General features: G+C 70.7%; 54 protein-coding genes, 1 tRNA gene and 1 pseudogene (2 of these 56 running past the window's edge). 21 read left to right on the top strand and 35 right to left on the bottom strand.

Annotation, left to right across the window (positions count from 1 at the left end; all coding sequences use genetic code 11):
* The 4 genes in view from EV279_RS07505 to EV279_RS07490 are tightly spaced (at most 44 nt apart) and all read right to left on the bottom strand, a layout consistent with a single transcriptional unit that may run on beyond the window.
* On the bottom strand, positions 1–874 hold the 5' portion of the coding sequence (locus EV279_RS07505; protein ID WP_133542229.1) for an ABC transporter ATP-binding protein. It extends 260 nt beyond the left edge of the window; the window shows 874 of its 1,134 coding nt (coding positions 1–874); its start codon is at positions 872–874; the stop codon falls past the left edge of the window.
* Complete coding sequence (locus tag EV279_RS07500) at positions 871–1,674, bottom strand: ABC transporter permease (protein WP_133542227.1); 804 nt, start codon at positions 1,672–1,674, stop codon at positions 871–873. Before EV279_RS07500 ends, EV279_RS07505 begins: the two co-directional genes overlap by 4 nt.
* Positions 1,671–2,420, bottom strand: coding sequence for a molybdate ABC transporter substrate-binding protein (gene modA, locus EV279_RS07495; protein ID WP_133542225.1), 750 nt, complete (start codon positions 2,418–2,420; stop codon positions 1,671–1,673). The genes EV279_RS07500 and modA overlap by 4 nt, the downstream gene beginning before the upstream one ends.
* A 44-nt stretch (positions 2,421–2,464) precedes the next feature.
* A complete protein-coding gene (locus EV279_RS07490) occupies positions 2,465–2,863 on the bottom strand; it encodes a TOBE domain-containing protein (RefSeq protein ID WP_133542223.1) in 399 nt (132 codons plus the stop codon).
* Between the two features lie 100 nt (positions 2,864–2,963).
* Here EV279_RS07490 and EV279_RS07485 point away from each other — a divergent pair, with 100 nt between their 5' ends.
* From EV279_RS07485 to EV279_RS07460, 6 genes and pseudogenes are all read left to right on the top strand, one after another.
* Positions 2,964–4,067: a ThiF family adenylyltransferase gene (locus EV279_RS07485; protein ID WP_133542221.1), complete on the top strand. Its 1,104-nt coding sequence runs from the start codon at positions 2,964–2,966 to the stop codon at positions 4,065–4,067.
* Positions 4,064–5,317 (top strand): gephyrin-like molybdotransferase Glp, encoded by a 1,254-nt coding sequence (gene glp / locus EV279_RS07480; RefSeq protein ID WP_133542219.1) that lies wholly within the window; start codon positions 4,064–4,066, stop codon positions 5,315–5,317. The genes EV279_RS07485 and glp overlap by 4 nt, the downstream gene beginning before the upstream one ends.
* Positions 5,314–5,784 (top strand): annotated as a pseudogene (gene moaC / locus EV279_RS07475) (cyclic pyranopterin monophosphate synthase MoaC); the annotation flags it as partial. The gene glp and the pseudogene moaC, both read left to right, overlap by 4 nt.
* Positions 5,785–6,041: 257 nt before the next feature.
* Positions 6,042–6,689, top strand: coding sequence for an NTP transferase domain-containing protein (locus EV279_RS07470; protein WP_133542217.1), 648 nt, complete (start codon positions 6,042–6,044; stop codon positions 6,687–6,689).
* Positions 6,686–6,955, top strand: a complete 270-nt coding sequence (locus tag EV279_RS07465) for a DUF6457 domain-containing protein (protein WP_133542215.1) — start codon at positions 6,686–6,688, stop codon at positions 6,953–6,955. The genes EV279_RS07470 and EV279_RS07465 overlap by 4 nt, the downstream gene beginning before the upstream one ends.
* The gene (locus EV279_RS07460; protein ID WP_133542213.1) at positions 6,955–7,188 is read left to right on the top strand and encodes a MoaD/ThiS family protein; all 234 of its coding nucleotides are present in this window, start codon (positions 6,955–6,957) and stop codon (positions 7,186–7,188) included. The genes EV279_RS07465 and EV279_RS07460 overlap by 1 nt, the downstream gene beginning before the upstream one ends.
* Before the next feature lie 226 nt (positions 7,189–7,414).
* Here EV279_RS07460 and EV279_RS07455 read toward each other — a convergent pair whose 3' ends face one another.
* The 6 genes from EV279_RS07455 to EV279_RS07430 form a co-directional block, all read right to left on the bottom strand.
* The gene (locus EV279_RS07455; RefSeq protein WP_133544736.1) at positions 7,415–7,843 is read right to left on the bottom strand and encodes a molybdenum cofactor biosynthesis protein MoaE; all 429 of its coding nucleotides are present in this window, start codon (positions 7,841–7,843) and stop codon (positions 7,415–7,417) included.
* An 11-nt stretch (positions 7,844–7,854) separates the two neighbouring features.
* On the bottom strand, positions 7,855–8,355 hold the full coding sequence (locus tag EV279_RS07450) for a MogA/MoaB family molybdenum cofactor biosynthesis protein (RefSeq protein ID WP_133542211.1): 501 nt from the start codon (positions 8,353–8,355) through the stop codon (positions 7,855–7,857).
* 9 nt (positions 8,356–8,364) lie between these two features.
* Complete coding sequence (locus EV279_RS07445) at positions 8,365–9,978, bottom strand: SDR family oxidoreductase (RefSeq protein WP_133542209.1); 1,614 nt, start codon at positions 9,976–9,978, stop codon at positions 8,365–8,367.
* A 231-nt stretch (positions 9,979–10,209) separates the two neighbouring features.
* Positions 10,210–12,660, bottom strand: coding sequence for an FdhF/YdeP family oxidoreductase (locus EV279_RS07440; RefSeq protein ID WP_133542207.1), 2,451 nt, complete (start codon positions 12,658–12,660; stop codon positions 10,210–10,212).
* Positions 12,661–12,825: 165 nt separating this feature from the next.
* A complete protein-coding gene (locus EV279_RS07435; RefSeq protein WP_133542205.1) occupies positions 12,826–14,700 on the bottom strand; it encodes a helicase HerA-like domain-containing protein in 1,875 nt (624 codons plus the stop codon).
* Between the two features lie 39 nt (positions 14,701–14,739).
* Complete coding sequence (locus tag EV279_RS07430) at positions 14,740–15,447, bottom strand: phosphatase PAP2 family protein (protein WP_243728474.1); 708 nt, start codon at positions 15,445–15,447, stop codon at positions 14,740–14,742.
* A gap of 106 nt (positions 15,448–15,553) precedes the next feature.
* Here EV279_RS07430 and EV279_RS07425 point away from each other — a divergent pair, with 106 nt between their 5' ends.
* A complete protein-coding gene (locus EV279_RS07425; protein WP_133542203.1) occupies positions 15,554–16,060 on the top strand; it encodes a nitroreductase family deazaflavin-dependent oxidoreductase in 507 nt (168 codons plus the stop codon).
* 4 nt (positions 16,061–16,064) lie between these two features.
* Here the strand turns inward: EV279_RS07425 and EV279_RS07420 are convergent, their stop codons facing one another.
* The gene (locus tag EV279_RS07420) at positions 16,065–17,294 is read right to left on the bottom strand and encodes a multidrug effflux MFS transporter (protein ID WP_133544732.1); all 1,230 of its coding nucleotides are present in this window, start codon (positions 17,292–17,294) and stop codon (positions 16,065–16,067) included.
* 469 nt (positions 17,295–17,763) lie between these two features.
* Here EV279_RS07420 and EV279_RS07415 point away from each other — a divergent pair, with 469 nt between their 5' ends.
* Together EV279_RS07415 and EV279_RS07410 are read left to right on the top strand one after the other, a co-directional pair.
* On the top strand, positions 17,764–18,477 hold the full coding sequence (locus EV279_RS07415; protein ID WP_133542201.1) for a DUF3105 domain-containing protein: 714 nt from the start codon (positions 17,764–17,766) through the stop codon (positions 18,475–18,477).
* A gap of 5 nt (positions 18,478–18,482) precedes the next feature.
* Positions 18,483–19,220 carry a DUF305 domain-containing protein gene (locus tag EV279_RS07410; RefSeq protein ID WP_347876854.1) on the top strand — a complete coding sequence of 246 codons (738 nt, stop codon included), beginning with the start codon at positions 18,483–18,485 and terminating at the stop codon, positions 19,218–19,220.
* Positions 19,221–19,317: 97 nt separating this feature from the next.
* On the opposite strand, the gene EV279_RS07405 is transcribed toward EV279_RS07410, so the two are convergent.
* The 3 genes from EV279_RS07405 to EV279_RS07395 all read right to left on the bottom strand — a co-directional run bounded on the left by EV279_RS07405 (position 19,318) and on the right by EV279_RS07395 (position 22,849).
* Positions 19,318–20,283, bottom strand: coding sequence for a carbohydrate ABC transporter permease (locus EV279_RS07405; protein ID WP_133542200.1), 966 nt, complete (start codon positions 20,281–20,283; stop codon positions 19,318–19,320).
* Positions 20,283–21,422, bottom strand: a complete 1,140-nt coding sequence (locus EV279_RS07400) for a sugar ABC transporter permease (protein WP_133542199.1) — start codon at positions 21,420–21,422, stop codon at positions 20,283–20,285. Before EV279_RS07400 ends, EV279_RS07405 begins: the two co-directional genes overlap by 1 nt.
* Positions 21,423–21,529: 107 nt before the next feature.
* Positions 21,530–22,849, bottom strand: a complete 1,320-nt coding sequence (locus EV279_RS07395; RefSeq protein WP_133544728.1) for an ABC transporter substrate-binding protein — start codon at positions 22,847–22,849, stop codon at positions 21,530–21,532.
* 275 nt (positions 22,850–23,124) lie between these two features.
* Between EV279_RS07395 and EV279_RS07390 the strand changes: the two genes are divergently transcribed.
* Positions 23,125–24,162 carry a LacI family DNA-binding transcriptional regulator gene (locus EV279_RS07390; RefSeq protein ID WP_133542198.1) on the top strand — a complete coding sequence of 346 codons (1,038 nt, stop codon included), beginning with the start codon at positions 23,125–23,127 and terminating at the stop codon, positions 24,160–24,162.
* Positions 24,163–24,244: 82 nt separating this feature from the next.
* Here EV279_RS07390 and rplL read toward each other — a convergent pair whose 3' ends face one another.
* Both rplL and rplJ read right to left on the bottom strand, forming a co-directional pair.
* Entirely contained in the window at positions 24,245–24,634 is a 390-nt protein-coding gene (rplL, locus tag EV279_RS07385; RefSeq protein WP_133542197.1) for a 50S ribosomal protein L7/L12, read from the bottom strand.
* 42 nt (positions 24,635–24,676) lie between these two features.
* The gene (rplJ, locus tag EV279_RS07380) at positions 24,677–25,192 is read right to left on the bottom strand and encodes a 50S ribosomal protein L10 (RefSeq protein WP_133542196.1); all 516 of its coding nucleotides are present in this window, start codon (positions 25,190–25,192) and stop codon (positions 24,677–24,679) included.
* Positions 25,193–25,544: 352 nt separating this feature from the next.
* Between rplJ and EV279_RS07375 the strand changes: the two genes are divergently transcribed.
* Together EV279_RS07375 and EV279_RS07370 are read left to right on the top strand one after the other, a co-directional pair.
* Entirely contained in the window at positions 25,545–27,170 is a 1,626-nt protein-coding gene (locus EV279_RS07375; protein ID WP_243728473.1) for a M20/M25/M40 family metallo-hydrolase, read from the top strand.
* A 232-nt stretch (positions 27,171–27,402) separates the two neighbouring features.
* Positions 27,403–28,065, top strand: coding sequence for a YqaJ viral recombinase family protein (locus tag EV279_RS07370; RefSeq protein ID WP_133542195.1), 663 nt, complete (start codon positions 27,403–27,405; stop codon positions 28,063–28,065).
* 42 nt (positions 28,066–28,107) lie between these two features.
* Here the strand turns inward: EV279_RS07370 and EV279_RS07365 are convergent, their stop codons facing one another.
* Positions 28,108–28,611 carry a 2'-5' RNA ligase family protein gene (locus EV279_RS07365; RefSeq protein WP_166644485.1) on the bottom strand — a complete coding sequence of 168 codons (504 nt, stop codon included), beginning with the start codon at positions 28,609–28,611 and terminating at the stop codon, positions 28,108–28,110.
* A gap of 140 nt (positions 28,612–28,751) precedes the next feature.
* Here EV279_RS07365 and EV279_RS07360 point away from each other — a divergent pair, with 140 nt between their 5' ends.
* From EV279_RS07360 to EV279_RS07350, 3 genes are all read left to right on the top strand, one after another.
* Positions 28,752–30,482 carry an MDR family MFS transporter gene (locus tag EV279_RS07360; RefSeq protein ID WP_133542193.1) on the top strand — a complete coding sequence of 577 codons (1,731 nt, stop codon included), beginning with the start codon at positions 28,752–28,754 and terminating at the stop codon, positions 30,480–30,482.
* An 11-nt stretch (positions 30,483–30,493) separates the two neighbouring features.
* Positions 30,494–30,952, top strand: coding sequence for a MarR family winged helix-turn-helix transcriptional regulator (locus EV279_RS07355; RefSeq protein WP_133542192.1), 459 nt, complete (start codon positions 30,494–30,496; stop codon positions 30,950–30,952).
* Positions 30,953–31,111: 159 nt separating this feature from the next.
* Positions 31,112–32,143: an NADP-dependent oxidoreductase gene (locus tag EV279_RS07350; RefSeq protein ID WP_133542191.1), complete on the top strand. Its 1,032-nt coding sequence runs from the start codon at positions 31,112–31,114 to the stop codon at positions 32,141–32,143.
* Positions 32,144–32,266: 123 nt separating this feature from the next.
* Here the strand turns inward: EV279_RS07350 and EV279_RS07345 are convergent, their stop codons facing one another.
* Entirely contained in the window at positions 32,267–33,178 is a 912-nt protein-coding gene (locus tag EV279_RS07345) for a LysR family transcriptional regulator ArgP (RefSeq protein WP_133542190.1), read from the bottom strand.
* Positions 33,179–33,239: 61 nt separating this feature from the next.
* Between EV279_RS07345 and lysE the strand changes: the two genes are divergently transcribed.
* Complete coding sequence (lysE, locus tag EV279_RS07340; protein WP_133542189.1) at positions 33,240–33,977, top strand: L-lysine exporter; 738 nt, start codon at positions 33,240–33,242, stop codon at positions 33,975–33,977.
* Between the two features lie 27 nt (positions 33,978–34,004).
* Here lysE and EV279_RS07335 read toward each other — a convergent pair whose 3' ends face one another.
* Positions 34,005–34,358: a DUF1801 domain-containing protein gene (locus tag EV279_RS07335; protein WP_133542188.1), complete on the bottom strand. Its 354-nt coding sequence runs from the start codon at positions 34,356–34,358 to the stop codon at positions 34,005–34,007.
* 102 nt (positions 34,359–34,460) lie between these two features.
* On the opposite strand from EV279_RS07335, the gene EV279_RS07330 reads away from it, so the two are divergent.
* A complete protein-coding gene (locus EV279_RS07330; RefSeq protein WP_133542187.1) occupies positions 34,461–34,745 on the top strand; it encodes an acylphosphatase in 285 nt (94 codons plus the stop codon).
* Positions 34,746–34,838: 93 nt separating this feature from the next.
* Here the strand turns inward: EV279_RS07330 and EV279_RS07325 are convergent, their stop codons facing one another.
* From EV279_RS07325 to gabT, 15 genes are all read right to left on the bottom strand, one after another.
* A complete protein-coding gene (locus EV279_RS07325) occupies positions 34,839–35,885 on the bottom strand; it encodes a DUF561 domain-containing protein (protein ID WP_133542186.1) in 1,047 nt (348 codons plus the stop codon).
* Between the two features lie 42 nt (positions 35,886–35,927).
* Positions 35,928–36,731, bottom strand: coding sequence for an amino acid ABC transporter ATP-binding protein (locus tag EV279_RS07320; protein WP_166644484.1), 804 nt, complete (start codon positions 36,729–36,731; stop codon positions 35,928–35,930).
* Entirely contained in the window at positions 36,718–37,410 is a 693-nt protein-coding gene (locus EV279_RS07315) for an amino acid ABC transporter permease (RefSeq protein ID WP_208109497.1), read from the bottom strand. Before EV279_RS07315 ends, EV279_RS07320 begins: the two co-directional genes overlap by 14 nt.
* A complete protein-coding gene (locus EV279_RS07310) occupies positions 37,407–38,222 on the bottom strand; it encodes an amino acid ABC transporter substrate-binding protein (protein ID WP_133542185.1) in 816 nt (271 codons plus the stop codon). The genes EV279_RS07315 and EV279_RS07310 overlap by 4 nt, the downstream gene beginning before the upstream one ends.
* Before the next feature lie 192 nt (positions 38,223–38,414).
* The gene (rplA, locus tag EV279_RS07305; RefSeq protein ID WP_133542184.1) at positions 38,415–39,104 is read right to left on the bottom strand and encodes a 50S ribosomal protein L1; all 690 of its coding nucleotides are present in this window, start codon (positions 39,102–39,104) and stop codon (positions 38,415–38,417) included.
* Between the two features lie 14 nt (positions 39,105–39,118).
* Entirely contained in the window at positions 39,119–39,550 is a 432-nt protein-coding gene (gene rplK, locus EV279_RS07300) for a 50S ribosomal protein L11 (RefSeq protein ID WP_133542183.1), read from the bottom strand.
* 224 nt (positions 39,551–39,774) lie between these two features.
* Positions 39,775–40,605 carry a DUF559 domain-containing protein gene (locus tag EV279_RS07295; protein WP_243728472.1) on the bottom strand — a complete coding sequence of 277 codons (831 nt, stop codon included), beginning with the start codon at positions 40,603–40,605 and terminating at the stop codon, positions 39,775–39,777.
* A 268-nt stretch (positions 40,606–40,873) separates the two neighbouring features.
* Entirely contained in the window at positions 40,874–42,094 is a 1,221-nt protein-coding gene (gene nusG, locus EV279_RS07290; RefSeq protein ID WP_166644483.1) for a transcription termination/antitermination protein NusG, read from the bottom strand.
* A 67-nt stretch (positions 42,095–42,161) separates the two neighbouring features.
* Positions 42,162–42,437 (bottom strand): preprotein translocase subunit SecE, encoded by a 276-nt coding sequence (gene secE, locus EV279_RS07285; protein ID WP_133542181.1) that lies wholly within the window; start codon positions 42,435–42,437, stop codon positions 42,162–42,164.
* A gap of 45 nt (positions 42,438–42,482) precedes the next feature.
* Positions 42,483–42,555: transfer RNA gene (locus EV279_RS07280), tRNA-Trp, on the bottom strand.
* A 278-nt stretch (positions 42,556–42,833) separates the two neighbouring features.
* Entirely contained in the window at positions 42,834–44,192 is a 1,359-nt protein-coding gene (locus EV279_RS07275) for an NAD-dependent succinate-semialdehyde dehydrogenase (RefSeq protein WP_133542180.1), read from the bottom strand.
* A 22-nt stretch (positions 44,193–44,214) separates the two neighbouring features.
* Positions 44,215–45,786, bottom strand: coding sequence for an APC family permease (locus tag EV279_RS07270; RefSeq protein ID WP_208109496.1), 1,572 nt, complete (start codon positions 45,784–45,786; stop codon positions 44,215–44,217).
* On the bottom strand, positions 45,783–46,667 hold the full coding sequence (locus tag EV279_RS07265; protein WP_133542179.1) for a universal stress protein: 885 nt from the start codon (positions 46,665–46,667) through the stop codon (positions 45,783–45,785). Before EV279_RS07265 ends, EV279_RS07270 begins: the two co-directional genes overlap by 4 nt.
* A complete protein-coding gene (locus EV279_RS07260) occupies positions 46,664–48,040 on the bottom strand; it encodes an NAD(P)/FAD-dependent oxidoreductase (protein ID WP_133542178.1) in 1,377 nt (458 codons plus the stop codon). Before EV279_RS07260 ends, EV279_RS07265 begins: the two co-directional genes overlap by 4 nt.
* An 80-nt stretch (positions 48,041–48,120) precedes the next feature.
* Entirely contained in the window at positions 48,121–49,479 is a 1,359-nt protein-coding gene (gene gabT / locus EV279_RS07255) for a 4-aminobutyrate--2-oxoglutarate transaminase (protein WP_133542177.1), read from the bottom strand.
* A gap of 45 nt (positions 49,480–49,524) precedes the next feature.
* Here gabT and EV279_RS07250 point away from each other — a divergent pair, with 45 nt between their 5' ends.
* Together EV279_RS07250 and EV279_RS07245 are read left to right on the top strand one after the other, a co-directional pair.
* Positions 49,525–51,129: a PucR family transcriptional regulator gene (locus EV279_RS07250; protein ID WP_347876853.1), complete on the top strand. Its 1,605-nt coding sequence runs from the start codon at positions 49,525–49,527 to the stop codon at positions 51,127–51,129.
* Positions 51,130–51,497: 368 nt separating this feature from the next.
* The gene (locus tag EV279_RS07245) at positions 51,498–51,740 is read left to right on the top strand and encodes a hypothetical protein (RefSeq protein ID WP_133542176.1); all 243 of its coding nucleotides are present in this window, start codon (positions 51,498–51,500) and stop codon (positions 51,738–51,740) included.
* A 4-nt stretch (positions 51,741–51,744) separates the two neighbouring features.
* Here the strand turns inward: EV279_RS07245 and EV279_RS07240 are convergent, their stop codons facing one another.
* Positions 51,745–53,214, bottom strand: coding sequence for a helix-turn-helix transcriptional regulator (locus tag EV279_RS07240; RefSeq protein WP_133544713.1), 1,470 nt, complete (start codon positions 53,212–53,214; stop codon positions 51,745–51,747).
* A gap of 156 nt (positions 53,215–53,370) precedes the next feature.
* Here EV279_RS07240 and aceA point away from each other — a divergent pair, with 156 nt between their 5' ends.
* Both aceA and aceB read left to right on the top strand, forming a co-directional pair.
* Positions 53,371–54,702: an isocitrate lyase gene (gene aceA / locus EV279_RS07235; RefSeq protein ID WP_133542175.1), complete on the top strand. Its 1,332-nt coding sequence runs from the start codon at positions 53,371–53,373 to the stop codon at positions 54,700–54,702.
* A gap of 48 nt (positions 54,703–54,750) precedes the next feature.
* Positions 54,751–55,976, top strand: partial view of a malate synthase A gene (gene aceB / locus EV279_RS07230; protein WP_133542174.1) — the 5' portion only. 421 nt of this gene lie beyond the right edge of the window; only the first 1,226 of its 1,647 coding nucleotides appear in the window; the start codon lies at positions 54,751–54,753; the stop codon falls past the right edge of the window.

Raw genomic sequence — 55,976 nt, 5'->3', positions numbered from 1 at the left:
GCACCGCCGCCGGCGAGAACACCGCGGCGGTCGCCGCGCCCGCCGGGGAGCCGACGGACAGGCCGGCGGCAGGCCCGGCATCCCCCGCTTCCAGGACGAGCCCTCCGCTCGTCCATCGTCCGGACTCGACCGTGCCGACGACCCGGTTGAGCCCGGAGACCGCCGCGACGAAGCGCGATGCGGGGGTCGCGAGCACTTCCCGCACCGGACCGGACTGCGTCACGCGGCCCTCCTCCACGACCACGAGCCGATCCGCGAGCGAGATCGAGTCCACGGCGTCGTGGGTCGCCACGACCGCCGTGGTGCGGGTCGCCGCGAGCTGCTCCCGCACCATCGCCCGGATGTCGGCCGCGGTCTCGGTGTCCAGAGAGGTGAGCGGTTCGTCGAGCAGGAGCGCGGCGGGGGATGTCGCGAGGGCGCGCGCGATCGCGACGCGCTGCTGCTGGCCGCCCGACAGCTGTGCCGGCCGGCGGGCGCCCCTGCCCGCGAGGCCGACGCGCCACAGCCACTCGTCGGCCTCGGCATGCGCGACGGTCCGGTCGACACCCCGCGCGAGCGGGCCGAACGCGACGTTCTCGTGCGCCGTCAGGTGCGGGAAGAGGCGCGGATCCTGCCCGAGCAGCACGACACCGCGCTTCGACGGCGTCACGTGGGCACGCGGGCGGGGCGCGGCATCCAGCGTCCGCTCCCCCAGCCGGACGTGCCCGTCCGTCAGCGGGACGAGACCCGCGAGCGCGGCGAGAAGGGTCGACTTACCGGCGCCGCTCGGTCCCATGACGGCGACGACCTCGCCGGGCTGGGCGGCGACCGCCGCGTCGAGGGTGAAGCCGTGCCGGACGACGACGACGCGCGCATCCAGCGCCTCTCCGGTCATCGCGGCGTCTCCGGGCGCCACGCCCGCACGAGGAGCAGCACCGCGATCGCCGTGACGAGCAGGAGGAGGGAGAGAGCGACGGCGGTGCCCTGCGTGACGCCGGCGCCGTTGAACGCGGTGTAGATCGCGAGCGGCATCGTCTGCGTCACTCCTGGCGCGTTCCCCGCGAAGAGCGCCGTCGCGCCGAATTCGCCGATCGCGCGAGCGAAGCACAGGATCACACCGGCGACGAGCCCCGGCGCCGCGAGCGGAAGGGTGACGCGGCGGAGGATCGTCCAGCGTCCCGCCCCGAGAGCGGCGGCCGTCTGCTCGTAGCCGACACCGCTCGTGCGCAGCGACCCTTCGACGGCGAGGACCAGGAACGGCAGCGCGACGAACGTCTGCGCCAGCACGACAGCGGGGGTGGAGAACGGGAGACGGATGCCGAGCTCGGCGAGCATGCCGCCGAGCCAGCTGGTGCGCCCGAAGAGGAAGAGCAGGGCGATGCCGCCCACCATCGGCGGCAGCACGAGCGGCACGGTCACGAGCGCGCGCAGGACGCCGGCCAGCCCCGGCCCGCTCCGCGCGATCAGAAGGGCGAGCGGCACGCCGAGGACGACGCACGCGATCGTCGCGACCAGTCCCGTGGTGAGGGAGAGCAGCAGGGCGGATACCGCCTCGGGTGCGGTCACATCGGCCCACAGTGTCGACCAGTCGACGCGGGCGACGAGCGTTGCCAGCGGAAGCACGAGCAGGGCGAGCCCGACGACGGCGGGCACGATCAGGATCTGCGGGACGAAGCCCCCGCCTTCCCGCCTCACGGCGCGCCGAAGCCGAGACGCTTCAGCACGACGCGCCCGTCCGCGCTCCCCACGAACGCGGCGAACGCGGCGGCGGCGTCGGGGTTCGCGGCATCCCTCATCGCAGCGATCGGATAGCGGTTGACGACCTCGCCCGCTCCCTCCGGCACGAGAGCCTCGACATCGGCCCTGCCCTGCACATCGGTCGCGTACACGAGCCCGGCGTCCGCCTCGCCGGCGGCGACCTTCGCGAGAACGGCGGTGACGTTCTGCTCCGAGCTCGCCGGAGAGACGGAGAGGCCCGCCGTCGCGAGGAGCCTCTGCGATGCGGCTCCGCACGGCACCTCGGGAGCGCACAGCACCACGGTCACGCTGTCGTCGGCGAGGTCGGCGAGGTCTTCGACGCCGCCCGGGTTGCCCGCCGGAGTCGCGATGACAAGGGTGTTCGTCGCGAACAGCTCCGGATCGACAGCCAGCCCGGCGTCGGTCAGCTTCGACATGTTCGCCTCGTCCGCCGACGCGAAGACGTCGGCGGGCGCCCCCTCGAGAAGCTGCGTCGCCAGCGTGCTCGAGCCGTCGTAGACGATCGGCCGGACGTCGACTCCGGGATGCTGCCGCTCGAACTGCATCGCGAGCTCGTCGAACGCGGACTTGAGGGAGGCGGCGGCGTAGATGGTCAGCTCCCCGGACAGCTCGTCACCCCGGCCGCCCGCGGGGGTCGAGGCGACGTCCGGGACGGCGGCGCTCGGGAGGGTGCAACCCGTCATGAGCAAAGCGGCGACGGTGATCGCCCCGGCCGCGAGAGCTCGCCTCACAGCCGGCCCTTGGGCGTCTCGACGATGACGTTCGTCGCCTTGACCACCGCGACGGCGAGCGAGCCGACCTCGAGCCCCAGCTCCGCGACAGCCTCGGCGGACAGCAGCGACACGACACGGTGGGGCCCCGCCTGGATGTCGACCTGGGCCATGATCCCGTCCCGCTGCACGCGCGTCACGAGTCCGACGAAACGATTGCGGGCGCTGGAGAGCACGTCGGTCGGATCGGATGCGGCGCGCGCGAGCTCGACGGCGCGCTCGGCGAGCGCCTCCCCCGGCACCTCGATGGGCGACGACTGCCTGATGGGGAGGACTCCCTGATCGATCCAGCGTCGGACCGTGTCATCGCTCACTCCGAGCAGCCGAGCCGCTTCGGCGATCTTGTAGCCCGGCATGGAACCGACGATATCACCGCTTCTGCGGATCAATCCCGGTTGAGGTTCCGCTGCTGCGGATGCTCGAGCCCGTTGTCGGCCTCGCGGATACGCTGGTCCCATGCCTCTGCCGCCCCTGGTCGAGCCCGTCGCCGTTCTCGGTGACCTCGAGCGCGTGCGCACGGCACGGCACGCGCGGCTGGCCGGTTTCGGCGAGATCGCGCAGCGTCGCCTGGCAGCGGCCCGCGTCGCCGTGGTCGGGGCGGGCGGACTGGGATCCCCGGTCGTGCTGGCCTTGGCCGCCGCGGGGGTGGGCGAGATCGTCGTGATCGACGACGACGTGGTAGAGCTGTCCAACCTGCAGCGGCAGATCCTCCACCGCCTCGGCGACCTCGGCGCGCCCAAGGTCGACAGCGCCGTCCGCGCGGCCGGCGACCTCGCTCCGGACACGCTCGTGCGGCCGATCCGCGAGCGCCTCACGTCCTCCAGCGCTGCGCGCATCCTCGCGGACGCGCACCTCGTGATCGACGGCACCGACACCTTCGAGACGCGAGAGGCCGTGGCATCCGGCTGCGAAGAGTTGGGGGTCCCGCTCGTATGGGGCTCGGTGCAGGGGTTCGACGCGCAGGTCACGGTCTTCTGGAATCGTCCGCCGCGCGGGTTCTCCCCCGTCGTCCTCGCCGACCTGTACCCGTCGGGAAGCGTCGGCGACGTGCCGTCGTGCGCCGACGTCGGTGTGCTGGGCGCCCTGTGCATGCAGGTGGGCGCGCTCCTCGCGACCGAGGCCATCAAGCTCGTGACGGGGGTTGGTGAGACCCTGCTCGGACGCGTGCTCGTGGTGGACGGCCTTCGGGCGCGCCAGCACGAGGTGCCGCTGCGGACGTCGATGACGGATGCCACGGCTGTCCCGCCGCCGGGGGAGCCCGCGCCGGTCGTGCCCTTCGTGGGACCGGCCGCGCTGGCTGGCGCCCTCATCGTCGACGTCCGCGAAGACGCCGAGGTGCAGTCCGGCATGATCCCCGGATCCCGGCACATCCCCCTCGGCGTCCTGCTGGCCGACCCCGCGATGCTCACGGGATCTGGACGTGTGGTCATCGTGTGCCAGGTCGGCCTCCGCGCCCGGCGCGCGGCCGAAGCCCTCCGCCGCGCCGGCGTCGACGCCGAGGTGCTCGCCGGCGGCATCGACGCGTGGCGGGCGTCGACGGCCGCGCGGATGACGGCGTGAGCGCGGACGCACTCCGCGAGGTCGAGGAGCAGCAGGCGCTCATCCTCGCCCGCGTCGACGATTGCGGCGGCGTCGAGGCCACGACGGTACCCGTCCCCGCGGCCCTCGGCTTCACATCGCGCGACCCGGTCCGCGCACTCGTCGACATCCCCGTCTTCGACAACTCGGCGATGGACGGCTTCGCCGCCCGGTTCGAGGATGTCGCGGATGCCTCGCCGGAGCACCCCGCGCGTCTCGTCGTCGTCGCCGACCTTCCGGCCGGCACCTCTCTCGATCCGTCGCTCGGCCCCGGTGAGGCGGCGCGGATCATGACCGGCGCGCCGGTCCCGACCGCGGCAGACGTGATCGTGCCCTTCGAGCACACGCGGGGCGGCCTGGCCGACTCCCTCGGCGAGGTCTTGGTCGAGCGCGCTCCGACGGCCTCGCGAGCGCACGTCCGGCGCCGCGGCGAGGATGCCGTCGTCGGTGACGAGCTCCTCCCTGCCGGTGTCGAGCTCGGCGCGCTGCAGCTCGCGGCGGCGGCCGCGGCGGGAGTCGCCGAGGTCGTCGTCTCGCGGCGGCCCCGGGTCGCGGTCGTCTCGACCGGCTCCGAACTCGTCGCGCCGGGAGCGCCGCTCCGGCACGGTCAGATCCCCGAGTCCAACAGCGAGCTGCTCGTCGGCCTCGTGGGCGGCGCGGGCGGCGAGGTCGTCATGCGGCTCAGCGTCGCCGACGACGGAGACGGACCGCTGCGGGCGGTGGCCGAGGCATCCGCGCTCGGCGCCGACGCCGTCGTCTTCACGGGCGGTGTCAGCGCGGGCGCATACGAGCCGGTCAAGACCACCCTCGCCGGGATGATGGAGTTCACGAAGGTGCGGATGCAGCCCGGCAAGCCGCAGGGCTTCGGAGCGACCGACGACGGCATGCTGCTGTTCGGCCTTCCCGGGAATCCCGTCAGCGCCGCGGTCTCGTTCGAGGTGTTCGTGCGTCCCGCCCTGCTCCGCTTGCAGAAGCGGACGGTGCTGCACCGCCCGCTTCTGCGGCTCCCTGCGGCCGCCGGCTGGCGAACGCCTCCGGATCGTCGCCAGTACCTCCCCGCGGTCCTCGACCGGTCCGATCCCGCGCGGTGGACTGTCCGCCCGGCGACGGCGGGCGGCTCGGGCTCGCACCTCGCTGGAGGGCTCGGGCGCGCCGAGGCCTACGCGATCGTCGGCGCCGACGTCGACGCCGTCGCGGCCGGCGATCTCGTCGATGTCATGCTGATCACATGAGCTTTCCGCACCTCGACGACTCCGGCCGGGCGCGCATGGTCGATGTCACGGCGAAGCCGCCCACCGTCCGTGCCGCGACGGCGCGCGGCTTCGTGCGCTGCTCGCCCGACGTCGTCGCGGCGCTCCGTGACGGGACGATCCCGAAAGGCGACGTGCTCGCCGTGGCCCGCATCGCGGGGATCCAGGCGGCCAAGAGGACGCCCGACCTCCTCCCCCTCGCCCACGTCATCGGCGTTCACGGGGCGGTCGTCGACCTCGTCGTCGTCGACGGCGGAGTCGAGATCGAGGCGACCGTCCGAACCGCCGATCGGACAGGCGTCGAGATGGAGGCGCTCACGGCGGTGTCGGTGACGGCTCTCGCGGTCGTCGACATGGTGAAGGGCCTAGACAAGGCGACGTCGATCGAGAGCGTGCGCATCACGGCCAAGGAAGGCGGTCGCTCGGGCTCGTGGAGGCGTCCAGACGAGCCCGAGCCCTGGCCGAGCGCGTCCCTCGCCGCGCCCCACGGGGACCGAGGCCCCGCCGCCGAGCCCTCCGGCGGGGACGACACGCCCTCAGCCGAGCCCGGCCATCGCGACGGCCCCGCCGAGGCCGGCCGGCACGACGTCACACCCCCCGCCGAGCCCGGCCGCCACGACGTCACACCCTCCGCCGAGCCGCCCCGCGGGGACGACACGCCACCAGCCGCGTCCGGCCACGGAGGCAGCACCCTCGTCGCCGAGCCGTGACCGTGCCTGCCCCGACGTTCGGCGCCGTGCTCCTCGCGGGCGGCCGGGCGAGGCGCGTCGGCGGGGCCGTCAAACCGCTCTTCGAGGTCGGCGGACGCTCCCTCCTCGCCCGCGCGGTCGACGCCGCCCGCGGCGCCGCGGCGCGCCCGATCGTCGTGGCGGCCCCGGTGCTGGACGCGTCGCTCGACGTCAGCTGGGTCTCTGAAGAGCCTCCCTTCGGCGGTCCCGTCGCCGGGATCGTCGCCGCCTTCAGCCGTGCCGAGCTGTGGGATCCCGAGCCCGACTGGACGTTCCTCCTGGCATGCGACCTTCCCTTCGTCGGCGCCGCCGTCGAGCGGCTCAGATCCGGCATCCTCCTCCTGCCCTCCGACACCGAGGGGGTCTGCCTCACCGACCCGTCGAGTCGTCCGCAGTGGCTGACCGGCCTCTACCGGACACGTGCTCTGCGAGCAGCTGCCCGCGTGATTCCCGATCAGGGCCGGGACGCACCGGTGCGGGATCTGCTCGAGGATCTCGCGATCGCCGCGGTCGCGGCGCCCGATGATCTGACCAGCGATGTCGACACGTGGGAGGATCTCCACAGAGCCCGCGAGGTCGCGGCCCGCACCTCGCCGTCACCCGCCGCTGAGGAGGAGACACCATGACCGAGGCATCCCGAACCCTCCCGCCCGAAGCGCTCGACGCCTGGGCCCGCGCGCTCCGCGAGCGCTTCGATCTCTCCGACGGCGACGTGCCCATCGCGCTGGTCCTCGACCTCGCGCGCGAGGCAGCGAACGGCGTGGCGCGTCCAGCGGCACCCATCAGCACGTTCGTCGCGGGGCTCGTCGCCGGACGCGCGGGCGGTTCGCCCGAGGATGTCCGGTCCGCCGCCGCCGCCGTCATCGAGCTCGCCCAGGGGTGGGAGGCCTGATGGCGCGCGTCCGCTACTTCGCCGCGGCCGCGGAGGCGACCGGGCTCGAGGTCGAGGAGCGCGGCGAGCGCACCCTCGGCGACCTGCGCCGAGCCGTCTCGACCGACCACCCCGGCCTGGGCGGCATCCTGCCCCGCTGCGCCGTCCTCGTCGGCGGCGCCCGGGTCGACGACCAGACGCCTCTCGGGGCCGACGACCTCGTCGACGTGCTGCCCCCGTTCGCCGGCGGCTGAGGGGGTCGGATCCGACGTGAGGTCCCTCACCACGTCGGAGGATCGCACGCACGTCGGATCATCCGGCCCGAATCGTCCGACCGAGGCGCGATTCTCCGACCGACCCAGGCTCGCAGAGGCTCGCTGAGTCTCCATCCGTCGTACGGAGGCTCGCAGCTCCGTCCGTCGTACGGAGGCTCCCCGCGGACTCGCCGGGGGTCAGCCGCCGAGGGGCAGCCGCTGGGGGTCAGCCGCCGAGACCCTTCCACGCCGTCGTGCCGTCGGCCTCGACCTGCCGCTTCCACACCGGCAGGTCGGTCTTGATCGTCTCGATGAGCGTGCGGCACACGTCGAACGCCTCTGCGCGGTGCGACGAGGCGACGGCGATGACGACCGCGAGATCACCGACCTCGAGCCGCCCGATCCGATGGCTGACCGCGACGAGCGCTCCGGTCGTGCCGATCGCGTCCACCGCGAGGCGGTTCAGGGTCTCCTCGACGTCGGGATGCGCGGTGTATTCCAGCGCGACGACGCGGGTCGCGGCATCCGGATCGTGATCCCGCACGCGTCCGACGAACGTGGTGACGGCGCCGCACGTCGGATCCTCCACCGCCGTCACGTGGGCCGCGAGGTCGAGGGGGCGGTCGCTCACGGCGGCCAGGCGCACGGCGCTCACGCGCACGGCGCTCACGCGTGATCACCGCCCGCCAGCTGGTCGATCACGTGGCGTGCGACGGAGAGGACGACGGGGATCCCGGATGCCACGGCCTTCGGCGACCCGGGAAGGTTGACGATGAGCGCTCCCTCCGTGACACCCGGCACGGGGTCGACGACACCGGACAGACCGCGGGAGATCATGCCACCCGGGGTCTCGGCAGCGCCGAGCCGCCGGAGCTCCTCGGCGATGCCCGGCACCGGACGTCCGATGACACGCGCCGTGCCTTCCGGGGTTTCGTCCCGTGGGCCCACGCCGGTTCCGCCCATGGTGACGACGAGCCGCGCACCCCCGGCCAGCACCGCCCACAGCGCGCGCTCGACGCTGTCGGCGCCGTCGGGGACGACGATCGGCTCATCGCACGCGAAGCCGCCCTCGATGAGCCGCGAGACGGCCGCGGGGCCCGCGGCGTCCGGACGCGCGCCCGCCGCGGAGCGGTCGGAGACCGTGATGACGGCGGCGGAGTAGCTCATGCATCCAGCCTACGAGCCGGCGGTCGCCGTTCGCGGCTCCGAGCCGGCGGTCGCCGTCCGCGGCTCCGAGCCGGCGGTCGCCGTTCGCGGCTCCGAGCCGGTCCCCTCCGCCGTGGCGGTGATGCGGTTCGCCATGCCGCGGAAGATGAATCCGTGGAAGGGCAGCACGGCGAGCCAGTAGAGCCGTCCGGTGAGTCCCCTCGGGAAGAAGACCGCCCGCTGGTCGTAGCGGGAGCCGCTGCCGTCGGGGCTCGCCCGCAGCTCGAGCCACGCGCCGCCCGGAACCTTCATCTCCGCGCGCAGGCGCAGCATCCGTCCCGGCTCGATCGCCTCCACGCGCCAGAAGTCCAGCGCGTCGCCGACCTCGAGTCTCGACCTGCTGCGCCGGCCGCGTGCCAGGCCGACGCCGCCGACGAGCTTGTCCATCCAGCCGCGGACGGCCCACAGCAGCGGCTGCGAGTACCAGCCGTTGACGCCGCCGATCCCCTCGATGACCGCCCACAGGCGCGCCGGATCGGCCGTCGTGTGGGCCGTGCGCACGTCGGTGAAGACCGTCCGGCCCGCCCAGTCCGGGTCGCTCGGCAGCGGATCGCTCGGCACGCCGAGCACCTCGGCGTCGAGCCAGCTCGTCTCGACGTTGTCCTCGTTCTCGCGGCCGAGGGCCAGCGCCACCGCCCGGCGATAGGGGGTCAGGCCGTCCTCGGGAGGGGGGATGAGCGCGTCGACGTCGTCGTTCTTCACGATGCAGTCGTTCTGCAGCGACTCGACGAGCGGCCGCGCGATGGACCGCGGGATCGGGGTCACGAGGTTCACCCAGTGCGAGGCGAGCCGCGGCGTGAGCACGGGCAGCGCCGCGATCGCACGCTGGGGCAGCCCCGCCTCGACGGCGTAGCCGTTCATCATCTGCCCGTAGCGCAGCACGTCGGGACCGCCGATGTCGACCGCACGGTTGACGTCGTCGTCGACCCGCGCGGCCCCGAGCAGGTAGTGCATCACGTCGCGCACCGCGATCGGCTGGATGCGGTTGCGCACCCACTTCGGAGCGGGCATGTAGGGCAGCACCTCGGTGAGGTGCCGCACCATCTCGAACGACGCCGATCCGGACCCGATGACCACTCCGGCCTGCAGCACGAGCGTCGGCACGCCGGACGCGAGAAGGATCTCCCCCACCTCGACCCTCGAGCGCAGGTGAGGCGACAGGTCCGCGTCGTCGGGGTGGAGGCCGCCCAGGTACACGATGCGATGGACGCCGGCTGCCGCCGCCGCATCCGCGACGGTCCGCGCCGCAACGCGGTCGGCCTCCTCGAAGGCCTTGCCCGACGACATCGAGTGGATGAGGTAGTAGAGCACATCCACATCGCCCACGGCCTCGGCGACGGCCTCGGCATCGCCCGCCGCACCCTCGACCACCTCGACGCGCTCCGACCAGTCGAAGGTGCCGACCCTGGTGGCATCGCGCGCGAGGACGCGCACGCGGTAGCCCGCGGCGAGCAGTCGCGGCACGAGGCGACCGCCGATGTACCCGGTCGCTCCGAGCACGAGGGCACGAGGCGGCTCCCCGTCGGCACGAGGGACGGCGCGGAGCGCGGGCTCCTGCCCGGTCGGGGAGGTGAGGTCGGTCACGATACCGACGTTATTGCCGTGACGGATGCCTCGGCCCGGTCTTGCCGAACTTTCTCAGCGGGCGGGGCCGACCGGAGCGCGAGACCGCGTGCGCACGACGACGGAGTTGTGCGACGAAGACGGATGCCGGCACCCCGCAGGCTCCGTCATCCTGCACATCTCCGTCATCCTGCACATCTCCGCCATCCTGCGCATCTCCGCCCTCCTGCGCATCTCCGTCAGCGCACGGGACTACTCCCGGTGCTCGAGCCGCACCACGACGGACTTCGACGTCGGTGTGCCGCTCACGTCCGCCACGGAGTCGAGGGGTACGAGCACGTTGGTCTCGGGGTAGTAGGCGGCGGCGTTGCCGCGCGGCGTGCTGTACGCGACGACGCGGAACTCCTCGGCGCGACGCTCCTGCAGGACGCCGTCCTGTCCGGTCCACTCGGACACCAGGTCGACGATCTCGTCCTCGACGAAGCCGAGGGCGCGGATGTCGTCCGCGTTGACCAGGACAACCCGTCGGCCGCCCTGGATGCCGCGATAGCGATCGTCCTTGCCGTAGATCGTGGTGTTGTACTGGTCGTGCGAGCGGAGGGTCTGCAGGAGCACGCGACCCGGCGGGATGCGCGGGTACTCCAGCGGGTTCCTGGTGAAGCGGGCCTTGCCGTCGACCGTGGCGAAGGTCCGCGCGTCGCGGGGTCCGTTCGGCAGGTGGAGAGTCCCGCCCTTGTCGATCCGCTTCTCGTAGTCGTCGAACCCGGGGATCACGTTCTGGATGTGGTGCCGGATGAGCGCGTAGTCCGCCTCGAGGGCCGCCCAGTCCGCGCGCGGGACGTTGAGAGGATGCCTCGGCGCAGGCGTCTGCGGCGCCTCCGCCTCCTCGCGCGGCGATCTCTCCACCTGCTCGCGGTCGATCTGCTCGGGATCGACGACACCCGTGCCCTCGGGGACGGGTGGGGCGGCGGCCGCCGCCCCGAACACCAGGGCGCACAGCCGCGCGACGATCGCCACCTCGCTCAGAAGGTCCTCGGAGGGCGGGGCGAGACGGCCACGCGACGAGTGGACGGCTCCCATGGAGTCCTCGACCGACACGCGCTGCTCGACGCCGCCGCGCCGATCGCGGTCGGTCCTCCCGAGGGTGGGCAGGATGATTGCGCGCCTGCCCGTCACGACGTGCGACCGGTTCAGCTTCGTCGACACCTGCACGGTCAGCTCGACGTTGCGCATCGCCGGCTCGGTGATGCCCGTGTCGGGCGTGGCGAGGACGAAGTTGCCGCCCATTCCCATGAAGAAGCGGACCCGCCCGTCGCGCATCGCGCGGATCGCCTGCACCGTGTCATACCCGTGCTCGCGCGGCGACGTGAACGCGAATTCCGCGTCGAGGGCTTCGAGGAAGCGCGCGGACGGCTTCTCGTAGATCCCCACGGTGCGGTCGCCCTGCACGTTCGAGTGACCGCGGACGGGGCATACACCGGCTCCCGGGCGGCCGATGCTGCCCTGCAGCAGCAGCACGTTGACCACGTCGCGCAGCATCGGCACGGAGTGCTTGTGCTGCGTCAGCCCCATCGCCCAGCAGACGATCGTCGCGCGTGACGTGCGGACGGCCTCGCCGACGCCTCGCAGCACCGCCTCCGACAGTCCGGTGGCCTCGCAGAGCTCCGCCCACGAGGCATCCGCCATCGCCTCCGCGTACGCGGCGAACCCGCTCGTGTGCTGTGCGATGAAGTCGTGGTCGAGGACGGCTTCGCCGGCGCCCGGCCCCGTCGCCGCGTCCGCCTCGAGCAGGTGCTTGCCGATCGCCTGGAAAAGGGCCTGGTCGCCGCCGAGGCGGATCTGGACGAATTCGTCGGCGAGCTTCGTGCCGCCGAACGCGACGCCCCGCACCGTCTGCGGATTCTCGAACCGGATGAGCCCCGCCTCGGGCAGCGGATTGACGGCGATGATCTTCGCCCCTTTCTGCTTCGCCTTCTCGAGGGCGCTGAGCATGCGGGGGTGGTTGGTGCCGGGGTTCTGGCCGGCGACGATGATGAGCTCGGCCTGGTAGATGTCGTCGATCGACACGGTGCCCTTGCCGATTCCGATGGTCTCGGTGAGGGCGGACCCGGATGACTCGTGGCACATGTTCGAGCAGTCCGGCAGGTTGTTGGTGCCGAGGCCGCGTACGAGGAGCTGGTAGAGGAAGGCAGCCTCGTTGGATGTGCGGCCGGAGGTGTAGAAGACGGCCTCGTCCGGGTCATCCAGGCTCTTCAGCGCCTCCGCGATCTCGCTCAAGGCGTCGTCCCATGAGATGGGCCGGTAGTGCGTGGCCCCCTCCTCGAGCAGCATCGGCTCGGTCAGGCGGCCCTGCTGGCCGAGCCACCAGTCATCGTGGCCCTCCAGCTCGGCGATGGAGTGCTCGGCGAAGAAGTCCGCGCCCACGCGGCGGAGCGTCGCCTCCTCGGCCACGGCCTTCGCCCCGTTCTCGCAGAACTCTGCGAGGTGGCGGTGGTCGTTCTCGGGCCACGCGCATCCGGGGCAGTCGAAGCCGTCCTTCTGGTTGACCCGGCGCAGCGTCTGGACGCTCCGGACGACCCCCATCTGGTCGTTCGACATCTGCAGGGCGCGGATGACCGCGGGGACCCCGACGGCGACCTTCTTCGGCTTGTCGTGCGTGACCTTGGACTCGTCGATGTCGTCGGTCGGTGCGGGCTTGACCATGGTGCCTACCGGTGCTTCCTCGCGTCGCGGGGCCGGGGCGACGGATGCCTCGGCCTTCCTCCATGCTAGGTCGACCGCGCCGTGGCAAGCGCTGCCTTTCCGCTGGGCGGGATGCTCTGCTCGATCGGCCTGCCTGTCGCGTGGCCGGGGGGCGCGGGATCCGGGTCAGCGCCGGCCGGTGCCGAACACACCGCGGATCACGCCCGCGAGGATCGCCTCCGTCGACTTCGAGGTGAGGATCGACTCGAGCGGCGACTTCTGCTGCGACCGCGCCGTCCGCGTCGTCCTGGACGTCTTCTTCAGCAGCCGGTCGTATTCTGCCTGGGCCTTCTTCTGGGCCGCAGCCTGCTGCTTCTCGATCGCGGCCTGCTGCCGCGCGTACTCGGCATCGGCCTTCGCCTTGGCGAGCGCGGCCTCCTCCGCGGCGGCGGCTTCGGCGGCGGCGTTCATCTTCGCCGCGAGGATCTCGCGCGCGGATTCCGCGTCGATGGCCGTTCCGTACTTGGCGAGGAGGGGGGATGCCGCGACCGCCGCCTCGATGGTCGCCTCAGGCGTGGGCGACATGAGCCCCTGCGGCGCCCGCAGCCGCGTCCAGGCCACGGGGGTCGGCGCGCCCTTCTCGCTCATCACGGTCACGATCGCCTCTCCCGTGCCGAGCTCCTGCAGCGTGCGCTCGAGGTCGTAGCCGGACGTGGGATAGGTCCCGACCGTCGCCCGCAGTGCCTTCGCGTCGTCCGGGGTGAAGGCGCGTAGGGCGTGCTGCACGCGTGAGCCGAGCTGCGCGAGCACATCGCCGGGCACGTCCTTCGGAGTCTGGGTGACGAAGAAGACGCCGACGCCCTTCGACCGGATGAGCCGCACGGTCTGCACGATGGCCGCGGTGAAGTCCTTCGACGCGTCCTTGAAGAGCAGGTGCGCCTCGTCGAAGAAGAAGACGAGCTTCGGCTTGTCGAGATCGCCGACCTCGGGGAGCAGCTCGAACAGGTCGGCGAGGAGGTACATGAGGAACGTCGAGAAGAGCGCCGGCTTGTCGGCGACCCCCGGCACCTCCAGAAGCGAGATGACGCCTCGACCATCCGGGGCGGCGCGCAGGAACTCGGACACCGCGAACTCCGGCTCGCCGAAGAAGACGTCGGCGCCCTGGTCGGCGAACGTGATGAGCTCGCGGAGGATGACCCCGGCGGTCGCGGCCGACAGGCCGCCGAGGGTCTTCAGCTCCGCCTTGCCCTCGTCGCTCGTCAAGTAGGTGAGCACCGCGCGCAGGTCCGACAGGTCGACGAGCGCGAGCCCGTGCTCGTCGGCATAGTGGAACACCAGTCCCAGGCTCGACTCCTGGGTCTCGTTGAGCCCGAGCACCTTGCTGAGCAGCAGCGGGCCGAAGCCGCTCACCGTCGCCCGGACCGGCACGCCCTTGCCGATGCCGCCCAGCGCGAAGTACTCCGTGACCGACGCCTCCGGCTTCCAGTCCTGCCCGATGGCGCGCGTGCGGGCGAGAAGCTTCTCGTTCGGCTCACCCGCCGTCGCCACCCCCGAGAGGTCGCCTTTGATGTCGGCGGCGAACACGGGCACGCCCTTCGCCGCCAGCTGCTCGGCGAGACCCTGCAGCGTGCGGGTCTTGCCGGTGCCGGTCGCCCCGGCGACGAGGCCGTGGCGGTTCACCATGCCGAGCGGGATGCGGATCTGCGCCGCGGGCACGGGCTCGCCGTTGACGAGCGCGCCGAGGTCGAGGGTTTCCCCCTCGAACGTGTACCCCGTGATGATCTTCTGGATGTCGTCGGCGTCAAGAGGACCGGTCTGTGCTTCCGATGTCGTCGGCTCGGCTGCCGTGGTCGGAGCGGGGGGCGCCGCCGACTCGGGTGGCGAAGCCGGCACCTGAAGGGCGGCACGCGCCCTCGCCGCTGCGGCCTCGGCGGCGGCGAGTGCCGCCTTCGCCTGCGCTGCCTTCAGCTCGGCTTCGGCAGCCTCCGCCTCGGCGCGCAGGCGCGCAAGCTCGGCATCTGCTGCTGCGACGGCGGGATCGGCGGCGGCGGGGTCGGTCATGGCCTCAGCCTAGCCACGGCGTCGTCGCGGGCAGCGGTGTCACCCGTCGCCGGTCGCGAGCGCGGCATCCTTTCTCCGCAGACCCGGATCCCGAGCCAGAAGGGGCACGAAGAACGCCGCCACGAGGAGCGCGACGCCGGCGCCGACCATGGCGCCGCCGAGGGTGTCGCTCAGCCAGTGGGCATGCACGTACGTGCGGCTGAGCGCCATGAGCACCACCCAGAGCGCCCCGCCGATCACGGTCCAGATCGACGGGAAGATGATCATGAGCGCGACGGCGATCGTCGCGGCGTTGGCGACGTGACCGGACGGGAATGATCCGAAGTCGCTCAGCACGATGATGTCCTCCGGCCGCGCTCGGCCGAAGGTGTGCTTGAGCACCTGCACGAGCAACGCCGATGCGATCGAGGCCGCGATGAAGTAGAGCGCGGCCCACGGCCTTCGCAGCGCGAGCAGCAGAACGGCTACGGCGATGGGTACGGCGAAGACGCCGACCCACCCGCCGCCGACGAAGTCCATCGCAAGCGAGACGGCCGACATGAAGTTCGACCGCCAGGCCGCGAGCATCTGGTCCCACCACACGTCGATGGCGAAGGGCGGGTCGCCCCGGAAGAAGATCCAGCCACCCAGCCCTGCCGCCCCCGCGAGAAGCACGAGACCGACCACGATGAACGGCATGCGCTGGGGATACGCCGCCTCACCCTTGCTGAGCGGCTGCACCGCCGGTGCGCTCTCCTGTGGCTCCATCGGCCCATTCTGCCCGGGGGCGGGCGACGGCGCCGCCCCTTGCGCTCCGGCGCGCCGCTGTGCTCGGCGAGGCGCCCTCGGCGCGCGCGGCGAGGATGATGGCCTCATGAGCACTGTCGTGGACCTCGTTCGGACGATCGTCGCTCCGCTGACCCGCACCAGACTGTTCCGGCGCATCCTCGGACCGGCGCTCCTGCCGCCCGTCGAGCGGCTGCTGCATCGCCTCACGCGGGGACGTGTCCAGGTGAGCGCCCTTCTCGTGCCCTCGCTCGTGCTGCACACCGTCGGCGCGAAGTCGGGGCTGCGTCGGGACGCGCCCCTCATGTTCACCCCCGACGGGCACGGCCGAGCGATCGTCGCGGGCACCAACTTCGCCGGCCGGCGGCATCCTGCCTGGACGCAGAACCTGCTCGCGCACCCCGATGCGGAGATCACCGTGCGCGGTCGGCGGCTGGCCGTCCGCGCGACGCCGGTCGCCGACGCCGAGCGCGACGCCGTGTGGGACCGCATCGAGAGGCAGTGGCCCGGCTACCGCAACTACGAGCGCGCGTCGGGCAGGACCGTGCGCCTCTTCCGCCTGCAGCCGGTGCGCGAGGTGCCGGCCGGGGACTGATGGCTCAGGGCGCGAGGCGCTCGACGGTGCGCGGGCGCACCACGAACCACAGTGACAGCACGGCCACGACGCCGCACGCGACCATGACCGAGGCCATCGTCGTCGCGGTGATCCCGGCATCGCGCGCGAGCCAGCCCACGAGCGGCGAGATGACCCCGGCGACCCCGAAGTTGGTGAAGCCCATGATCGACTGCGCCGTGCCCGCGGCCTTTCCGTGGCGGTCGAGCGCGAGCACCTGCACGCAGGGGAAGGTGAAGCCGCACGCCGTCATGAAGAAGAAGAGCGGCACGACGGTACCCCAGATCCCCAGGCCGAGCCGGTCGGCCACGATGATCGCGGATGCCGCGACCACCAGCACGCCGGTCGACCCGGCCATGACCCACTGCGGTCCGAAGCGCGCCGCGAGGCGGGATGCCGTCTGGACGCCCAGCACGACGCCCAGGGAGTTGACGGCGAAGAGCATCCCGTACTGCTGCGGGTCGAATCCATACCCCAGCTGGAAGAGGAACGACGACGACGACAGGTAGGAGAACAGACCGCTGAACGTCATCCCGCCGATGATGAGGACGCCGATGAAGACGCGGTCGCGCAGCACGCTGCGATAGCGCTGCCAGATGGTGACCGAACCCCGGTCGTGCCGGCGGGCGGGCGGCAGCGTCTCCGGCAGGAGGATCGTCGCCGAGAGCAGCATGACAGCGCCGTAGACGGCGAGGACGACGAAGACCCCGCGCCATGGCATCACCAGGAGGAGCGCCGATCCGACGAGCGGCGCCAGCACCGGAGCGACGCCCGAGACCAGCGCGAGGCGGGAGAGCATCACGACCAGGCGGCGGCCGCCGAACAGGTCACGCACGATCGCAGCGGCGACCACGCCGCCGGCCGCCGCGCCGGCACCCTGCAGCACGCGAGCGAGCGACAGCAGCTCGAGGGTCGGCGCGAGCGCCGCCCCCAGGCTCGCCAGGACGTGCAGCGCGGTCACCGACAGCAGGGGCACGCGACGCCCGACCTTGTCGGAGAGCGGCCCCACGATGAGCTGACCGAGACCGAAGCCGATCATCGTGCCGGTGAGGGTCAGCTGGATCGCCGCCGCCGTCGTGTCGAAGTCCGCCTCGAGCACCGGGAACGCCGGCAGGTAGAGGTCGATCGTGAAGGGCCCGAGGGCGGTGAGGGCGCCGAGGAGGATGATGTAGAGCGTCCGGCGCCGCCCGGGGATCGAATCGCCCGGGTGAAGCATGATCGGCGCCGTCGCCGGGTTGGACCCCAGAGTGCGGATGGCGCCTGTCGGCGACGACACGCGCACCGTGCCGGTCGTCGTCCGATGCTCCTGGCGTGCGGGAGCGTCGGTCTCGGCCGGTCCGGTCGTCGGCTTCTGCGTGGGGATCGAGGCGGTTTCGAGCAAGGCGGGATTCACTTCGGTGACGATGTGCGGGCAGGAGGAGGCGGCGTCGACACCGCGAGCGGTTCAGGGGGAGGGCGTGGTGCGTGGGCGACGAGGCCTGCATGTCGACCGGCCGAGGAGCCGAATCGATTCGAGACCGTCAGCCTACCCGACCCGGCTCGTCGGTCGGAACACGCTTCCCGCGCAGCGGGTACGACGCTTGTCGGCGCCTTCCCAGACCCGTCCGCATGCGCTCGAATAGACTGGCCGTGTTCCTGTCCGAGCCCGACTGCACGTCCCGGGCGCACGAGCCGAGATCATCGAGATGACCCCGACAGCACCCGACGACAAGCGCGTCAGCGGCAACCCCGCCACCCAGGCGAGGATCAACCAGACCGTCAAGCAGCAGCGCGAGCAGAAGCGTCAGGAGAAGCTCGCCGAGTATCAGAAGCAGCTCGCCAAGCGCAAGCGCGGGAAGATCGTCTGGTGGACGGTCGGCTCCGCCGCCGCCGTGCTCATCGTGGCCGCGATCGTGGCATCCATCGTGTTCGCCCCCGAGCCCCCGCCCAGCTATGAGGCCGGTGGTACGGGTGCTGAGATCGAGGGAGTCCAGACGTTCGAGAACGAGACCTCGCACGTCGAGGGCACTGTCGACTACCCGCAGAGCCCGCCTGCCGGCGGACCGCACAACCAGGTGTGGCTCAACTGCGGCATCTACGAGCAGCCGGTTCCCGATGAGAACGCGGTCCACTCCCTCGAGCACGGCGCGGTCTGGGTGACCTACGACGCCGACGCCGTCTCGGGCGACGATCTCGCCACCCTGAAGTCGTACCTCCCGTCGAGCTACGTGATCCTCTCCCCCTACGACGGTCTCGAGTCGCCGGTGGTGCTCTCGAACTGGAACCACCAGCTCGCGCTCGAATCGGTCGACGATCCGCGCATCCCGGAGTTCTTCGAGGAGTACTGGCGCAGCGCCGACGTCCCCGAGCCGAATGCCCTCTGCTCCGGCGCCCTCGACGCGCCGGGCAAGGTATCCTGACGCGCATGGGCGCGGCCGAGCCGCCGCCGCGCGACGCCGCCGCGGAGTCGAGCGATATGGCCGACCGGCCCGAGGGGCACGGGTCCGCGGCATCCGTCCGTCCGAAGTGGTGGGTCTACGTCCTGGTGGCGCTCGGCATCGGCGCCCTGGCCTTCGCGATCGGACGGTTCTCGACCTTCGGGGGCGGCGGCGCTCCGGGGCCGAACGCCGCCGACGTCGGCTTCGCCCGCGACATGCAGGTGCATCACACGCAGGCCATCGAGATGGCGATGGAGATCTACCGCAAGACGGAGGACGAGGACCTGCAGCGGATCTCCTACGACATCGCGACCAGCCAGGCGGGCCAGCGCGGCGAGATGTACGACTGGCTCGTCCAGTGGGGCCTGCCGCAGACGGGCGGACCGCTCATGGAGTGGATGACGGATGCCGAGTCCGGCCACGGCGGCCACGGCGGCGACGGAACAGGGGGCGTCGCGACGGATGCGGAGCTCCGGGCGGCGATGGGGATGGCGACGGATGCCGAGCTCGCCGCACTGCGGAACGCCACCGGCACACCGGCGGACTGCCTCTTCCTCGAGCTCATGATCCGCCACCACGAGGGTGCCATTCCGATGGCGCAGGCGGCCATCGACCTCGGCAGCGTGCCGCGCGTCGCCGCCGTCGCCGGAGGGATCGCGCAGGGGCAGCAGGCCGAGATCGACGCCATGCGGTCCATCCAGCTGCGCCTCGGCTGCCCCTCCTAGCAGCGGCGGACAGCGCGAAGGGCCGGCGCCTGCATCGCCGGCCAGCGCGAAGGGCCGGCGCCTGCAGCGCCGGCCCTTCCCGTTCTGTGCTCGCTCGTCAGCCCTTCGTCGACCCGGCGAGGAGGCCGCGCACGAAGTACCGCTGCAGCGACAGGAACACGATGAGCGGGACGATCAGTGCGATGAACGCTCCCGCTGTCAGCAGGTACCAGTCCTGACCGCGGCTCCCGGTCATCTCGGCCAGCAGCTTCGTGATCGGCGCAACGGCCCCGTCCGCGTAGATGAGGGCGACGAGGAGGTCTGCCCACACCCACAGGAACTGGAAGATCGCGACCGACGCGATGGCCGGCGTCGTGAGCGGGAGGATGATGCGGAAGAAGATCTGGCCGTGCCCTGCACCGTCGACCCGCGCCGCCTCGATGACCTCGCCCGGGATCTCGGAGACGAAGTTGTGGAGCAGGTAGATGATGAGGGGAAGGCCGAAGATCGTATGCGCGATCCAGACCTGCGCGTAGCCGGCCTGGCCGATCGCCTGGATGATCGGGAAGCCGAAGATCGTCCCCCGCGAGAACAGCAGGAGCAGCGGCACCAGCGCCATCTGGATGGGGACGATCTGCAGCGCGAACACCCCGATGAAGAGGACGTTCTTGCCGCGGAAGTCCATCCAGGCGAACGCGTAGGCCGCAAGCATCCCGATCGTGATGGGGATCAACACGGCCGGGAGCGTGATCGCGAACGAGTTCACGAACGCGGTGGCCATGTTCAGCTGGCTGTTGCCGGTCTGAAGCGCCTCGGCGTAGTTGTCGAGGGTCCAGCCCCAGTTCTGGAAGATCGTCCACCAGCCCGTGGTCTGGATGAGCTGGGCGGGCCGGAACGACGAGATGAACAGGCCGAAGGTCGGGATCGTCCACGCGATCGCGATGATGATCGCGACGATGGTGGCCGCGCGCGACGAGAGCCGCCGCTTGGTGCGACCGAGCCCGCTCTCCATCTGCGCCTCGCCGCGCTTGATGCGGCGGGCGTCCTGGTCGTCGATCGGGAGATCGATGGGTGCGACGGTCATCAGCGGATCTCCCTCTGCTTCTTCAGCTGGATCGCGTTGTACACGATGATCGGGGTCACGAGCAGGAACAGGATGACGGCGAACGCTCCCGAGCGCCCGGCCTCGAAGCTGCGGAACTGGGTGTACACCTCATTCGCCAGCACCGACGTGTTCGAGGCGCCGGCCGTCATCGTGCGGACGATGTCGAACACCTTGAGCGAGCCGATCGAGATCGTCGTGAGGACGACGATGAGCGCCCCGCGGATGCCGGGAACGATGACGTTCCAGAACTTCTGCCAGCCGTTGGTGCCATCCAGCTCCGCAGCCTCGATCTGCTCCGTGGGCACTCCCTTGATCGCTGCCGACAGCAGCACCATCGCGAAGCCCGTCTGGATCCAGATGAACACGATGATGAGGAAGAGATTGTTCCACGGCTCGACCGACAGGAAGTTGACGGGCTGGCCGCCGAACCAGACGATCACCTGATTCAGGAAGCCGATCTGGTTGGCTCCCGGAGGACGGTAGGTGTACATGAACCGCCAGATGATCGACGCGCCCACGAACGAGATCGCCATCGGCAGGAAGACGAGGATCTTGTAGTAGCGCTCCCCGCGGATCTTGTCGATGAAGTACGCGTACGCCAGGCCGGCCGCCGTGGAGACGATCGGAGCGATGAGCACCCACAGGATCGTGTTGATGATCACGCGCACGTTCTGCGGGTTCGTGAAGATCCACACGTAGTTGTCCCAGCCGACGAACTGCGTGCTCGAGGAGTTCATGAACGACTGGATCGTCGTCTGGATGGTGGCCACGACCAGTCCGACGCCTACGAGGATGAGAGCCGGCGCGAGGAATCCGACGAGCTGGAAGAGGGAGCCCTGACCGTCCTTCGCTCGGCGGTCGAGGAAGAAGAAGAGCAGCCCGAAGACGGCGGCTGCGGCGATCGCCCACTGGTAGGACTGCAGCAGCCACAGCACGAGCGCGGGTCCGAGCACGCACGCCGCGAGCCGGATGATCGTGTACATCCGACCGGGTCGCGGCGCGATCTCGATGAAGAAGAGGATCAGGCCGACGACGAGGACGAAGACGCCCACGATGATGGGGATCTGGAGCCAGGGCGAGAGCGTGCTCAGCCACTGGAAGAACGAAGAGACGGACATGGGTTCCTTTCGAGTGCTCCTGCGGACTCGGGAATCGCGGATGTCCGGCGAGGGGTGAGGAGCGGAGCCGCGTCGGATGACGACGCGGCTCCGCCCTCACTCGCCGGTCAGCTCGAGGGCCAGCCGGCCTCGATCTGCTCGAGGACGGTGTCGGTCGGGGTGCCGTTGACCCAGTCGATCATGCCCTTCCAGAACGTGCCGGCGCCGACGGCGGACGGCATGAGGTCGGACGCGTCGAAGCGGAACGTCGTGTCGTCGCTCTGGAGGATGCTGATGGCCTCCTTGAGGATGTTGCTCGACGCGTTCTCCGGGTCGAGACCCTTGTTGGCGCTGATCACGCCGCCGAGCTCGACGCGGCTGTTGGCCCACTCGGGGCTGGACAGGTACTCCAGCACCTTCTGGGTCGCCTCGTCGTCGCTGAAGGCGCCGACGATCTCGCCACCGCCGGTGACGACGTCGCCGCCGGAGTCGCCGCCGCCGAACCCGGGCGTCAGGAACGCCCAGATGTCGCCGTCCTCGGCGACCGTGCCGCCTGCGTCGGTGATGAAGCCGTCGTAGAACGACGCCTGGTGGTGCAGCACGCAGTCACCGTTGACGAGGGCGGTCGCCGGGTCGCCGAAGGGCGTCGTGACGATCGTCGCGATGTCGCCGTAGCCGGCGTTGACGTACTGCGGGTTGAGCACGATCTTGCCGAACTCGTCGAAAGCCGACTTGATCTCGGGGTCGGTGAACTTGACCTCGTTGGCCACCCAGTTGTCGTAGACCTCGGTGCCGGACTGGCGCAGGACGATGTCCTCGATCCAGTCGGTGCCGGGCCAGCCGGTCGCGGCGTCCGAGCCGAAGCCGACGCACCAGGGCGCCTTGCCCGTCTCGGCCTGGATCTGCGCCGTCAGGTCGAGAAGACCCTGCCAGTCCGTCGGAACCTCCCAGCCGTTCTCCGCGAACAGCGAGGGCGAGTACCACACCCAGCCCTTGACGCTCGCCATGAGCGGCGCGCCGTAGAGGGTTCCGTCGACCGTTCCGTAGTTGGCCCAGTCCTCGGTCCAGTACTCCGACACGTTGTCCGCCACGGTCTGCGGCGCTTCCTTCAGATAGCCGCGCTTGGCCATGTCGGCCATCAGGCCCGGCTGCGGGAAGATCGCGATGTCGGGAGCGTTGCCGCCCTGCGCGCGCACCGCGATCTGCTGCTCGAACTCCTTCGACGACTCGTACTTGATGTCGATGTCGTTCTCTTCCTCCCAGTCCGCCCAGGACTGTTCGAGAAGCTCGGCCTCGGTGTCGGCGATCGTCCCGTAGATCGTCACGGTGTTGTCGCCGGAGCCGCCTCCCCCTTCGCTGGTCTGCCCCGGTCCGCCCGAGCAGGCGGCGAGCGCGAGGCCGGCCGTGCCCAGGACTGCGGCTGAGATGAGGACGCGTCCTCGTCTCATTGTCATCATGAGTCCTCCTCTTCGAGTGGTGCAGGGACGCTGATCCCCTGGAAGCGGGCGTCAGGAAGTGCGGAACCGCTTCCATGGTCACGCTAGGCGATTCGTGGGCATCCGCACAATCGGCGCTCAATCACAACTGCGTAACCGTCGTGTCGCGGGGTTTACCGAGCTGGAGAGGTCCAGGCATCCTGGAATCGGTTCCAGGATGGCGCCTTCGCTGCGCGCGGTGCAGCTGCAGCAGCGCCGGTGGGACGGCCAGCTCGGAGAGGAGTCGTATGGCCGGGATCGCGGATGTCGCGCACGCCGCCGGCGTCTCGAAGGCGACGGCCAGCCGCGCCCTCACGGGAAGCGGGTACGTCTCGGAGCAGACGCGTGAGCGGGTTCTGGAGGCGGCGGCCTCTCTCGGCTACGTCGCCTCGACGGCGGCGGTGAGCCTTGCGACCGGCCGGACCCACAACATCGGCGTCGTGATGCCGTACGTCAGCCGATGGTTCTTCTCGGAGGTCCTGGAGGGCATCCAGGACTCGCTTCTGCGCCACGGGTACGACCTGACCCTCTACGACGCGCGTCCGGGCACCGAGGGGCGGCGGCACGTGTTCGAGGGCTTCCTCGCTCGCAAGCGGTTCGACGGGCTCATCGCCGTGGGTCTGGAGCCGAGCGACAACGAGCTGGAGCGCCTGCTCGCGCTCGGATGCCCCGTCGTGAGCGTCGTCGGGCAGAGCCTGCAGACCAGCGTCGTCGCCCTCGACGACATCCACGCCTCCCGCCGCGCCACCGAGCACCTGGTGGAGCTCGGCCACACGCGCATCGCCTTCCTGGGCGGAGGCGGGCCGCACTGGGCGCACGTCGATCAGATGAGGTTCGTGGGGTACGAGGCGACGATGAGGGATGCCGGGCTCGCGCCCTCGCACATCCGCTCGCCCGTGACGATCCCCGGTGCCTACGCGGCGGCCGTCGACCTCCTCGGCGACTCGCGCCGCCGTCCGACCGCGATCGTGGGCACGTGCGACGAGGCCGCGATCGGCGCGATCATCGCCGCTCGGCGCCTGGGACTGCCCGTTCCCAGCGCGCTCAGCGTCGTCGGCATCGACAACCACGAGTACGCCGACATGTTCTCGCTGACCACGCTCGAGCAGTCCCCTCACGCACAGGGCTCTCAGGCCGCGGACCTCGTCATGCGCCACGTGCGCGAGCCCGACGCCCCGATCGTGCAGCTGCGGCTGCAGGCGACCCTCATCGTGCGCAACTCCACAGCGCCCCCGCCCGGCGTTCCCTCGGTCGCCGTGGGCGTCGGGGCGGCGCCGTCCGCCTAGCGGACGGCGCCGTCCGCCTAGCGGACGACGAAGGCCCCGGATACCGAGGTATCCGGGGCCTTCGCGATTCGCGAGAGCGAGATTACTTGAGGGTGACCGTCGCGCCGGCCTCCTGGAGGGCGGCCTGAGCCTTCTCGGCGGCCTCCTTGTTGGCGCCCTCGAGGACGGCCTTGGGAGCACCGTCGACGACGGCCTTCGCCTCACCGAGGCCGAGCGAGGTGAGCTCGCGGACGACCTTGATGACCTGGATCTTCTTGTCGCCGGCGGCCTCGAGGATGACGTCGAACGAGTCCTTCTCCTCAGCCTCCTCGGCGGGGGCACCACCGGCGGGGGCGCCGGCAGCGGCGACCGCGACGGGCGCGGCGGCGGTGACGTCGAAGGTCTCCTCGAACGCCTTGACGAACTCGCTGAGCTCGATGAGCGTGAGCTCCTTGAACGCGTCGAGCAGCTCCTCAGTGCTGAGCTTTGCCATGATGATTCTCCTTGATTGGGGTTTTGCCTTGCCGGGCCCTTATCAGGCCGCGGACTCCTGCTTCTCGCGCAGCGCGTCGACCGTGCGGACGGCCTTCGACGGGAGCGCAGTGAAGACGTATGCCGCCTTGGTCAGCGAGGCCTTCATCGCACCGGCGAGCTTCGCCAGCAGGACTTCACGGCTCTCGAGGTCGGCGAGCTTGTTGACCTCATCCGCGCTCAGGGGGTTTCCGTCGAAGAAGCCGCCCTTGATCACGAGAAGAGGGTGTGCCTTGGCGAAGGCACGCAGGCCCTTCGCGACGGCGACCGGGTCACCGTGCACGAACGCGATGGCCGACGGACCCTTGAGGTCGTCGTCCAGCGACGTGATCCCCGCGTTGTTCGCGGCGATCCTGGTCAGCGTGTTCTTCACCACGGCGTACTCCGCGTCCTGACGGATGCTGTTGCGCAGCTCCTTGAGCTGGGCAACCGTCAGACCGCGGTACTCGGTCAGCAGAACGGCGGTCGAGTCCTCGAAGTTCTTCGTGAGCTCGGCGACCGATGCTTCCTTCTGCGCCATGGCCACTCCTTGTGTGTACGAGACGCTCCGCGGTGGCGGGGCGTCGGCCGAGGCATCCAGTCGCCCTGTGAATGAGGAAAGCTCCGGCGCAAGCGCACGGAGCTTCATTCCTGAACCAGGAGATTCGTTTCGTACACCTGCGCGGGCCCCTGCGTTCGCAGAGCTTCGATCTCGATGCGCTTGCGCGCACGTCGATGACCGGCGGTCTTCGGCTTACGGACAAGGGTACCGGATGCCGCGGCCCGCCCCAAATCGAGCGGGCGGCGCTGCGCGGCGGGGTTCACAGCCTCCGCGGCACCGCATAGGCTCTCGCTCCGACGGGGTCAACGGTGACCCCTCTGGAAGGAACACGATGTACCCATCTGCAAAACCTCCCATGCGCGCCGGCACGGCGGTGATCGCGACCACGGCGATCGCCGCGCTGGCTCTCATTCCCGCCGGCGGAGCCTTCGCGGCCCCGCCCCAGGCGTGTGATGTGCGCACCAACAACACCTACGAGAAGCTGCTCTCGTGCGTGACCGTCGACGGCGTGCTCGAACACGAGCGCGCTCTGCAGGCGATCGCCGACGCCAACGACGGAACCCGCGCCGCAGGGACACCGGGGTACACCGCGAGCGTCGACTACGTGGTGGAGACCCTCGAGGCGGCAGGCTGGAACGTCTCGCTCGACGAGTTCCCGTTCACGTACGTGCCGCTGCCCGACCTCGAGCAGCTGACCCCGATCGCCGCCGAGTACGAGTCCGGCGGTTTCACGGCGACCGGATACGGAGAGGTCACGGGAAAGGTCATCCCGGTCGACATCGTCCTGGCGCCGCCGCGCGACCCGGTGACCAGCGGCTGCGAGGCTTCCGACTTCGTCGGCTTGGACTTCTCGGGGCCGAACGACATCGCACTCGTCCAGCGCGGCACGTGCGAGTTCGGGGTCAAGGCGACGAATGCCCAGACCGCGGGCGCCGAAGCCGTCATCATCTTCAACCAGGGCAACACCGATCTCAGGTCCGGAGTCCTGACCGGCACGCTGCTCGGCATCAACCAGACGCCGCTCAACATCCCGGTCGTCGGGGCGAGCTTCGCCGACGGGGCGGCGCTCGCGCAGGCCGGGTCGACCGCTCGGGTCAACGTCGCCCAGCCCGAGTCGCGCCCGCAGGTGAACGTGATCGCCGAGCTTCCGGGCGCGAATGACTCGAACGTCGTCATGGCCGGTGCCCACCTCGACTCCGTCCTCGCCGGTCCCGGAATCAACGACAACGGCAGCGGATCGGCAGCGCTCATCGAGATCGCCCAGCAGCTGTCCAAGCTCAAGCCGCAGAACACCGTGCGCTTCGCGTGGTGGGGTGCCGAGGAGAGCGGCCTGCTCGGCTCGCGCGCCTGGGTCGCGGATCAGGTGGCCGCCGGCACGCTCGACGAGGTCGCGCTGTATCTCAACTTCGACATGGTCGCATCGCCCAACTACATCTTCATGGTGTACGACGGCGACGAGTCGGGCTGGGACGCTCCCGCGGGCGTTCCGATCCCTGACGGATCGATCCAGATCGAGGATCTCTTCGAGAGCTACTACACCTGGGCCGGCGTGCCGTACGACGACGCGCAGTTCAGCGGTCGCAGCGACTACCAGGCGTTCATCCAGAACGGCATCCCCGCGGGCGGCCTGTTCACCGGCGCCGAGGTTCCGAAGACCGAGGAGCAGGCTGCGATCTGGGGCGGCACGGCGGGCCAGCAGTACGACCCGTGCTACCACCTCGCGTGCGACGACATCGACAACCTCGCGCTCGATGCGCTGGACGTCAACTCCGACGCGATCGCGGCCGCCGTGCTGACCTACGCCTACTCGACCGAGACGGTCAACGGCGTGGTCGGCAAGAAGGCCCCGGGGAACTTCGCCTTCCCCGTGCCGGCCGGGCCGGAGGGCACGGTCAACCTGCCGGGTGGTGGCGGCCTCGCGCCCGACCACGACCACTCGCACGGCGACATCGACTGAGCCGACGAAGGAAGGGGCGGGGGTGTCGGTCGACCGGCACCCCCGCCTCGTCGTAGCGAGTGGATGAGCCGTCGGCCGGCGGCGCGACCCCGAACCCACACATCCCGGCGCGAGATGTCACCCCCGCACGGTGCGGACGTGCGTTCTCGGCATCGGATGCGTGGGCTCGTGTGGCACGCGGGCGGGCGTGGCGGGTCGGCGAGCGTCGCCGGCGCGGCGTACGGTGGAGGGCGTGACCCCCGAACTCGCCGCTCGCATCGTCGCGGACTCGCGCGATCGGGTGGCGTGGGTGCGGGCGCGCTCTCGCGGGATCACGGCGACGGATGTCGCGACCCTCACCTCTTCGAACGCGATCCGTCGCGCCGCCGATGCGAAGCTTCTCGGGTCGGGGTTCTCGGGCAACGCCTACACGGCCCACGGTCGCCAGCGCGAGCCCGAGATCGCCCGCTGGGTGGCCGCGACGCACGGCATCCAGCCCTCGTCGGCGCTCTTCCATGCCGTCGTCGAGAAGCGCCACCTCGCCACCCCCGACGGGATCGCCCTCGATTCCGCGGGCCGGGTCATCCTCGCGGAGATCAAGACGACGAACAAGGAATGGCGGAGCATCCCCCGCTCCTACCTGCGTCAGGTGTGGTGGCAGCAGCACGTCCTCGGCGCCGAGCGCACGCTCGTGGCGTGGGAGGAGCACTCCGACTTCGTCCCGGTCGGCGACGAGCCGCGGTGCGCGTGGGTGGACCGCGACGAGACCGAGATCGCGAAGCTCGTCCGCCTCGCCACCGCGCTCATCGATGAGCTGCACCGCCGTCACGTCCTGAATCGCGCTGAAGCCGGGGCGCGGATGCCGCAGCCCGAGCCTCCGCGCCAGCCCTTCCGCGCTCTCGCCCTCGCCGACTGAGGCGCGCAGGGCAGCGCGGCCGCCCGCGCCGGACCCGAAGCGTCAGCGGAGCGTCGTCACCGTCTTCGCCACGGCGTCCCACACGCGCAGGCCCGTGGCCCGGCCCGTGATCGGGCGCGACTCCAGGACCGCCAGCATCGTGGCGACCTGCTCCGCGGGGACGCGTCGGGCGAGGGTGACGTGCGGCGTCCATTGATCGGGAGCCGTGTTCGCGTACCTCGGTTCCGCCGGGCCCGCTATCCCCGCGACCCGCCGGTGCAGCTCGAGGAGGGCCGCCGATGCGATGACCTGCCGCGTCACGACGAAGCGGCCGGAGTGACCGAACAGGAGGATGCCGCCCAGGGCGAGCTCGAGCGGCAGGGCGTCGGCGACGGAGGCGACGGCCGAGGCATCCACCCTCTCCCGTACCGCGACGGTGATGTGCGGGCGGTTGCTCGGGGCGGTCTGGCGCCCGGTGCTCGGAAGTCCTGCGTCGATCAGGCGATCCCACTCGTCGCGCACCGCCTGCTCCGACAGCGGGTCGAGCAGGATCTCCACACTGAACACTCCACCATCCTCCGCCGTTCCGCCCACGCGTCATCGGGAATAGTTGACACAGGTCAACGACTTACATATGGTTGACATTCGTCAACTATCGCGCCGTCGTCGTCGCACCCACCCTTTTCCTCCTTCCGTGAAGGACACCTATGACCACGTCCTCCTCCGCGACCGGCTCGGTCGCGACCCTCGACGACACGCGCAGGCATCGCGCCGTTCTGCAGGCGCTGTCGGGCCTCCTCCTCGGCATGTTCGTCTCGATGCTGGCCTCGACCGTCGTATCGACCTCGCTTCCGGTCATCGTCCACGACCTGCAGGGTGACCAGGCGGCCTTCACGTGGGTCGTCACGGCCACGCTGCTGACGACGGCCATCTCGACTCCCATCTGGGGCAAGCTCGCCGACCTCTCCAACCGCAAGCTGCTGATTCAGCTCGCGATCGTGATCTTCGTGCTCGCGACGGCCGCCGCCGGGTTCTCGCAGAATCCCGAAACGCTGATCGCGTTCCGCGCCGTCCAGGGCGTCGGCGCCGGCGGTCTCGCGGCGCTCAGCCAGGTCATCATGGCGGACATCATCAGCCCGCGGGAGCGCGGACGCTACATGGGACTCTTCGGCGCCGTCATGGCGGTCGCGACGGTCGGCGGGCCGCTGCTCGGCGGCGTGATCACCGACACCTGGGGCTGGCGCTGGAACTTCTTCGTCGCCCTTCCCTTCGCCGTGCTCGCGCTCCTCATCCTGCAGCGGACGCTCCACCTCCCGACGCGCGCCAAGCAGAAGGCGCGCATCGACTACCTCGGCATCGTCCTGCTGTCCACGGCGGTCTCGCTCCTGCTCGTCTGGGTCACGCTCGCCGGCGACTCGTTCGACTGGTGGAGCGCCCCGACCATGTTGATGGTGGGCGGCGCGATCGCCGCGACGGCGCTGTTCATCCTCGTCGAGCTGCGCTCGAAGGAGCCGCTCGTGCCGCTGACGATGTTCCGCAACCGCACCTTCACGCTCGCCGTCGTCGCGTCGATCGCGACCGGCATCGCGATGTTCGGCGCATCCGTCTTCCTCAGCCAGTACATGCAGCTGGCGCGGGGTGCGACGCCCACCGAGGCGGGCCTCATGACGATCCCGATGATCGCCGGGCTCCTGCTCGCCTCGATCGGCGTAGGAGCCCTCATCACGCGCTTCGGTCAGTGGAAGCCCTACCTGATCGTGGGCTCGGTGTCTCTCATCGCGGGCTCGTACCTGCTGTCGACGATCCACTACGACACGAACTTCGCCCTCGTCTCGCTCTACATGTTCCTCCTCGGCGCGGGCGTCGGCATGACGATGCAGAACCTCGTGCTCGTCGTGCAGAACACGTCGAAGCCGACCGAGATCGGTGTCGCGAGCTCGGGTGTCACCTTCTTCCGCAGCCTCGGCGGCACGATCGGCGTCTCGGTGATGGGCGCCGCCCTCGCATCGACCGTGACCGACATGCTGGGCGAAGCCGAGGACCGTCTCACGACGGCCATCATGAGCCTGGGCGCGCAGGGCGCGGAGGTGGCCGAGCAGCTGCAGAGCGGGACCCTGCCGAAGGTGTCGGCGATGCCGGAGGTCGTGCGGATCATCTTCGAGGACATCTACGCGCAGGGCATCTCGCACTCGTTCCTCATCGCGGTCCCGTTCGCGATCATGAGCCTTGTGGCCGTGCTCTTCCTCCCGAACAAGCCGCTCACGCGAATGACGACGAGTGAGCGCATCCAGGCCGGCGAAGCCGACCTCGCGACCGCCTCGGTCGCCGAGGGGATGGACGCCCTCACCGCGACGCCCACTGTCCGCCCTGCGGACGAGGCCCGCTCCGGCGACGAGGCGGCGACGGATGCCGCGACCGCGGCGTCGGCGCGACGCTAGTGTCGATCGCGATGGCCGAGACCGACGCACGAGAGGCCCGCGCCGATGCGGTGCGGGCCCTCGAGGCGGAGTTCGGCGAGCTCATCACGCAGTTCCGCCGGGTGATCGTCGAGAACGCGCACCGGGTGAGCCCCGGTATGCTGCCCGGCGCCTACAAGGTGTTCACGACGATCGTGCGCGGCGAGAGCGTCACGATCTCGGCGCTGGCCGAGGCGCTCCTGACCGACAAGGGCCAGATCAGCCGGACCGTGCGCGAGCTCGAGGCCCTCGGGCTCGTGGTGCGGACCCCGGATCCGGCCGACGGCCGTTCGAGCCTGCTCTCCCCCACCGCCGAGGGGCTGGAGCGCCTCGCGGCGGCTCGCCACCCGCGCGAGAGCGCGCTGGCGGACGCCCTCGAGCACTGGGACGTCCGCGACATCGAGCGGCTCGCGCATCTGCTGCACGCGCTGACGTCCGGCACGACGCCCTGAGTCCGCCCGCCCGACCTCCGGACCCCCGCGCCGGTGGAAGGTCAGGATTCTCTGTCCGGTAGCAGGGGCGTAACACGGGTGAGACAATCCCGCGGTTGACTGGAGCACACCAGGGCACCCAGTGCTGCCGACGCCGCCACGCACGGGAAGGAGCGACCGATGCGACCACGGCCGCTGCGATCCACTTTCGCCTCTTCCGCCACCCTCGTGCCGGTCGACGAACCGCCCGAGCTCATGCGGGCCGTCGTGATGGACGCTCCTGGCGCTCCGGAGGTGCTGCACGAGGCATCCGTCCCCGTCCCGCGTCCCGTGATGACCGAGCTGCTCGTCCGCGTCATGGCCGCCGGGGTCAACCCGATCGATGCCAAGACGAGGTCGGGCAAGGGCGTGTCCGGCGCGATCCAGCACCACCCCGCGGTGCTGGGCTTCGACTTCTCGGGGGTCGTCGTCCAGGCACCGTACGACTCGCACCCGTTCCCGGCGGGCACCGAGGTCTACGGCATGCTCGCCTTCCCCCGCACGTGTGGGTCGTACGCTGAGTACGCGGTCGTGCCGACGCTGTCGGTCGCACGCAAGCCCGCGTCGCTCTCGCACGTCGAGGCGGCCGGCGTGCCCCTCGCGGCCCTCACCGCCTGGGGACTGGTCGTCGAGACCGCGCACGCGCACGAGGGGCAGCGGATCCTCATCCACGCGGGAAGCGGCGGCGTCGGGCATTTCGCCGTGCAGCTCGCGCACTACTTCGGCGCCCGCGTGACGGCGACGGGGTCGGCGCGCAACGCCTCCTGGCTGCGCGAGCTCGGCGCGACGACGGTCGTCGATCACACCTCGACGCGCTTCGAGGAGGTCGTCGACGCGGTCGACGTCGTCATCGACCTCGTCGGGAATGTGCACGAGCGCACCGGGACCCGCTCACTCGGCGTCCTGCGCCCGGGCGGCCTGTACGTCGTCGTGCCGACCCACTCGTTCCCGGGTTACGCCGAGGCCGCCGCGGCCGCCGGCGTGCGGGCCACGAGCTACCGCGTCATCCCCGACGGCAGCGCCCTGGCGACGGTAGGCCGTCTCCTGGACTCCGGGGCGATCCAGGTCTACATCGACCGGGTCTTCGACCTGGCGGACGCCGCCGAGGCTCACGTCGCCCTTGAGGAGGGCCACACCCGCGGGAAGATCGTGCTGCACGTCAGCGACGACTGAGCGCCCGGTCCGTCCGCGACCCGTTGTCGCCCGCGGCGCGGGCTGACAGCGGGCGTCCATGAGTTCAGGTCGGTCGGACCCCTCGCACGCGGAGGCCGACCCGACGGACGTCGGATGCCGCGGTCACGCCGCCGGCAGGACGGCGAGCACGCGACGACCCTCTGCGACGAGCTCGTCGGCGACGGCGTCGAGGAGCGGCGAGCGGAGGTTCCACTGCTGCCAGTACAGCGGCACATCCACGGGTGGTCCGCCGAGCCGCACGAGCCGGCCGTCGGCGAGTTCCGCCGCGGACTGGAAGCCCGGCAGGAGTCCCCAGCCGAGGCCGAGCTTGATCGCCGTCGCGAAGTCGTTCGACGCCGGCACGTAGCTGCGGGGCGGGGATGCGGCATCCACCCCCTGCGCCGTCAGCCACTGCGACTGCAGGTCGTCGCGGCGGTCGAAGTCGACGAGCGGCGCCGAGGCCAGCGCCTCCGGTGTGGCGCCCTCGCCGAGCCAGCGCTCGCAGTAGCCGGGGGTGGCGACGGCTTCGTAGCGCATCACGCCGAGCGGGCTTACGCGACAACCGGCGACGGGTGTGGCGCGAGATGTCACCGCGCCCATCACGGCTCCCGACTCCAGCAGGCCCGCGGTGAAGTCCTGATCATCCCGGTGCAGCTCGAAGACGACCGGATGCCGATCACGCAGCCGCGCGAGAGGCTCGAGGAACCACGTCGCCAGCGAGTCCGCGTTGACCGCGAGGGGCACCGCGACGAGCGCGCCGCGATCGTCGTCGACACCGAGGGCCGCGAGTGCGTCGTGCTCGAGCAGGGCCGTCTGCCGCGCGAGCCGGACGACGGCGGCACCCGCCTCCGTGGGACGGGCAGGCTTCGACCGGACGAGCACGACCCGGCCGAGCTGCTCCTCGAGCGCCTTGATGCGCTGGCTGACGGCGGAGGGCGTCACGTGGAGGCGGCGAGCCGCAGCATCCAGCGATCCTTCGTCGACGACGGCGGCCAGCGTCTCAGCGAGCTCGACAGGAATCCGCACATCAGCCATGCTAATGCGGCTGAAGAATCATGAGCTGGACTGATCCAGGACGGCTCCGTAGCGTCGAAGGGTGATCTCTCCCGTACTCGCCGGCTTCGGGCTCGGCCTATCGCTCATCGTGGCGATCGGCGCGCAGAATCTGTTCGTCCTCCGCCAGGGGATCCGGCGCGAGCGTGTGTTCCTCGTCGCGGCGATCTGCGCGGTGTCCGACGCCGTGCTCATCGCGCTCGGCGTCTCGGGTGTCGGCTTCGTGCTGCAGGCCGTGCCGTGGCTCGTCGAAGCCGTCCGCTGGGCGGGTGCGGCCTTCCTCGTCGTCTACGGGCTGCTCGCCGCGAAGCGGGCGTGGCGTCCGACCGGCGAGGTGCTCGACGTCGGGAGGGAGGCGTCCGATCAGGCTTCCGCACCGTCCGGCGGCGCGGCGTCCGCGGAGTCGTCCGCACGACCCGCCCGCGACACGCCGTCCACGACGACCGATGCCGCGGCGCGTCGCGGACCGCTCGTGCAGACCGCTGCCCGCACGGCGGTCCTCCCCGTCGTTCTGACGTGCCTGGCGCTGACGTGGCTCAACCCCCACGTGTACCTGGACACCGTGTTCCTCCTCGGCACGGTCGCGAACACCCACGGCGACGGCCGCTGGCTCTTCGCCGCCGGTGCAATGAGCGCGAGCGTGGTGTGGTTCTTCGGTCTGGCGTTCGGAGCGCGCTACCTGAGCCGCTGGCTCTCGACGCCGAAGGCCTGGCGGATCCTCGACGCCGTCATCGCGGTCGTCATGATCGGGCTAGGCGTCTCGCTCGTCCTGCCGCACTGAGCGCGGGCGGCGCGACGCCACGCCCGGTCAGCCGTCGATCTGCTGCCTGCGCGCCAGCACGAGCGCCCGCACGACGTCGTCGGGGAGCGGATGGCTCGGCTGGAACCGCACGGTTCCCTTGTCGAGCCCCGTCTCCGGCAGCGCCCGCACGGCATCGGCCACCGCCGACACGGCATCAGGACTGAACGGGTAGAGCCCGATGTGCTTCTGCGTCCGCTTGACCGACAGCAGGGGCTTGCCTCGGTAGACGAGGGCCGGCATGCCGTAGCCGGTTCCCTGTTCGGCATCGGGCACTTCGTCGCGCGCGACCGCGTAGACGCGCTCGACGACCGCTCGGTCGGCGGGGTCCAGCCCGGCGAGGTAGTCGTCGACGGTTCCCATGGAGGCATCCTGGCACCCGCCGCCGACATGCGGCGACCCCGGCATCCGCCGCGGACCTGCCCGGTCCGTGACTCGTTCGTCGCCGCACCGCATGATGGAGGCATGAGACGCGTCCACGTCCTGGTCTCGGGCGACGTGCAGGGAGTCGGCTACCGCTACACGATGAAGATCGTCGCGGCGGACGCCGGAGTCGTCGGCTGGGTGCGCAATCGCCGCGACGGCCGCGTCGAGGCCGAGTTCGAGGGTGACGACGCCCCCGTCGACGAGGTGCTCGCGTGGATGGCGGGAGGCCCGCCCGGTGCGCGGGTCACGGCGGCACAGGTGACGGATGCCTCGCCCCGGGGCTCGTCGGCGGAGTCGGGCTTCGAGGTGCGGCCGACCGCCTGACGGGAGCGGGCGTCACCCGCCGTGATGTGACACGACATCGCGCACCTGGACGTCGAGTCGGCTCGTCACGCGGCGAGCGCGGGGACGGACGCGTCAGGCCGGAAGGCCGGCACGGAGTTCTGCGAACACCTCCGCCGCCGTCTCACGCGTCGCCAGGCCTGCCGCCTGTCCCGCCCAGAGCGAGAGGAGCTCGCCGTCGCCCGATCGCGCTGCCGCCGCCCGGAAGACGCCGGTCAGCCAGTTCTGCGCCGGGAAAGGCGCGACGACGCCCGCGGCCTCGATCGTCCGCATCGCACTGTTCGGGATGCCTCGAGCCAGCCGTCCGCTCATGGCCCGCGTCAGCACCGTGTCGGTGTCGGCGGCCGCGACGATGGCCGCGCGGTGCGCATCGGTCGCGGCCGACTCGCGCGTCCGAAGGAAGGCCGTGCCGACCTGCACCCCCGAGGCGCCGAGCGCGAAGGCGGCCGCGACGCCCCGCCGGTCGGCGATCCCGCCCGCCGCGATCACCGGCACGCCGACGGCGTCGACGACCTGGGGAACGAGGGCGAAGGTCCCCACCAGCGACTCCTCCGCGCGGCGGAGGAAAGACACGCGGTGTCCTGCCGCCTCGGCTCCCGTCGCGACGATGGCGTCGACACCCGCCTCGTCGAGGGCACGCGCCTCGGCGACGCTCGTCGCTGTTCCCACGAGTCGGATGCTCCGCGCCCGCGCGGCCTCGACGAGCCACGCCTGCGGCACGCCGAACACGACCGAGAGCACCGCGGGCGCGGACTCCAGCACGGCCGCCAGCTGGTCCCGGATGCCGGGGAGGAACGATGCCGGAGGCGAGGGCGCATCCACGCCGGCCGCGGCGAAGAGGGGTGCGGCGGCTGCGAGCGCGGGCGCGAGATCGACGTCGCGCGGGGTCGCCTCGTCACCCGTCGGAAGCCAGAGGTTGACGGCGAACGGACGGTCCGTCGCCGCGCGCAGCGCGGCGATCGTCTCCCCGATGCGCTCGGGGCTGTATCCGTACAGTCCGTAGGAGCCCAGGCCGCCGAGCTCGCTCACCGCCGCTGTGAGGTCGACCGACGACAGCCCCCCGAAAGGCCCGAGCACGATCGGCTCGTCGATCCCGAAGAGGTCCTGCAGAGCGCGCACCATGACTCCGACGCTAGTCGCGCGACCCGGCGCCCGCGGCATCCGTCACTCCAGCGGCCGGAGGATCCGATCGAGGAATCGGCGCGTGCGCTCCTCCTTGGGGGCCGTGAAGAGCCGGGACGGATGCCCCCGCTCCACCACGACCCCGCCGTCGAGGAAGAGCACCTCGTCGGCGACCTCGCGCGCGAAGCCGAGCTCGTGCGTGACGACGACCATGCTCCAGCCCTCGTCGGCGAGCTCCTTGACGACCTTGAGCACTTCGCCGACGAGCTCCGGATCGAGCGCGCTCGTGGGCTCGTCGAAGAGGAGCAGGTCAGGGCGCAGGGCGAGCGCACGCACGATCCCGACGCGCTGCTGCTGCCCGCCGGACAGCTGGAACGGATACACGTCGCGCTTCTCGGCGAGCCCGACGCGTTCCAGCAGCGCCTCGGCGCGAGCCGCCGCCTCCGCCTTCCGCACCTTCTGCACGCGCACGGGGCCCTCGATGACGTTCTGCAGCACGGTCAGGTGCGGGAAGAGGTTGTGGTGCTGGAAGACCATCGCCGAGCGGTCGCGCAGCGCGAAGCGATCGGCCGGGCGGACGCCCGCGGCGAAATCGATCGTCGGACCGCCGTCCACGGCGATGGTCCCGGCATCCGGCGTCTCCAGCCCGTTGAGCGAGCGGAGCACCGTCGTCTTGCCTGATCCGCTGGGGCCGATGAGCACCACGACCTCGCCGCGGCGCAGCTCGAAGTCGACGCCGCGGAGCACCTCATGCGCGCCGAAGCTCTTGCGGACGCCCCGCACGTGCAGCAGGGGCGAGTCGTCCGTCGGGATGGACGGCGCGAGCGCATCGTCAGTGGACGACATAGCGGTCCAGTCTCCTCTCGAGGGCGCCCTGCCCCGCCGACAGGGCCAGGCAGAAGAGCCAGTAGATGAGCGCGGCCTCGAGGTAGATGACCATGAACTCGAGGCTGAACGCGGCGATCTCCTGCGCACGGCGGAAGAGCTCGGTCACGAGGATGAGCGACGCGAGCGACGTGTCCTTCACGAGAGAGATGAAGGTGTTCGACAGGGGCGGCACCGAGACCCGGGCGGCCTGCGGCAGGATGATGCGGGCCAGCGCGGTGCGCCGAGGCATCCCGATCGTGTACGCGGCCTCCCATTGCCCCTGCGGGACCGACAGGACGGCGGCGCGGATGATCTCGGCCGCGTAGCCGCCGACGTTGAGCGAGAACGCGATGATGGCGCTGGGCCAGGGGTCGAGCACGACGCCGATCGAGGGCAGGCCGTAGAAGATCACGAACAGCTGCACGAGCAGTGGCGTGCCGCGGATCACCGACACGTAGAACCGGGCGATGCTCGACAGCACGCGATTGCGCGAGATGCGCATGAGCGCGATGCCGAGCGCGATGAGAAGGCCGACGACGAAGGAGATGACCGCGAGCGGGATCGTCCCGGTCAGCCCCGCGAGCGTGATCGGCCAGAAGGAGCTGAGGAACAGGTCCCACGGCGTCGCCGCCGGACCTGTCGCGGCTTCAGCGATCACTGCGTGACGTCGGCACCGAAGTACTTCTCGCTGATCTGCGCGAGCGTGCCGTCCGCGCGCAGTTCGTCGAGCGCCTCGTCGACGGCGTCGACGAGGTCCTGCTTGTCCTTCGTGAAGGCGAAGGCGTTCTCGGCGGGGTCGTCGGTCTCGACGGCGATCTTCAGGCCCGTCGGCCCGTTCGTCTTCTCGTAGTCCAGGAACGTCAGGTTGTCGTTGATGGTGGCATCCACGCGACCCTGCTGCAGCAGGGCGACGGCCTGCGCCCAGCCCTCGACGGCCTCGACCTGCGCGCCGCTGTCCTGCGCGAGCTCGTACCAGTTGCTCGTGAGGGACTGCGCGGTGGTCTTGCCGGCGAGGTCGTCGAAGCTCTTGATCGAGTCGTCGCCCTCCTTCACGACGATGACGCCAGGCGAGACGGTGTACGGCTGGCTGAAGAGGTACTTCGCCTCACGCTCGGGGTTGATCGAAACCTGGTTCGCGATGACGTCGAAGCGGCCGGCGTCCAGACCCGCGAAGATCGCGTCCCACTGGGTCTCCTGGAACTGGATGTCGAGGCCGAGCTTCTCGGCGACGGCCTCGACGATCTCGACGTCGTAGCCCGTGAGGTCGCCCGAGCCCTCGTCGTGGTAGCTGAAGGGGCGGTAGGTGCCCTCCGTCGCGACGGTCAGCGTGCCGGGTGTCACGAGCCCGAGCTCGTCGTCGGCGGAGGCGCCGCTGGAGGCGGCGGGTGCGGGACCGCCGCTGCTGCAGGCGGTGAGCAGGGCGACGGATGCTGCGGCGAGCGCGGTGAGGACGATGGCGCGGCGGGACATGGGGACTCCTTGATGCTGTGTCGGTGCGCGTTCGCCCGTAGGCGAAATGTCAACCGTAACCCCGCCCTCGGCCGCACGACGCGGATGATTACGAAGTGCGACGGCTCCACTGGCGCGGGAACGCGGAAGGGGCCCCGCCTGGCGGCGGGACCCCTTGCGGATCTCGATGTGCGGCCGGGGCCGCGATCTCGATCAGAACGCGTTGACATCCAGCGGGATGCCCGGACCGAACGTGGTCGAGACGGCGCCCTTCTGGATGTAGCGGCCCTTCGAGCTCGAGGGCTTGAGGCGCACGATCTCGTCGATCGCGGCCTTGAGGTTCTCGTCCAGCTGCTCCTGGGAGAACGATGCCTTGCCCACGACGAAGTGCACGTTGGCGTGCTTGTCGACGCGGAACTCGATCTTGCCGCCCTTGATCTCCTCCACGGCCTTGGCCGGGTTGGGGGTCACGGTGCCGGTCTTGGGGTTCGGCATGAGGCCGCGCGGACCCAGGACCTTGCCCAGACGTCCGACCTGGCCCATCAGCTCGGGGGTCGAGACGGCAGCGTCGAACGACGTGTAGCCGCCGGCGACCTTCTCGATGAGCTCGGCGCCGCCGACCTCGTCAGCGCCCGCGGCGATCGCGGCCTCAGCGGCCGGACCCGTCGCGAAGACGATGACGCGCGCCGTCTTGCCGGTGCCGTGCGGGAGGATGACGGTGCCGCGCACCATCTGGTCCGCCTTGCGCGGGTCGACCGAGAGCTTCAGCGCGACCTCGACGGTCGAGTCGAACTTCTTCGAGCCGGTCTCCTTCGCGAGGGCGACTGCCTCGGTGGGGGTGTAGAACTTGTCGCGGTCGATCTTCGTCGCCGCGGCCTCGTAGACCTTGGACTTCGTAGCCATGTTTCCTGCTCCCCTCAGTCCTCGACCGTGATGCCCATGGAACGGGCGGTGCCGGCGATGATCTTCGAGGCGGCCTCGAGATCGTTCGCGTTCAGGTCGGGCTGCTTCGTCTCGGCGATCTGGCGGACCTGCTCCTTGGTGAGCTTGCCGACCTTGACCGTGTGCGGCGTCTTCGAGCCCTTCTGGAGGCCCGCGGCCTTCTTGATGAGCTCCGCCGCGGGCGGGGTCTTCAGGATGAACGTGAAGCTGCGGTCCTCGTAGACGGTGATCTCCACGGGGATGACGTTGCCGCGCTGCGACTCCGTCGCGGCGTTGTACGCCTTGCAGAACTCCATGATGTTGACGCCATGCTGACCGAGCGCGGGGCCGATCGGCGGCGCCGGGTTGGCTGCACCGGCGTTGATCTGAAGCTTGATCAGGCCGGTCACCTTCTTCTTCGGTGCCATTGTGTTCCTTCGTTTCGAGCGCCCGTGCGAGGCGCGCTTCCACGAGCCAGGCGAGCCCTGGACGTGGTGGGGGTTCGTCGCGCGATGCGCGCAACCGCTCTAGTCTACCGGATGCCGGCTTCGCCGTCCTCCGCGGTGCGGATCTGCGGAGACGTGCAGGATCGCGGATGCCGGGGGCCGAGGCATCCGTCATTCCGCCCATCTCCGCGATTGCGCACGGGGGCTCACGCTGCCCGATGAAGCCCCTGCGCGATGGCCCGCACGATCAGGTCGTGCACCTCGGGCCACGCCGAGACGACCTGGGCGAGGTCGACGCGGATGACGTGGTACCCGAGCAGCGTCAGCCGCGCATCGTGCGCGATGTCGCTGCGCCGCTGCGCGCCCACGTGGTGACCGCCGTCGACCTGGAGCACGAGGCGGTCGCCGATGAGGAAGTCGACGGCGTGGCCCGCCAGCCACACCTGCTGCCGGATCGGCAGACGCAGGAAGCGCAGCCGCCCGGGCACGAACGTCTCGAGCCCCGAGTCGGAGTACGGCGAACACTCCGCGAGCAGGGAGCGCGCGGCTGTGGGCAGCGGCAAACGCTCGAGCGATTCGCGGAGCACGAGCTCGTGACGCAGCGCCGACTCCCACACGGCGAGTGCCTCTTCGTGCGGGAGGCACGACGCCACGAGGGCCAGCACGTTCTCGATCGGATCCACAAGGGCGTCGGGATGCCGCGGCACGACCGGCCGCGCCCAGTGCACGTGGGTGCCGGCCCTCAGTTCCCCGACGTGATGTTGCGGCGGCGCGGCGACATGCACCGCGTCGGCACGCAGCACCCACAGCCCGAGCCGACGCGCCTGAGTGTGGCAGGTCAGCACGACGCCGGCACGCGCGGCTGCCACCAGATGGGCGTCCGCGGCGGGATCAGCGACCCAGCCGTTCCGCGGGCGGGTGAGCCGCCCGGACGAAACGGCGCCCTCGATAGCGCGGCGCGAATACCCCTGGGCGCGGAGCACCGCGACGCGCACCACTCCCCCCGCCCGGCGAACCGTCTCGGTCACAGACTCCACGGCTCGAGCGTCGCGCGCGGCCGCACCCGCACACCACGGCACGCGCCACGACGTGAAGAGCCGGCCTCGCGCCGGGCCTGGGGAGGAGGCGGCAAAGCGTGCAGGACCGCGGAGATGTGCAGGATCGCGGGATGCCGGAGGCCGAGGCATCCGTCATCCCGCACATCTCCGCGGTTCTGCTCGCAGTCGGCGCACCCGGTGAAGCAGCCCGCGCGGTAACGACGAAAGCGCCCCGCCGTGGACGGAGCGCCTTCGCGAAGCGGTCTGCTTAGAGCTTGGTGACCTGGTCGAACGACAGCTCAACCGGGGTCTCACGCTCGAAGAGCGAGACGAGGACGGTGAGCTTGCCGCTCTCGGGCTTGATCTCGCTGATCGTGCCCGGGAGACCCGCGAACGAGCCCTCCTTGATCGTGATGGTCTCGCCGACCTCGAAGTCGACCTCCGCGGGGATGACCCGCGCGGCGGCGGCGGCACCCTTCTTGGCGGCGCCGGCCTTCGCGGGGGCGGTCTCCTTGATCTCGACGAGGCTCTTCAGCATGTTGAAGGCCTCTTCGAAGCGAAGCGGAGTCGGGTTGTGCGCATTGCCCACGAAGCCCGTGACGCCCGGCGTGTGACGCACGACCGACCAGGTGTCCTCGTTCAGCTCCATGCGCACGAGCACGTAGCCGGGGATCCGCACGCGCGTGACCATCTTGCGCTGCCCGTTCTTGATCTCGACGACGTCCTCCATCGGGACCTCGATCTGGTAGATGTCCTCCTCGACCTCGAGCGTCGACTTGCGCTGCTCGATGTTGGCCTTCACCTTGCGCTCGAAGCCGGCGTAGGAGTGGATGACGTACCACTTGCCCGGAAGGCTGCGCAGCTCCGTGCGGAATGCCTCGTACGGGTCCTCGTCCTCGTCGGACGGCGCGTCCTCGTCGGACGGCGCGTCCTCGCCCTGGATGTCGGCGCTCCCGGTGGCGTACGCGCCGGTGGAGTCCTCGTCGTCGGCCGCGTCGAGGTCGACGAAGCCCTCCGCCGCGTCGGCGGGCGAGACGGACGCCTCGGTGTCGTCGACCTCCGCCTCGGCCGCGGCGAGGTCCTCGCGGAACTCCTCGCTCAGCACCGGCTCGTCGGGCTCGCCGTTGACGTCGGGGCCGTCGTAGGGGGTCACGTCGTCCGCGGCGGCGGCCTCCAGGTCGGCCGCCTCCTCGGCGATGGCGTCGTTGAGGACCTCGGCGGCCGCCTGCGACTCCGCCGCCTCGTCAAGATTCAGTGCGTCGTTCACGATCGCGTCGGCCTCCGGGTCGTCGATGTCGATGTCGTCCAGGTCGGCGAGGTCTTCGTCCTCGTCGTCGGAGTCGCCCACGACGTGCAGCGCCGCATGCTCCGCCGCCTCGACGGAGCGCTGCTGGTCGGCCAGCACGTTGCCCTCCTGGGCTTCGTCGTCCTCCGACGACTGCTCCGCGGCGGTCGCCCAGTCGGCGTCGTCGACATATCTTTCAGACACTTCGTTCTCTTCCGTTCGTGGGCACGGGATGCGTCATCCCCGCCCGCGTCGCGTCACAGGTGGGTGCTCAAGCCCCAGCCGGCACGCCGAAGACGACGGTCGTGAGCCAGACGAACAGCAGGTCGAGACCGTAGACGATCCCCATCATGACGACGACGAACGCCAGCACGACCGCCGTGAACTTGACAAGCTCCTGGCGGGTCGGGGTGACGACCTTGCGGAGCTCGCCGAACACCTGACGGATGAAGAGCGCGATGCGCGCGAAGAAGCCCAGCTTCTTCTCGCGCGGTGCTGTCGCCTCGGACTTGGCGACGACCTCGCCCTTCGGCTCGTCTTGGACCATCGAACCCACCTGATTACCTTCCGTGTGCCAGCTCGAGCTGACGCGCAGGGCGGACAGGAATCGAACCTGCAACCTGCGGTTTTGGAGACCGCTGCTCTGCCAATTGAGCTACCGCCCTAGAGACCCCGAGGTCTCGATTGCCCGCACGCGTCCGCCGTGTCCTGTCTGTGAGGGGCTTTGCCCGGAACCCGGGCACGGCGAAAGAATGCAGACTTGTTCCTGCACTTCCAGTGTACGGCATGGCCTCGCGGGCCGCGAACCGAGCCGGCCACCGGAAGGGCTCGTCTCCCATCTTCCCGCACCCCCGCGGGTGCGGCTCCGGCGCGCCGAAATCGCACGGATGACGAGGGCACGCGGGCCACGGCCGTCATCCGAGCGATCTCGGCGGGCATGCCGTCAGGCGATGCGGATGAGCTTCTTGTTGACGAACTCGTCGGCTGCCAGAAGGCCCAGCTCACGCGAGGTGCCGGAGCGCTTCACGCCGCCGAACGGAAGCTCGGGCGAGTCCGCCAGCACGACATTGACGTAGACCATTCCCGCGTCGATCTTGTCGGCGACCCGCTCGGCCTGCTTCTGGTCGGTCGTGAACAGGTAGGAGCCGAGTCCGAACGGGGTGTCGTTGGCCACCTTGACGGCCTCGTCCTCGTCGGCGACCTTGTAGACGACGCCGACGGGTCCGAAGAACTCCTCGCGGTAGGCATCCATCTCGCTCGTCACATCCGTCAGAACGGTGGGCGCGTAGAACGCACCGTCCCGCTTCCCGCCCGTCACCAGGGTGGCCCCCTGCGAGACGGCTCGGTCGACCTGCTCGGCGAGGCGCTCGGCGGCTGTGACCGACGAGAGCGGGCCGAGGACCGTGTCGTCGGCGAGCGGGTCACCGACCTTCGCGGCGGTCATGGCGGCTGCGAACTTCTCGAGGAAGGCGTCGTAGAGACCCTCCGTCACGATGAAGCGCTTCGCGGCGTTGCAGGACTGTCCGGTGTTGTCCAGGCGCGCGTCGACGGCGGCCTGCACGGTCGCGTCGAGGTCGTCGGTCGACAGCAGGATGAACGGGTCCGACCCGCCGAGCTCGAGGGCGACCTTCTTGAGGTTGCGGCCCGCGGCCTCCGCCACCGCGGCGCCCGCGCGCTCCGAGCCCGTGACCGAGACGCCCTGGACGCGCGGGTCGCCGATGATGGTCGCGGCCTGCTCGTTCGTCGCATAGACGTTGATGTACGCGCCCTCCAGGCCCGCGTCGCGGTAGATCCTCTCGATCGCGGCCGCGGACTCCGGGCACTGGGGCGCGTGCTTGAGCAGGATCGTGTTCCCGACCACGATGTTGGGGGCTGCGAAGCGGGCGACCTGGTAGTACGGGAAGTTCCACGGCATGATCCCCAGGAGCACGCCCAGCGCGGACCGGCGGATGACGGCCGAGCCCTCGCCGAGGATGTCGATCGGCTGGTCGCCGGTGATCTTCTCGGCGTTGTCGGCGTAGTACTCCGTGATGTCGGCGGCGAAGTCCACCTCACCGAGCGCGGCGACGAGAGGCTTGCCCATCTCGCGCACGATGATCGCCGCGAGCTCGTCGCGCCGCTCTCGGTGCAGCTCGGCCACGCGGCGCACCCGTCCGGCCCGTTCGGCCACGGGAACGTCGCGCCACACGCGGTACGTGGCATCCGCCGTTGCGATCGCCTGCTCGAGGTCGGCGTCGCTGATCGTCGGGTAGGTGGCGAGAGTCTCCCCCGTCGCGGGGTTGACGACGGCATAGTCGCTCATTGTGATCTCCGTTTCGTTCGTCTCAGACAGTCTGACGTGCGCGTCGGGCGCTGGGCGGGGCATCCTTCGACAGCGTCTCGCCGCGGAAGAACGCCGGACGCTTGATCGCCTGCCAGATCATGATGACGACGCCGACGAGGATGATCGTGACGCCCAGCACGAACACCAGCCCGACGCCGCCGATGCTCGATCCGCTGCCGTAGGCGGGATCCATCGAGTCGATGAGTGTCGTCACGAACAGCACCGCCAGGATGCCGCCGCCGACGAGGGGGAACAGGAAGGTGAAGAAGAAGCTCCGCGCGGAGTCGAACCACTGCTTGCGGAAGTACCACACGCACGCGAACGCGGTCAGGCCGTAGTAGAAGCAGATCATCATGCCGAGCGACAGGATCGTGTCGGTCAGGACGTTCTCGCTCAGCACGCGCATCACGGCGTAGAACACCGACGCCACGACGGCGGACACGATGGTCGCGAAGCCCGGCGTGAAGAATCGCGGGCTCACACGGGCGAACTGCCGCGGCAGCGCGCCGTAGTGCCCCATGGCGAGGAGGGTGCGCGCCGGCCCCACCGCCGTCGACTGCAGCGAGGCGGCGGAGCTGGACAGCACGGCCAGCGAGACGAGGAAGGCCAGTGGCCCGAGCACGGGGTCGGACAGGGCGAAGAAGACGTTCGCCGAGATGTCCTCGTTGGCGAGACCCAGAGCGCCTGTACCGACTCCAGCGAACATGATGAGACCGATCGACAGGAGGAGGTACAGCGCGACGACGATGACGACGGTGAGCATCGCCGCCCGGCCCGGCGTCTTCGCGGGGTTCTTCGTCTCCTCGTTCATCGTCAGGACGACGTCCCACCCCCAGAAGATGAAGATCGACAGCGACAGGCCTGCGGCGAAGGCGCTGAACGTCGGCACCTCGAAGGGGTTGAACCACGACCACGAGAACGCGGTCGGGTCGGGCGCCTCGCCGTCGACCGCCTTGACGATGGCCACCACCGCGAACAGCACGAGCACGACGACCTGGAAGCCGACCAGCACGTACTGGAACTTCTGCGTCGTCTGCATGTCGCGGTACGACACGAGGGTCGCGCCCAGCATGAACAGCAGGCACACGGCCACATTGATGAAGGGGTTGAACGCCAGTTCGGCGATGGCGGGGTTGCCCGTCAGCTGGGCGATCAGCAGGAAGAGGAACTCCACCGCGATCCCCGCGAGGTTCGAGAGCACGATGACGGTCGCGGCGACCAGACCCCATCCCGTCAGCCACCCGATCCACGGGCCGAAGGCGCGGACGCCCCACGTGAACGACGTGCCCGAGTCCGGCATGGCGCGGTTGAGCTCGCGATAGCCGAAGGCGGTCAGCAGCATCGGGATGAAGCCCACGAGGATGATCGCCGGCACCTGCGTGCCGACGACCGCGACGGTGGGGCCGAGTGAGGCGGTGAGGGTGTATGCCGGGGCGATCGTCGAGATGCCGATCACGACGGCGCCGATGACGCCGACGGCGCCGGCGCTCAGGCCCTTCTGGGAGAGTTCGCCGGCGTGGGGGCCGGAGGCGGGGGCCAGCGGCGACGCCGCCCCGGTCTGGGAAGCGCTCATGCGCGGATACCTTCCTTGTCGCGCGTGCGCGGCACCACGACCATCGGGACGGGAAGCTCGTGCAGCATCTTCGCCGCGGTCGAGCCGAGGAACAGCCGGCGGGGCTGGGCCAGCCTGCTGGAGCCGACGACGGCCAGCTCGCCGGGCTCCCAGCCGAGGTGCGCCACGGCGTCCTCGATGCTGTCGCCGCGGGCGACGACGACGTCGGCAGGGACCGACTCCGGGAGGGTCTCCAGAGCCTTGCCGAGCACGTCGTCGGCGTGCGCGGCACCGGCGACGCGGATGACGCCGGTGTCGACGCCGGCCGGGAGGTCGACCGAGACGAGAGACAGCAGGCGCAGCCTGGCCCGGGTGGCCACGACGAGGGCGACGCTCTCCTCGAGGAGAGCGTCCGCCCCCGGACGGGTGCCGATGGCGGCCGTGATGCGGCTCACGCCCGTCACCTCGATGCGGCGATACCCCTCGGGGGCGAGGACGACGGGCACGTCCGAGGAGTGCAGCAGCTCGGTGGCCACCGTGCCGAGGCGGTGCCGTCCCCGCAGGCCGCCGTTGGCGGCGCCGACAACGATGTGCGAGGCATCCAGCTCGTGCGCCGCGGCGATCAGCCCTTCGGCGAACGAGTCCGCGAAGCGCACATGCGTCGCGCGGTCGAGTCCGTCGGGAACGGACTCCGCGGCGGCCGCGAGCCACTCCTCCGCCTGTCCCCGCAGATAGCGGTCGTACCCGGCGTCGGGCGGCGTGATGACGCTCCGGTCATCGGCGGGGAGCACGATCACGAGGTCGAGCCGCGCCCCCGTGGCGACGGCGAGGCGCGCACCCAGGGCGACAGCATCCCGACCCGCATCGGTGGCGGTGTAGCCGGCGACGATGTGCCCGCTCATGCGCGGGCGTCCTCGAGGATGTTCCCCGCGACCAGGCGGCCCATGCGGATGGCGCCGTCGACGTGCTGGTAGCCGGCGCCCGCCATGTCGCTGCACGCGAAGTGGATCGGACCGACCGCGGCACGAAGGTCGGCGCCGTAGCGGTGCAGGCCGCCGAGATCGAAGCTCGCCGCGTACGCGCCGCGCGTCCACTCCTCCGAGCCCCAGTCGCTCTCGTAGTAGACGACCGGGTTCTTGGCCTCGGGACCGTAGTAGTGCGAGAGCGACTCGAGGATGCGCTCCCGGCGCTCCTCGGCCGACAGCCGGAAGACGTCGTCCGCATTGCGGTCCGACACGAATCCGACGAGGGTCCCGCGCTCGTCGCCGTGGTTGGTGTTGTCGTACGCCTCGTGCGAGAGCTCGTACGGGCTGAACGCCGTACCCGACAGGCCCTGCTCCCGCCAGAACGGGCGGTCGTAGACGGCGTGCACCTTGATGACGAAGCCCATCGAGATGTGCTGGTGCATCTGGTGCTGCAGGCGCGGCAGGGCCGGCACGAACTGGATGCGGCAGTAGAGGACGGGCGCGTGCGCGAGGATCGCGTACCGCGCGTGCACCGTGTGCGTGTCGGTCACCGCCGTGACACCCCCGGCCGCCGAGCCGGTGGCGGGGGTCCACTCGAGCGAGCGGACCGGCTGTCCGAGGAAGACATCGTCGCCGAGGCGCTCGGCGAGCAGCAGCGGAACCTGCTGGAGGCCCCCGACCACGCGCTTGTCGAGGATGAAGTCTGCGTCGACGAGGTGCGAGTAGCTGCCGGCCGAGGCGGCCATGAGCAGCGACTGCAGCAGCGAGAAGGCGTGCACGGGCTTGGTGAGCATCGCCGAGCCGGTCGGGAAGGCGAGGTTGCGAACAGCCTCGTCGTCGTCGGTCTTGGCGCGCAGCCACGCCTCCCACGAGATCGTGTCCCACTCCTCGGCCTTGGGGTGCGCCCAGGGCCGGTCGGGATCGATCTCGGCGACCATCGCGTCGAGTTCCGCGGTGATCTCGGCGATCACGCGCTCGGTCTCGGGCGCGACCGGGAACATCTCCCCCGTGAAGCGCTTGGCCTGGCCGTCCGGGCCGACGTAGACCGAGTCGCCGTCGCGGTAGCGGTCGTACGTCTCGAGCCCCAGCTCGTCGAGCGTGTCGATGAGCGCCTGCTGGTCGGGCGACACCCACTGCCCGCCGATCTCGAGCATCGCGCCGTCGATGACGTCGGTCCACAGGCGCCCTCCGACGCGGTCCCGCGCTTCCAGCACGGCGACCGACAGTCCCGCCTTCTTCAGCTCGTTCGCGGCGGTCAGACCCGCCGCTCCCGCGCCGATGACGACGACATCGCGCGTCAGCTCCGACATTTCTTGCTCCTTTGCTCGAGGTCAGTGTGTTCACGGCCGTCGGACCCGGCCTCCCCCGGCCGGGTCCGACAGCCGCGAGGTCAGTTGGCGGCGAGCGCCGCCGCGACGACGTCGATGCCCTCGTCGAGCAGCGCGTCGGGGATGCTGAGCGGCGGCAGGAAACGGATGACGTTGCCGTAGGTGCCGCAGGTGAGGACGATGACACCCTCGGCGATGCACGCCTTGGCGATGGCACCCGTGAGCGCCGCGTCGGGCTCGCCGGTCGCCGGGTCGACGAACTCGGCGGCGATCATGGCGCCGTGGCCGCGGACGTCGCCGACGCGGGCGTCGCTGTCCTGAAGCTCCCGCAGCCGGCGCACGAGGATCTCGCCGATCTCGTTCGCGCGCTCGATGAGACCCTCGGTCTCGAAGGCCTCGATCGCCGCGAGCGCCGCCGCGCACGCGATCGGGTTGCCGCCGTACGTGCCGCCGAGGCCGCCGGTGTGCGAGGCATCCATGATCTCGGCGCGACCGGTGACGGCGGCGAGCGGCATGCCGCCCGCGATGCCCTTGGCAGTCGTGATCAGGTCGGGGACGATGCCGAAGCGGTCGCTCGCGAACATCGCGCCCGTGCGCGCGAAGCCGGTCTGGATCTCGTCGGCGATGAAGACGACGTCGTTCGCGCGGCACCAGTCGACGATGGCGTTGAGGAAGCCGTCGGCGGGGACGATGAACCCGCCCTCCCCCTGGATCGGCTCGATGATGACGGCCGCCAGATTGTCGGCGCCGACCTGCTTCTCGATGATCGAGATCGCCTTCTTCGCGGCATCCGCCCCGCTCAGTCGATCGCGGAAGGGATACGAGAGGGGCGCGCGGTAGATCTCCGAGGCGAAGGGGCCGAAGCCGCTCTTGTAGGGCATCGCCTTGGCCGTCAGCGCCATCGTGAGGTTCGTGCGGCCGTGGTAGCCGTGGTCGAAGGCGACGACGGCCTGCTTCCTCGTGAACTTGCGGGCGATCTTGATCGCGTTCTCGACGGCCTCGGCGCCGGAGTTGAACAGCGCGCTCTTCTTGGCGTGGTCGCCCGGCGTGACGCGGTTGAGCGCTTCGGCCACGGCGACGTACGACTCGTACGGCGAAACCATGAAGCACGTGTGCGTGAACTGCGCGGCCTGCGCCTGGATCGCCTCGACGACCCTGGGGTGCGCATTGCCGAGCGTCGTCACGGCGATGCCCGAACCCAGGTCGATGAGCGAGTTGCCGTCGGCGTCGACGACGACTCCGCCTCCCGCCGCCACCGCCTCGACGGGTGCGGTGTGACCGACGCCCGCAGCGACGGCGGCCGCTTTGCGCGCGAGGAGCTTCTGGGAGAGCGGACCCGGGATGCTGGTGACGAGACGACGCTCCTGCGGAAGGGAGGGTCCGCCGAGCGGCGTTGCGGTGACGGTTTCGGTCGCGGTCATGCTCGGGAGCGTACGGATCACCGCACGACAGGTGCACTCTCCGCGATGTACATTCTCCTGAGTTCCCTGTACATGTCGTACACGAGGACCACGACCGGGGTGGGTGAGGTGCCGATGGATGCCGCGACCGATGCCGCGACGCTCCGCTCGCTGCTGCGCCGGCACGAGCTGCACCTGACGCTGCAGTCCGAGGAGTCCGACCTCCTGCCCGGTGCGCTCGACCAGGCCGTGCGGTGGGTGCACAGCTCCGACCTCGCCGACCCCACACCGTTCCTGTCCGAAGGGCTCGCGCTGCTCACGACGGGGACGCAGTTCCACGGTGCCGGCGACGACCCGGATCTCATCCGCGACTACGTGCACCGCCTGTCGGCGCGCGGCGTCGTCGCGCTCGGCTTCGGCACCGAGGTCGTGCGCGAGGGCATCCCGCCCGCGCTCGTCGACGCATGCCGCGACGAGCGCATGCCGCTGTTCGAGGTGCCGTACCGGACGCCCTTCATCGCCGTCGCCCGCGCCAACGCCGAGGCGATCGCCGCACAGGCGTACGCGCGGCGGAGCTGGGCGCTCGCCGCGCAGCGCGCGATCGCCCTCGCGGCACTCCGGCCCGACGGCCTCGGTGCGACCCTCGCGGAGCTGTCACGTCAGCTCGGCATGTGGGTCGGGCTCTTCGACGCGGCGGGCGCGCTGAGCCGTGAGCACCCCGTCGCGGGCCTGCCGGAGGCGGTGCTCGCGGGGCTGACCGAGGAGGTCGGCGCCGTCCTGCGCCGCGGGGCGCGGGCCGGCTCATCGCTGCGGATCGGCGACCAGGCCTTCACGATGCAGACGCTGGGCCGTGGGGGGCATCTGCGGGGCGTGATCGCGATCGCGGGCGGCGAGCTCGACCAGGAGGGCCGGGGCGTCGTCACGTCCGTCGTCGCCATGGCCGGCCTCGCCTTCGAGCAGCAGCAGCGCCTCACCCGTGCGCAGGAGCTCCTGCGCACGGGGCTCGTCCAGCTTCTCCTCTCGGGGGAGCCCGCCCTTGCGCGGCGCATCGCGCGCGATCTCTGGGGCGGTTTCCCCGCATCGCCGGTGCGGGTCGGAGTGACCGATCCGGCGACGGCGCGGGCGGACGCGGTGGCCGAGTGGCTCACGCTCCGGGCGTCGGAGACGCGCGGGTCGGTCTTCCACGGGCGGGCGGAGGACCACCTCGTCGTGGCGAGCAGCGACGATCAGGTGTTCGCCGAGCTCGCGGACCGCTTCGCCGCTCGTCTGGGGGTGTCCGAGCCGGCGCCGTGGGCGGAGTTCGCCGACGCGCACTCGCAGGCCCTCACGGCGCTTCGCCGCGGAAGCCAGCCGGTGAGCCGGTTCGGCGAGATCGCGGCATCCGGACTCCTCTCGGCGCTGGACTCCGACGCCGCCCGGTCCCTCGCCGCCGCCCGCCTGGCCCCCCTTCGCGAGAATGACGCCGTGCACGGAACGGCGCTCGTCGAGACCGTCCGGACCTGGCTCGAGCAGGATGCCCGCATCGACGCGGCCGCGACGGCGCTCGGGGTGCACCGCCACACGGTCCGCGCGCGGATCGCCCTCGCCCAGCGTCTGCTCGGCACGGACCTCACGTCCTTCGCCGCCCGCGCCGACGTGTGGGCCGCGCTGCAGGTGGGCCGGGACGCCTGAAGCTTCCCGGCCGGGCGGGTACACCGGGGCGGAGCAGAGGTCGTTCGTCCCGTTCCGCCGCCTCGCGGCATCCCGAGCGCGCCGGATCGCGGAGATGTGCAGGATCGCGGAGACATGTGTCCCGAGGCATCCGCGATCCTGCACGTCACCGCGACCTTGCGCAGCGCCAGGGGCGCTCGTCGGCCGCGCCTCCACGCAGCGCCCCTTCCGCTATGGCGCCCCGCCGCCGGGCGCCCGACGGCCCGACGCCGCGCCGCCGCGCGCCCGACGGCCCGACGCCGCGCCGCCGCGCGCCCGACGGCAAGCACACGACAGGCGGCCGACGCAACCCCGCCCCAGGGTCACGGGCATGCGCCTATCGTCGCGGCATGGACGCTTCAGAGATCAGCTGGAACGAGCAGGCCCGCGCGAAGATCCTCGAGGACTCCGACCGCGTGCTGAGGGAGGCCGTGCTCGACATCGCGGGCTCGGGCGGGAGCATCTCGTCCGACGACGCCTTCGCGCAGCTCAACGCCCGACTCAAGGACCGCTTCATCGACTACGAGCCCGGGCCCGACATCCGCAAGTACGCCGACGCCATCGCGGCGGGAGAGTTCGCCGGGACCTCCTGACGACTCAGCGCGGCGCGTGCGCCTCGAGGAACTCGTACACGTCGGTCGTGTCGACGCCCGGAAAGGCCCCTGTCGGAAGCGTCGCCAGCAGCGTCCGCGGGGTGCGCACGTTCGGCCACGAGCTGTCGCGCCAAGCCGCCTCGAGGTCGGCCGGCGCGCGCCGGCAGCACACCTCGACGGAGTGCTTCGAGACACCGCGATGGGGGGTGTCGCGCCCGAGGAACCACTTCGTGTCGTCGAAGCGCACCCCCACCGAGACGGAGTGAGCTCCCTCGCTCGAGAACTCCACGCGCGCCGTGCACCAGTACGTGCCGTTGCCGGTGTCGGTGTACTGGTAGTACGGGTTGAAGTGGTCGTCGACGTCGAACACGACGCGTGAGGTCCACTTGCGGCAGCACATCTGCCCCTCGATCGAGCCGAGGCGGTCGGTCGGGAAGTTCACGTCGTCGTTCTCGTACGCCTTCGTGATGACGCCCGACTCGTGCACCTTGAGGAAGTGCACCGGGATGCCGAGATGCTGCGTCGCAAGATTGGTGAAGCGATGGGCGGCGGTCTCGTACGAGACCGAGTACGCGTCGCGCAGGTCTTCGATCGAGATCGCCTTGTCGCGCTTGGCGTCCTGAAGGAACGGCACGGCGTGCGCCTCCGGGATGAGGAGGGCTCCGCTGAGGTAGTTCGTCTCGACGCGCTGGCGGAGGAACTCCGCGTAGCTCGTCGGCTCGGTGTGCCCCAGGATTCGGCTCGACAGCGCCTGGAGCACGGCGGTGCGCGGATCGCCCCGCGCCGTCAGCCTGCTCGACAGATAGAGCCGGCCGTTCTTGATGTCGGCGACGCTGCGGGTGGTCTGGGGGAGGTCGGGCACGTAGTGCAGCGTGAAGCCCAGATGCGCCGCGATGTCGGACGCCGTCCGCTGCGTGAGGGGACCACCGGGGTGATCGACGGCATCGAGGATCTCGCGCGCCTTCGTCTCGAGCTCGGCGAAGTAGTTGCTCTGCGTGCGCATGAGCCGCCGCAGCGCGACGTTCGCCCGCCGAGCCTCCTCCGGGGTCGCGGCGCGCTCGTCGCGGAGGCGCTCGATCTCGGACTGCAGGGCGAGCATGGTCCGAAGGGCCTCGGTCGGCACCGTCCTGCCGATGCGGAAGGGCGGGATGCCGAGGGCCTGGAAGGTCGGACCCTTCATCGCCCGCTCCAGCGCGATCTCGAGCGTCGCGCGCTCGTCGAGCGGCTCGGACTCCAGCAGCGCCTCGAGCGAGACGCCGAGCACGCGGGCGATCGCCCGCAGGAGAGTGAGCTTCGGCTCGCGCCGGCCGTTCTCGATCATCGAGAGCTGGCTGGGAACGCGGTCCACCGCCGTCGCGAGCTCCTCGAGCGTCATCCCCTGCGCGGTGCGGAGCTGGCGGATGCGTCGGCCGATGGTGAGAGAGTCCACCCCATCATCGTCGGGCTGCTCCGTCCCAAGTTCGCGTGCCGACATCGCCGTCATACCGGCAGTCTGTCACAGAACCAGAAATAGCTCGAAAGTTCACAGCGCATCTGGTCACCAGGCATCCGCTTCTTCACGGACAGTGGTCTCACGACGAGCCCGTCCGGCGCCGCACCTGAGGTGCCGGACTCCGAAGAAGGAGACCCCATGACGATCCACGCCACTCCCGGTCAGCCCCCGCTGCGCGCCGGGGACCAGACGCAGACCGCGGCCGAGCTCCAGGAGATCTGGGACACCGACCCCCGATGGGACGGCATCGAGCGCACGTATACGGCGGGGGACGTCGTCCGTCTGCGCGGGTCGGTGCGAGAGGACAGCACGCTCGCCCAGCGAGGGGCGGAGAACCTCTGGAACCTCCTGCACACCGAGGAGTACATCCGGGCGCTCGGGGCCTACACGGGTGGCCAGGCCGTGCAGCAGGTGCGCGCCGGCCTCAAGGCCATCTACCTCAGCGGGTGGCAGGTGGCCGCAGACGGCAACCTCGCCGGCCAGACCTACCCCGACCAGAGCCTGTATCCCGCGAACTCGGTCCCCGCCGTCGTCCGGCGCATCAACAACGCCCTCCTCCGGCAGGACCAGATCGAGCACGCCGAGGCATCCATCGGCGCCGGCCAGGTCTCCCAGGACTGGCTCGCACCGATCGTGGCCGATGCCGAAGCGGGCTTCGGCGGACCGCTCAACGCCTACGAGCTCGCGCACTCCCTGATCCAGGCGGGCGCCGCCGGCATCCACTGGGAGGACCAACTCGCGAGCGAGAAGAAGTGCGGACACCTCGGCGGAAAGGTTCTCGTGCCGACGCAGCAGCACATCCGCACGCTCAACGCGGCACGGCTCGCGGCCGACGTCGCCGGGGTGCCGACCGTCATCATCGCGCGCACGGACGCCCTCGCCGCCGACCTCCTCACGAGCGACGTCGACGAGCGCGACCAGGCCTTCACGACAGGCGAGCGCACGACCGAGGGCTTCTACCGCGTGCGCCCGGGACTGGAGGCCGTCATCAGCCGGGGACTCGCCTTCGCCCCGTACGCCGACCTGCTGTGGGTCGAGACGGGCGAGCCCGACATCGCGCTCGCTCGGGATTTCGCCTCCGCGATCCACGAGCGGTTCCCCGGCAAGCTGCTCGCCTACAACTGCTCGCCGAGCTTCAACTGGAAGCGGCACCTCGACGACGAGCAGATCGCGAGCTTCCAGAAGGAGCTCGCGGAGCTGGGCTACAAGTTCCAGTTCATCACCCTCGCCGGCTTCCACGCCCTGAACCACTCCATGTTCGACCTCGCCAAGGGCTACGCCGAGCGCGCCATGAGCGCGTATGTCGAGCTGCAGGAGGCCGAGTTCGCCGCCGAAGCGCGCGGCTACACCGCCACCAAGCACCAGCGCGAGGCGGGGACCGGCTACTTCGACGTCGTGTCGACCGCGCTCAACCCAGACAGCGCCACCCTGGCCCTCGCGGGCTCCACCGAGACCGCCCAGTTCCACTGATCGAGCGGATGCCGCGGCATCCGCCCCCGAAAGCTTAAGGACACCACCATGACCCTCATCGACACGTCTCCCCCGCCCACCGAGACCCGCCGCGGCCCCGCGATCGAGATCCTCGGCCGCATCGGGCCCCGCTACGACGAGATCCTCACGCCCGAGGCCGTCGCGTTCCTCGCCGAGCTGCACGACCGCTTCGCGGGACGCCGCCACGACCGGCTCGCCGACCGCATGCGGCGCCGCTACGAGATCGGCAACGGCCGCGACCCGAAGTTCCGCGACGACACGGCGCACATCCGCGACGACGCCGCGTGGCGGGTCGCCGGGGCCGGCCCGGGGCTCGAGGACCGCCGCGTCGAGATCACCGGCCCGACAGATCCCAAGATGACCGTGAACGCCCTCAACTCCGGCGCGTTCGTCTGGCTCGCCGACCAGGAGGACGCGACGAGCCCCACATGGAAGAACGTCATCGGGGGCCAGCTCAGCCTCTTCGACGCGATCCGCGGGCAGCTGCGCCACACCAGCGCCGAAGGCAGGGTCTACACGGTGACCGCCGAGCGCACGCCCACCATCGTGATGCGGCCGCGCGGCTGGCACCTCCCGGAGCAGCACCTTCGCTACACCGACCGATCGGGGCGCGCGATGGCTGCGTCCGGATCACTCGTCGACTTCGGGCTGTACTTCTTCCACAACGCGCAGGCGCTCATCGACGCCGGCCGGGGACCGTACTTCTACCTCGCCAAGCTCGAGTCCAGCGAGGAGGCGCGGCTGTGGGACGAGGTGTTCAGCTTCTCGGAGCGCTACGCGGGCATCCCGCACGGCACGATCCGCGCGACCGTGCTGATCGAGACCCTCCCCGCCGCCTTCGAGATGGAGGAGATCCTCTTCGAGCTGCGCGACCACTGCGCGGGACTGAATGCGGGCCGGTGGGACTACATCTTCTCGATCATCAAGAACTACCGGGGGCGGGGCGCGCGCTTCGTGCTTCCCGATCGCAGCGAAGTGACGATGACCGTGCCGTTCATGCGGGCGTACACCGAGCTCCTCGTCAAGACGTGCCACAAGCGCGGGGCGTTCGCCATCGGCGGCATGAGCGCCTTCATCCCGAACCGGCGCGACCCGGAGGTCACCGCGCGAGCGATCGAGAAGGTCTCCGCCGACAAGAAGCGGGAAGCCGGCGACGGCTTCGACGGGACCTGGGTCGCCCACCCCGACCTCATCCCGGCCGCGCAGGCGGAGTTCGACGCGGTGCTCGGCGACCGGCCGAACCAGGTCGATCG

Origin of the sequence: Microbacterium sp. BK668, assembly GCF_004362195.1 — a bacterium.
Taxonomy (GTDB): domain Bacteria; phylum Actinomycetota; class Actinomycetes; order Actinomycetales; family Microbacteriaceae; genus Microbacterium.
This window is presented reverse-complemented; position numbering and strand designations above follow the sequence as displayed.

Bases quoted from the DNA above. Each gene is read 5' to 3' on its own strand.
- modA (WP_133542225.1), bottom strand. From the start codon at position 2,420: ATGACGGGTTGCACCCTCCCGAGCGCCGCCGTCCCGGACGTCGCCTCG.
- EV279_RS07490 (WP_133542223.1), bottom strand. From the start codon at position 2,863: ATGCCGGGCTACAAGATCGCCGAAGCGGCTCGGCTGCTCGGAGTGAGC.
- EV279_RS07485 (WP_133542221.1), top strand. From the start codon at position 2,964: ATGCCTCTGCCGCCCCTGGTCGAGCCCGTCGCCGTTCTCGGTGACCTC.
- EV279_RS07465 (WP_133542215.1), top strand. From the start codon at position 6,686: ATGACCGAGGCATCCCGAACCCTCCCGCCCGAAGCGCTCGACGCCTGG.
- EV279_RS07460 (WP_133542213.1), top strand. From the start codon at position 6,955: ATGGCGCGCGTCCGCTACTTCGCCGCGGCCGCGGAGGCGACCGGGCTC.
- EV279_RS07450 (WP_133542211.1), bottom strand. From the start codon at position 8,355: ATGAGCTACTCCGCCGCCGTCATCACGGTCTCCGACCGCTCCGCGGCG.
- EV279_RS07440 (WP_133542207.1), bottom strand. From the start codon at position 12,660: ATGGTCAAGCCCGCACCGACCGACGACATCGACGAGTCCAAGGTCACG.
- EV279_RS07435 (WP_133542205.1), bottom strand. From the start codon at position 14,700: ATGACCGACCCCGCCGCCGCCGATCCCGCCGTCGCAGCAGCAGATGCC.
- EV279_RS07430 (WP_243728474.1), bottom strand. From the start codon at position 15,447: ATGGAGCCACAGGAGAGCGCACCGGCGGTGCAGCCGCTCAGCAAGGGT.
- EV279_RS07425 (WP_133542203.1), top strand. From the start codon at position 15,554: ATGAGCACTGTCGTGGACCTCGTTCGGACGATCGTCGCTCCGCTGACC.
- EV279_RS07420 (WP_133544732.1), bottom strand. From the start codon at position 17,294: ATGCTTCACCCGGGCGATTCGATCCCCGGGCGGCGCCGGACGCTCTAC.
- EV279_RS07415 (WP_133542201.1), top strand. From the start codon at position 17,764: ATGACCCCGACAGCACCCGACGACAAGCGCGTCAGCGGCAACCCCGCC.
- EV279_RS07410 (WP_347876854.1), top strand. From the start codon at position 18,483: ATGGGCGCGGCCGAGCCGCCGCCGCGCGACGCCGCCGCGGAGTCGAGC.
- EV279_RS07405 (WP_133542200.1), bottom strand. From the start codon at position 20,283: ATGACCGTCGCACCCATCGATCTCCCGATCGACGACCAGGACGCCCGC.
- EV279_RS07400 (WP_133542199.1), bottom strand. From the start codon at position 21,422: ATGTCCGTCTCTTCGTTCTTCCAGTGGCTGAGCACGCTCTCGCCCTGG.
- EV279_RS07395 (WP_133544728.1), bottom strand. From the start codon at position 22,849: ATGAGACGAGGACGCGTCCTCATCTCAGCCGCAGTCCTGGGCACGGCC.
- EV279_RS07390 (WP_133542198.1), top strand. From the start codon at position 23,125: ATGGCCGGGATCGCGGATGTCGCGCACGCCGCCGGCGTCTCGAAGGCG.
- rplL (WP_133542197.1), bottom strand. From the start codon at position 24,634: ATGGCAAAGCTCAGCACTGAGGAGCTGCTCGACGCGTTCAAGGAGCTC.
- rplJ (WP_133542196.1), bottom strand. From the start codon at position 25,192: ATGGCGCAGAAGGAAGCATCGGTCGCCGAGCTCACGAAGAACTTCGAG.
- EV279_RS07375 (WP_243728473.1), top strand. From the start codon at position 25,545: ATGTACCCATCTGCAAAACCTCCCATGCGCGCCGGCACGGCGGTGATC.
- EV279_RS07360 (WP_133542193.1), top strand. From the start codon at position 28,752: ATGACCACGTCCTCCTCCGCGACCGGCTCGGTCGCGACCCTCGACGAC.
- EV279_RS07355 (WP_133542192.1), top strand. From the start codon at position 30,494: ATGGCCGAGACCGACGCACGAGAGGCCCGCGCCGATGCGGTGCGGGCC.
- EV279_RS07350 (WP_133542191.1), top strand. From the start codon at position 31,112: ATGCGACCACGGCCGCTGCGATCCACTTTCGCCTCTTCCGCCACCCTC.
- EV279_RS07345 (WP_133542190.1), bottom strand. From the start codon at position 33,178: ATGGCTGATGTGCGGATTCCTGTCGAGCTCGCTGAGACGCTGGCCGCC.
- EV279_RS07335 (WP_133542188.1), bottom strand. From the start codon at position 34,358: ATGGGAACCGTCGACGACTACCTCGCCGGGCTGGACCCCGCCGACCGA.
- EV279_RS07330 (WP_133542187.1), top strand. From the start codon at position 34,461: ATGAGACGCGTCCACGTCCTGGTCTCGGGCGACGTGCAGGGAGTCGGC.
- EV279_RS07325 (WP_133542186.1), bottom strand. From the start codon at position 35,885: ATGGTGCGCGCTCTGCAGGACCTCTTCGGGATCGACGAGCCGATCGTG.
- EV279_RS07320 (WP_166644484.1), bottom strand. From the start codon at position 36,731: ATGTCGTCCACTGACGATGCGCTCGCGCCGTCCATCCCGACGGACGAC.
- EV279_RS07310 (WP_133542185.1), bottom strand. From the start codon at position 38,222: ATGTCCCGCCGCGCCATCGTCCTCACCGCGCTCGCCGCAGCATCCGTC.
- rplA (WP_133542184.1), bottom strand. From the start codon at position 39,104: ATGGCTACGAAGTCCAAGGTCTACGAGGCCGCGGCGACGAAGATCGAC.
- rplK (WP_133542183.1), bottom strand. From the start codon at position 39,550: ATGGCACCGAAGAAGAAGGTGACCGGCCTGATCAAGCTTCAGATCAAC.
- secE (WP_133542181.1), bottom strand. From the start codon at position 42,437: ATGGTCCAAGACGAGCCGAAGGGCGAGGTCGTCGCCAAGTCCGAGGCG.
- EV279_RS07275 (WP_133542180.1), bottom strand. From the start codon at position 44,192: ATGAGCGACTATGCCGTCGTCAACCCCGCGACGGGGGAGACTCTCGCC.
- EV279_RS07270 (WP_208109496.1), bottom strand. From the start codon at position 45,786: ATGAGCGCTTCCCAGACCGGGGCGGCGTCGCCGCTGGCCCCCGCCTCC.
- EV279_RS07265 (WP_133542179.1), bottom strand. From the start codon at position 46,667: ATGAGCGGGCACATCGTCGCCGGCTACACCGCCACCGATGCGGGTCGG.
- EV279_RS07260 (WP_133542178.1), bottom strand. From the start codon at position 48,040: ATGTCGGAGCTGACGCGCGATGTCGTCGTCATCGGCGCGGGAGCGGCG.
- gabT (WP_133542177.1), bottom strand. From the start codon at position 49,479: ATGACCGCGACCGAAACCGTCACCGCAACGCCGCTCGGCGGACCCTCC.
- EV279_RS07250 (WP_347876853.1), top strand. From the start codon at position 49,525: ATGTACATTCTCCTGAGTTCCCTGTACATGTCGTACACGAGGACCACG.
- EV279_RS07245 (WP_133542176.1), top strand. From the start codon at position 51,498: ATGGACGCTTCAGAGATCAGCTGGAACGAGCAGGCCCGCGCGAAGATC.
- EV279_RS07240 (WP_133544713.1), bottom strand. From the start codon at position 53,214: ATGTCGGCACGCGAACTTGGGACGGAGCAGCCCGACGATGATGGGGTG.
- aceA (WP_133542175.1), top strand. From the start codon at position 53,371: ATGACGATCCACGCCACTCCCGGTCAGCCCCCGCTGCGCGCCGGGGAC.